This is a genomic window from Kitasatospora sp. NPDC043949, from assembly GCF_056435365.1.
The window spans coordinates 35,130-88,464 of the sequence record NZ_JBWKEQ010000015.1 but is presented as its reverse complement, the minus strand read 5'-3'; the positions used below and the strand labels follow the sequence as shown (position 1 = coordinate 88,464).

The 53,335-nt window shown below is 73.8% G+C and carries 45 protein-coding genes and 2 pseudogenes; 20 read left to right on the top strand and 27 right to left on the bottom strand.

The genetic code is table 11. The annotated features are described in order from the left end of the window. Positions 1 to 205 precede the first annotated feature (205 nt). Positions 206 to 1,099, bottom strand: a complete 894-nt coding sequence (locus AC07AL_RS15080; protein WP_079136066.1) for an IclR family transcriptional regulator — start codon at positions 1,097 to 1,099, stop codon at positions 206 to 208. A 426-nt stretch (positions 1,100 to 1,525) separates the two neighbouring features. Here AC07AL_RS15080 and AC07AL_RS15075 point away from each other — a divergent pair, with 426 nt between their 5' ends. The 5 genes from AC07AL_RS15075 to AC07AL_RS15055 all read left to right on the top strand — a co-directional run bounded on the left by AC07AL_RS15075 (position 1,526) and on the right by AC07AL_RS15055 (position 8,220). Further along, the gene (locus AC07AL_RS15075; RefSeq protein WP_363585231.1) at positions 1,526 to 2,836 is read left to right on the top strand and encodes an extracellular solute-binding protein; all 1,311 of its coding nucleotides are present in this window, start codon (positions 1,526 to 1,528) and stop codon (positions 2,834 to 2,836) included. A gap of 125 nt (positions 2,837 to 2,961) precedes the next feature. Next, complete coding sequence (locus tag AC07AL_RS15070) at positions 2,962 to 3,942, top strand: carbohydrate ABC transporter permease (protein WP_063350256.1); 981 nt, start codon at positions 2,962 to 2,964, stop codon at positions 3,940 to 3,942. Next, positions 3,939 to 4,853 carry a carbohydrate ABC transporter permease gene (locus tag AC07AL_RS15065; RefSeq protein WP_478317616.1) on the top strand — a complete coding sequence of 305 codons (915 nt, stop codon included), beginning with the start codon at positions 3,939 to 3,941 and terminating at the stop codon, positions 4,851 to 4,853. The genes AC07AL_RS15070 and AC07AL_RS15065 overlap by 4 nt, the downstream gene beginning before the upstream one ends. Before the next feature lie 288 nt (positions 4,854 to 5,141). Continuing rightward, positions 5,142 to 7,535 carry an excinuclease ABC subunit UvrA gene (locus tag AC07AL_RS15060; RefSeq protein WP_363620916.1) on the top strand — a complete coding sequence of 798 codons (2,394 nt, stop codon included), beginning with the start codon at positions 5,142 to 5,144 and terminating at the stop codon, positions 7,533 to 7,535. Between the two features lie 97 nt (positions 7,536 to 7,632). Further along, a complete protein-coding gene (locus tag AC07AL_RS15055) occupies positions 7,633 to 8,220 on the top strand; it encodes a hypothetical protein (protein WP_363585229.1) in 588 nt (195 codons plus the stop codon). Here AC07AL_RS15055 and AC07AL_RS15050 read toward each other — a convergent pair. From AC07AL_RS15050 to AC07AL_RS14990, 13 genes and pseudogenes are all read right to left on the bottom strand, one after another. Then, a complete protein-coding gene (locus AC07AL_RS15050; RefSeq protein WP_363585227.1) occupies positions 8,217 to 9,842 on the bottom strand; it encodes an amidohydrolase in 1,626 nt (541 codons plus the stop codon). The genes AC07AL_RS15055 and AC07AL_RS15050 overlap by 4 nt on opposite strands. After that, positions 9,839 to 10,693 carry a PaaX family transcriptional regulator gene (locus AC07AL_RS15045; RefSeq protein WP_363585225.1) on the bottom strand — a complete coding sequence of 285 codons (855 nt, stop codon included), beginning with the start codon at positions 10,691 to 10,693 and terminating at the stop codon, positions 9,839 to 9,841. Before AC07AL_RS15045 ends, AC07AL_RS15050 begins: the two co-directional genes overlap by 4 nt. A 53-nt stretch (positions 10,694 to 10,746) precedes the next feature. Further along, the gene (locus AC07AL_RS15040; RefSeq protein WP_363585223.1) at positions 10,747 to 11,505 is read right to left on the bottom strand and encodes a maleate cis-trans isomerase family protein; all 759 of its coding nucleotides are present in this window, start codon (positions 11,503 to 11,505) and stop codon (positions 10,747 to 10,749) included. Between the two features lie 48 nt (positions 11,506 to 11,553). Continuing rightward, positions 11,554 to 12,456 carry a fumarylacetoacetate hydrolase family protein gene (locus tag AC07AL_RS15035; protein ID WP_363585221.1) on the bottom strand — a complete coding sequence of 301 codons (903 nt, stop codon included), beginning with the start codon at positions 12,454 to 12,456 and terminating at the stop codon, positions 11,554 to 11,556. Positions 12,457 to 12,508: 52 nt separating this feature from the next. After that, positions 12,509 to 13,672: a cupin domain-containing protein gene (locus tag AC07AL_RS15030; RefSeq protein ID WP_478317615.1), complete on the bottom strand. Its 1,164-nt coding sequence runs from the start codon at positions 13,670 to 13,672 to the stop codon at positions 12,509 to 12,511. Next, on the bottom strand, positions 13,669 to 14,640 hold the full coding sequence (locus AC07AL_RS15025) for a carbon-nitrogen hydrolase family protein (protein ID WP_363585217.1): 972 nt from the start codon (positions 14,638 to 14,640) through the stop codon (positions 13,669 to 13,671). Before AC07AL_RS15025 ends, AC07AL_RS15030 begins: the two co-directional genes overlap by 4 nt. A gap of 17 nt (positions 14,641 to 14,657) precedes the next feature. Further along, entirely contained in the window at positions 14,658 to 17,051 is a 2,394-nt protein-coding gene (locus AC07AL_RS15020; RefSeq protein WP_478317614.1) for an oxidoreductase, read from the bottom strand. Beyond that, positions 17,048 to 17,371: pseudogene (locus tag AC07AL_RS15015) on the bottom strand (acyl-CoA thioesterase); the annotation flags it as partial. The gene AC07AL_RS15020 and the pseudogene AC07AL_RS15015, both read right to left, overlap by 4 nt. A gap of 78 nt (positions 17,372 to 17,449) precedes the next feature. Further along, positions 17,450 to 19,075, bottom strand: a pseudogene (locus AC07AL_RS15010) (AMP-binding protein); the annotation flags it as partial. A 209-nt stretch (positions 19,076 to 19,284) separates the two neighbouring features. Beyond that, positions 19,285 to 20,274 (bottom strand): hypothetical protein, encoded by a 990-nt coding sequence (locus AC07AL_RS15005; RefSeq protein WP_400985875.1) that lies wholly within the window; start codon positions 20,272 to 20,274, stop codon positions 19,285 to 19,287. A 301-nt stretch (positions 20,275 to 20,575) separates the two neighbouring features. Continuing rightward, positions 20,576 to 21,589 (bottom strand): alcohol dehydrogenase AdhP, encoded by a 1,014-nt coding sequence (gene adhP, locus AC07AL_RS15000; protein WP_363629495.1) that lies wholly within the window; start codon positions 21,587 to 21,589, stop codon positions 20,576 to 20,578. 109 nt (positions 21,590 to 21,698) lie between these two features. Then, positions 21,699 to 22,202: a GNAT family N-acetyltransferase gene (locus AC07AL_RS14995; protein WP_363629493.1), complete on the bottom strand. Its 504-nt coding sequence runs from the start codon at positions 22,200 to 22,202 to the stop codon at positions 21,699 to 21,701. After that, positions 22,199 to 23,524, bottom strand: coding sequence for a DUF6271 family protein (locus tag AC07AL_RS14990; RefSeq protein WP_363585209.1), 1,326 nt, complete (start codon positions 23,522 to 23,524; stop codon positions 22,199 to 22,201). Before AC07AL_RS14990 ends, AC07AL_RS14995 begins: the two co-directional genes overlap by 4 nt. A gap of 374 nt (positions 23,525 to 23,898) precedes the next feature. Between AC07AL_RS14990 and AC07AL_RS14985 the strand changes: the two genes are divergently transcribed. Beyond that, entirely contained in the window at positions 23,899 to 25,089 is a 1,191-nt protein-coding gene (locus tag AC07AL_RS14985; protein ID WP_363585207.1) for a peptidoglycan-binding protein, read from the top strand. Between the two features lie 89 nt (positions 25,090 to 25,178). Then, positions 25,179 to 26,168 (top strand): MsnO8 family LLM class oxidoreductase, encoded by a 990-nt coding sequence (locus AC07AL_RS14980; protein WP_363585205.1) that lies wholly within the window; start codon positions 25,179 to 25,181, stop codon positions 26,166 to 26,168. Between the two features lie 73 nt (positions 26,169 to 26,241). Here AC07AL_RS14980 and AC07AL_RS14975 read toward each other — a convergent pair whose 3' ends face one another. Both AC07AL_RS14975 and AC07AL_RS14970 read right to left on the bottom strand, forming a co-directional pair. Continuing rightward, the gene (locus AC07AL_RS14975) at positions 26,242 to 27,831 is read right to left on the bottom strand and encodes an APC family permease (RefSeq protein ID WP_478317613.1); all 1,590 of its coding nucleotides are present in this window, start codon (positions 27,829 to 27,831) and stop codon (positions 26,242 to 26,244) included. A 147-nt stretch (positions 27,832 to 27,978) separates the two neighbouring features. After that, positions 27,979 to 29,589, bottom strand: a complete 1,611-nt coding sequence (locus AC07AL_RS14970) for an amidohydrolase (RefSeq protein ID WP_363585201.1) — start codon at positions 29,587 to 29,589, stop codon at positions 27,979 to 27,981. 272 nt (positions 29,590 to 29,861) lie between these two features. Here AC07AL_RS14970 and AC07AL_RS14965 point away from each other — a divergent pair, with 272 nt between their 5' ends. From AC07AL_RS14965 to AC07AL_RS14945, 5 genes are all read left to right on the top strand, one after another. Further along, on the top strand, positions 29,862 to 30,470 hold the full coding sequence (locus tag AC07AL_RS14965; RefSeq protein ID WP_363585199.1) for a TetR/AcrR family transcriptional regulator C-terminal domain-containing protein: 609 nt from the start codon (positions 29,862 to 29,864) through the stop codon (positions 30,468 to 30,470). A 667-nt stretch (positions 30,471 to 31,137) separates the two neighbouring features. Continuing rightward, positions 31,138 to 31,521: a hypothetical protein gene (locus AC07AL_RS14960; protein ID WP_063350270.1), complete on the top strand. Its 384-nt coding sequence runs from the start codon at positions 31,138 to 31,140 to the stop codon at positions 31,519 to 31,521. An 88-nt stretch (positions 31,522 to 31,609) separates the two neighbouring features. Next, entirely contained in the window at positions 31,610 to 32,650 is a 1,041-nt protein-coding gene (locus AC07AL_RS14955) for a hypothetical protein (RefSeq protein ID WP_478317612.1), read from the top strand. An 82-nt stretch (positions 32,651 to 32,732) separates the two neighbouring features. After that, positions 32,733 to 33,128: a roadblock/LC7 domain-containing protein gene (locus AC07AL_RS14950; RefSeq protein ID WP_350879110.1), complete on the top strand. Its 396-nt coding sequence runs from the start codon at positions 32,733 to 32,735 to the stop codon at positions 33,126 to 33,128. A gap of 93 nt (positions 33,129 to 33,221) precedes the next feature. After that, positions 33,222 to 33,596 (top strand): hypothetical protein, encoded by a 375-nt coding sequence (locus tag AC07AL_RS14945; RefSeq protein WP_063350272.1) that lies wholly within the window; start codon positions 33,222 to 33,224, stop codon positions 33,594 to 33,596. Positions 33,597 to 33,684: 88 nt separating this feature from the next. Here AC07AL_RS14945 and AC07AL_RS14940 read toward each other — a convergent pair whose 3' ends face one another. The 7 genes from AC07AL_RS14940 to AC07AL_RS14910 all read right to left on the bottom strand — a co-directional run bounded on the left by AC07AL_RS14940 (position 33,685) and on the right by AC07AL_RS14910 (position 40,307). Further along, complete coding sequence (locus AC07AL_RS14940; RefSeq protein WP_363620949.1) at positions 33,685 to 34,101, bottom strand: DUF6188 family protein; 417 nt, start codon at positions 34,099 to 34,101, stop codon at positions 33,685 to 33,687. Positions 34,102 to 34,262: 161 nt separating this feature from the next. Further along, positions 34,263 to 35,390: an NUDIX hydrolase gene (locus AC07AL_RS14935; RefSeq protein ID WP_363585192.1), complete on the bottom strand. Its 1,128-nt coding sequence runs from the start codon at positions 35,388 to 35,390 to the stop codon at positions 34,263 to 34,265. Positions 35,391 to 35,498: 108 nt separating this feature from the next. Beyond that, complete coding sequence (locus AC07AL_RS14930; protein ID WP_363585966.1) at positions 35,499 to 36,380, bottom strand: SGNH/GDSL hydrolase family protein; 882 nt, start codon at positions 36,378 to 36,380, stop codon at positions 35,499 to 35,501. After that, on the bottom strand, positions 36,355 to 37,551 hold the full coding sequence (locus AC07AL_RS14925; RefSeq protein ID WP_363585967.1) for a glycosyltransferase: 1,197 nt from the start codon (positions 37,549 to 37,551) through the stop codon (positions 36,355 to 36,357). Before AC07AL_RS14925 ends, AC07AL_RS14930 begins: the two co-directional genes overlap by 26 nt. After that, positions 37,548 to 38,765 carry a glycosyltransferase family 4 protein gene (locus AC07AL_RS14920; RefSeq protein ID WP_363585968.1) on the bottom strand — a complete coding sequence of 406 codons (1,218 nt, stop codon included), beginning with the start codon at positions 38,763 to 38,765 and terminating at the stop codon, positions 37,548 to 37,550. Before AC07AL_RS14920 ends, AC07AL_RS14925 begins: the two co-directional genes overlap by 4 nt. A 193-nt stretch (positions 38,766 to 38,958) precedes the next feature. Beyond that, positions 38,959 to 39,147 (bottom strand): YegP family protein, encoded by a 189-nt coding sequence (locus AC07AL_RS14915; protein WP_063350276.1) that lies wholly within the window; start codon positions 39,145 to 39,147, stop codon positions 38,959 to 38,961. Between the two features lie 326 nt (positions 39,148 to 39,473). After that, positions 39,474 to 40,307, bottom strand: coding sequence for a helix-turn-helix transcriptional regulator (locus AC07AL_RS14910; protein ID WP_478317611.1), 834 nt, complete (start codon positions 40,305 to 40,307; stop codon positions 39,474 to 39,476). 142 nt (positions 40,308 to 40,449) lie between these two features. Between AC07AL_RS14910 and AC07AL_RS14905 the strand changes: the two genes are divergently transcribed. Beyond that, on the top strand, positions 40,450 to 40,716 hold the full coding sequence (locus AC07AL_RS14905) for an Atu4866 domain-containing protein (RefSeq protein WP_478317610.1): 267 nt from the start codon (positions 40,450 to 40,452) through the stop codon (positions 40,714 to 40,716). After that, entirely contained in the window at positions 40,713 to 41,447 is a 735-nt protein-coding gene (locus AC07AL_RS14900) for an SDR family oxidoreductase (protein ID WP_363585971.1), read from the top strand. The genes AC07AL_RS14905 and AC07AL_RS14900 overlap by 4 nt, the downstream gene beginning before the upstream one ends. A gap of 448 nt (positions 41,448 to 41,895) precedes the next feature. Here the strand turns inward: AC07AL_RS14900 and AC07AL_RS14895 are convergent, their stop codons facing one another. Continuing rightward, complete coding sequence (locus AC07AL_RS14895) at positions 41,896 to 43,608, bottom strand: serine/threonine-protein kinase (protein ID WP_478317609.1); 1,713 nt, start codon at positions 43,606 to 43,608, stop codon at positions 41,896 to 41,898. A 141-nt stretch (positions 43,609 to 43,749) separates the two neighbouring features. Here AC07AL_RS14895 and AC07AL_RS14890 point away from each other — a divergent pair, with 141 nt between their 5' ends. Further along, positions 43,750 to 44,544, top strand: a complete 795-nt coding sequence (locus AC07AL_RS14890; protein ID WP_363585973.1) for an FHA domain-containing protein — start codon at positions 43,750 to 43,752, stop codon at positions 44,542 to 44,544. Here AC07AL_RS14890 and AC07AL_RS14885 read toward each other — a convergent pair. From AC07AL_RS14885 to AC07AL_RS14875, 3 genes are all read right to left on the bottom strand, one after another. Continuing rightward, entirely contained in the window at positions 44,535 to 44,786 is a 252-nt protein-coding gene (locus tag AC07AL_RS14885) for a hypothetical protein (RefSeq protein ID WP_478317608.1), read from the bottom strand. The genes AC07AL_RS14890 and AC07AL_RS14885 overlap by 10 nt on opposite strands. A 32-nt stretch (positions 44,787 to 44,818) precedes the next feature. Continuing rightward, on the bottom strand, positions 44,819 to 47,410 hold the full coding sequence (locus AC07AL_RS14880; RefSeq protein WP_478317607.1) for an ATP-binding protein: 2,592 nt from the start codon (positions 47,408 to 47,410) through the stop codon (positions 44,819 to 44,821). 81 nt (positions 47,411 to 47,491) lie between these two features. Beyond that, positions 47,492 to 48,226 (bottom strand): Crp/Fnr family transcriptional regulator, encoded by a 735-nt coding sequence (locus AC07AL_RS14875; protein WP_400807683.1) that lies wholly within the window; start codon positions 48,224 to 48,226, stop codon positions 47,492 to 47,494. A 173-nt stretch (positions 48,227 to 48,399) separates the two neighbouring features. Between AC07AL_RS14875 and AC07AL_RS14870 the strand changes: the two genes are divergently transcribed. Genes AC07AL_RS14870 through AC07AL_RS14850 form a run of 5 tightly spaced genes read left to right on the top strand, consistent with a single transcriptional unit; the run spans position 48,400 to position 52,575 of the window. Further along, positions 48,400 to 49,143 (top strand): hypothetical protein, encoded by a 744-nt coding sequence (locus AC07AL_RS14870; RefSeq protein WP_400807685.1) that lies wholly within the window; start codon positions 48,400 to 48,402, stop codon positions 49,141 to 49,143. A gap of 7 nt (positions 49,144 to 49,150) precedes the next feature. Next, positions 49,151 to 49,567: a hypothetical protein gene (locus AC07AL_RS14865; RefSeq protein ID WP_478317606.1), complete on the top strand. Its 417-nt coding sequence runs from the start codon at positions 49,151 to 49,153 to the stop codon at positions 49,565 to 49,567. Continuing rightward, a complete protein-coding gene (locus AC07AL_RS14860) occupies positions 49,564 to 50,766 on the top strand; it encodes a protein phosphatase 2C domain-containing protein (protein WP_478317605.1) in 1,203 nt (400 codons plus the stop codon). The genes AC07AL_RS14865 and AC07AL_RS14860 overlap by 4 nt, the downstream gene beginning before the upstream one ends. Next, a complete protein-coding gene (locus AC07AL_RS14855) occupies positions 50,763 to 51,908 on the top strand; it encodes a hypothetical protein (protein ID WP_478317604.1) in 1,146 nt (381 codons plus the stop codon). The genes AC07AL_RS14860 and AC07AL_RS14855 overlap by 4 nt, the downstream gene beginning before the upstream one ends. 16 nt (positions 51,909 to 51,924) lie before the next feature. Continuing rightward, entirely contained in the window at positions 51,925 to 52,575 is a 651-nt protein-coding gene (locus tag AC07AL_RS14850) for a vWA domain-containing protein (protein WP_478317603.1), read from the top strand. The last annotated feature ends 760 nt before the right edge of the window (positions 52,576 to 53,335 follow it).

The window sequence follows — 53,335 nt, the reverse complement described above, 5'->3', positions numbered from 1 at the left end:
GCGCTCCAATTGTCGGATGAGGTCCGGTGCCTTTCTAAAGGTGCCGGGCCTTGTTTGCTTTTGGGGAGGCGATCTCCGTGCTCGGTCGGACGGCGACGTCGGTGATCCTGTCCTCCCCGGTGGAGCAGCGGGTCCTGCTGCCCTCGGAATAGCCCCGGCCGGAAGCCCGGAAGCCCGGAAGCCCCGGCCTGGGCCGGGCCGGGGCTCAGGACGGCTGGCGGTCGGAACCGAGTTCGCGGGAGATCCGCAGCCCGGCCTGGGCGACGACGGGGCCGAGGGCGCGGACGCGGGCGGCGGTCATGCGGGAGGTCAGGCCGGAGACCGACAGGGCGGCGGTGACCTCGCCGGCGTGGTCGAAGATCGGTGCGGCGACGCAGCGGACCTCGGGTTCGTTCTCGCGGTCGTCGATGGAGTAGCCGCGGGCGCGGATCCGGGCGAGGTCGGCGCGCAGCCGGGTCTCGTCGGAGATGGTCCAGGCGGTGACCGGGCGCAGGCCTGCGGCGACGACCTCGGTGACGGCCTCGTCGGGCAGCCAGGCGAGGATGGCCTTTCCGGTGGCGGTGCAGTAGGCGGGGGCGCGGCTGCCGACGCGGGAGGCCATGCGGACGTTGGTCTCGTCCTCGACCTTGTCCAGGTAGACGATTCCGGGGGCCTGCCAGACGGTCAGGTGGACGGTCTCGCCGGCCTCGCGCTGGAGTCGGCGCAGGTGTTCGGCGGCGACGCTGCGCAGGTCGAGGGTGGAGAGGTAGGCCTGGCCGAGGCGCAGTGAGCCGTGGCCGAGCCGGAACCAGCCGGTCTCGCGGTCGCGGTCGAGGAGGTGCTCGTCGAGCAGCGGGCCCGCGAGCCGCAGCACGGTGCTCTTGTTGAGGCCGAGCGCTTCGGCGAGTTGGGCGAGCGGGACGCCGCGCCCGTCGCTGTGGTCGCGGACGTGGCCGAGGACGGCGAGCGCGCGGCGCAGCGAGGACGACTGGTTGCGTTCGGTCGCGGGTTTGCGCCCGGCGGCTGCGCCCGAGGGTCGTTCGGCCGCAGCGCCGGTGGGTCTGTCGGCCGCCGTGCCCGCGGGCCGCTCGGTCTCCGCGTCGGGCCCCGTCTCCGTCATGGGTGGTCCGTCCCTGTCTCGTTCCGCTGTCGAGTGCCACTGCCGTGTACTGCAGCCGTGTGCTGCTGCCGCGTGCTGCCGGTGTTCCCCCCGCTCGACGGCGGCGGTTGTCAGAAGGTACCCGTTCGCGTCCGCAACGCCGCTTCTTCGACACAACGTTGTGCAGTGCAAAACTTCCCGAACCCCCTCTTGTTGGCGCCGATCGCCCGCGCTTAACGTCCCTGCCATCGAGCAGGCGACGCCGCCCCACCCGAACGGTCCGCCCTGCCGTACCCCCGTACCGGCCTGCCCGGGACGCCCCCCAACGCGTCCGGGCCGTCCTCCACCCACACCCACCATCGGCCCCGGTCAGGGCCTGCTTCGACGTACCCGTCCCCAGCGGCGCACGTCTCGGCGGCAACTGTCGGGAGGGGAGGTTCTCCACCCATGCGACTCATCAGACGGACTGCCGCGGCCGCCGTGCTCGCCGCCAGCTGCCTCGCCGCGACCGCCTGCGCGCCGGGCACCGCCGCGCCGGCCGGCGACAAGGCCGCCGACGACCGGACCGGCACCCTCCAGGTCTGGCTGTACAACGAGGCGGGCAACGCGGCCAAGGAGGCCGTGGTCGGCAAGGCGGTGAGCGAGTTCCAGGCCTCCCACCAGGGCGTCACCGTCAAGGTCAGCTACATCGACACCGACGCCTCCGCCCGCGCGGCCAAGATGAAGGGCGCCTTCAACGACCCGGGCAGCGCCCCGGACCTGGTCGAGTTCGGCAACACCGACCTCCCCGGCTACGTCGCGGCCGGTGGCCTCGCCGAGATCGGCGCCGACCTCGACAAGTGGCAGGACAAGGGCGACCTCGACCCGGCGATCGTCAAGACCGCCGTGGTGGACGGCAAGACGTACGGCCTGCCCTGGTGGGTCGCCGTGCGCGCGCTCTACTACCGCAGCGACCTGTTCACCGAGGCCGGGCTGACCCCGCCGACCTCGTACGCCGAACTTGTCACCGCCACCCAGAAGATCCACGCCGCGAACCCCGACACCTTCGGCATCGCCGTCGGCGGCAAGTACACCTTCGGGGCGCTGCCGTTCGTCTGGGACGCGGGCGGCGACATCGCCGCCAAGGACGGTTCCGCGTACAAGGCGGCCATCAACTCGCCCGCCTCGCAGGCCGGGATCAAGCGCTACACCGATCTCTTCGGCGCCGACGGCTGCCCCGCCCAGCAGTGCGCCGACCTCACCGGCGGCAAGACCGTCGACCTGTTCGCGGCCGGCAAGTCGGCGATGGCGATCCTGCCCAACTCCAGCCGCAGCAAGGTCGACGGGGGCCCGGTGAAGGGCAAGTACGGCGTGGTGCCGCTGCCCGGGGAGAAGGCCGGCTCGATCGCCCCGGCGTTCGCGGGCGGCAACAACCTCGGCGTGATGAAGGCGGCCAAGCACCGCACGCTCGCCCTTGAATTCGCCGAACTGCTGGCGGGCCCGGCGTACCAGGAGCAGATGTACGACGCGATGGGCAACCTGCCGACGCTCAAGTCCGTCAGCGGCAAGGTCGCCGCCAAGGATGCCTTCCTGAAGCCGTTCACCGACACCATCGCGGCCGGCACCAGGTTCGTCCCGCTCGACCAGGCGTGGGCGCAGATCGACGCCCAGGCGGTGATCCCGACCATGCTGCAGCAGGTGGTCACCGGCAAGGCGGACGTGGCGAAGGCCTCGGGCGACGCCGCGAACCAGATCACCTCGGCCTTCGCCGCGCACTGACGGCGGCCGCGCACCCGCCTCCGACCCCCGGCCCCGCCTCCAACCCCCGTACCAACCCCTGGTTCCGTACCACCTCCTGGTCCCGCACCGACCTCCTGGTCCGCGGAAGAGAGCAGGTCCCGCACGTGTCCGCATCCACCACGACCGCCCCGACGGCGCCGCCTTCCCCGCGCGGGCGCCGTGGGGGCACGGCGCCGGCCGCACCCTCGGGCGGCCGGCGCCGCCGGCCCCCGCTGCTGCTGCTCCTGCCGGCCGCGGTCATCCTGATCCCGCTGGTCGCCTACCCGATCTACCAGCTGGGCCTGCTGTCCGTGCTGGACTTCGGGCAGGCCCAGGCCTCCGGGGGCGCCCCGACCTCCTTCGTCGGCTTCGGCAACTATTCGAAGATCCTGAGCGACGGCCAGTTCTGGTCGGTGCTGCTGCAGACGGTCGGCTTCGCCGCGTTCTGCGTGGTCGCCACCCTGGCCGTCGGCGCGACCCTCGCCGTCCTGCTGACCAAGGTCGGGCGGTGGCCCCGGCTGGTGCTGACCACCGCCGCGATGGCGGCCTGGGCGGCTCCGGCGATGACCGGTTCGACGGTGTGGAGCTTCCTGTTCGACACCAACCTCGGCCTGGTCAACCACACGCTGGTGAAGCTCGGGCTCACCGGCTTCCACGAGTTCAACTGGTTCTACGACAAGTGGACGGCGTTCCTGATCGTCGGCGCCGTCGTGGTGTGGCACTCCTTCCCCTTCGTGATGGTCACCCTCTACGCGGGGATCCGGGCGATCCCGGAGGAGATCATGGAGGCCGCCGCCCTGGACGGCGCCAACACCTGGACGACCTTCCGCCGGATCACCGCGCCGATGCTGCGGCCGATCCTGACCATCGTGGTGATCCAGTCGGTGATCTGGGACTTCAAGGTCTTCACCCAGATCTACGTGATGACCGAGGGCGGCGGCATCGCCGGCCAGAACCTGGTGCTCAACGTGTACGCGTACCAGAAGGCGTTCGCCTCCTCGCAGTACGGGCTCGGCGCGGCGATCGGCGTGATCATGCTGCTGATCCTGGTGATCCCGACGGTCCTCTACATCCGCACCCTGCGACGGACGGGGAACGAACTGTGAGCACTCTGAACCCCGTTCGGGACACCCGAACCGGCAACACCCGGCCCGGTAGCACCCGAGCCCGCAACACCCGCGGCCGTTGGCGGCTCGCCGCCAACACCGGCGCGATCGTGCTGGCCGTGGTCACCGCCTTCCCGATCTTCTGGATGGTGCTGTCCGCGTTCAAGCCCAAGGGCGAGGTGCGGTCGCTGGATCCGAAGCCGTGGACGGCCCACCCCACGCTGGAGAGCTTCCGCCAGGTGCTCAGCGTGGACGGCTTCGGCCGGTACTTCGTGAACAGTCTGGTCATCGCGCTGTCGGTGGTGGTGCTCTCGGCCGTCGTGGTGTTCCTGGCGGCGGTGGCCGTGACCAGGTTCCGGTTCAGGTTCCGCACCACCATCATGGTGATGTTCCTGATCGCCCAGATGATCCCGGTCGAGGCGCTCACCATCCCGCTGTTCTTCATGTTCCGTGACGCCGGCCGGTTCGCGCCGGGCATCGGGCTGAACACCCTCGCCTCGCTGATCCTGGTGCAGTTGGCCTTCTCGCTGCCGTTCGGCATCTGGATGATGCGCGGCTTCGTCGCGGCCGTGCCGGTGTCGATCGAGGAGGCCGCGCAGATCGACGGCGCCAGCCGCACCCGCATCCTGTGGCGGATCCTGCTGCCGCTGGTGGCCCCGGGCCTCGCCGCGACCAGCGTGTTCTCCTTCATCGCCGCGTGGAACGACTTCGTCTTCGCGAAGACCTTCATCATCAGCGCCACCCAGAACCAGACCCTGCCGTCCGCGCTGCTGGTCTTCTTCAAGCCGGACGAGAACGACTGGGGCGGCATCATGGCGGCGTCGACGCTGATGACGGTGCCGGTGCTGATCTTCTTCATCGCGGTCCAGCGCAAGCTGGTGTCCGGGCTGGCGGGCGCGGTGAAGGACTGACGCCCGCCGGCGCGGTGAAGGACTGACGCCGGCCGGCGTGGTGAAGGACTGAGGCCGACCGGGGCGGTCGGGCGGGCTTCCCCCGTCCGGCCGCCCCTGCGATCGTGCCACGCCGTGCGGCCGGTACCGGACGCCGATCCGCGGGCCCACCGGCCGGGCCGTCCTCGGGACGGCGGTTAGGCTTCCGCCATGCCTGGCCGGCACCGGTGGACGGGGCTCCCCTCCCCGGTGCGGCGGCCGGTGATCAGCCACCGCGACGGCGGCTCCGCCGCACAGATGGGGAAGACGATGAGCAAGCCCACGAGGACGGCCGCGCAGCCGCCGGCGGCACCCGGTGCCGACAGTCACGACCTGATCCGCGTGCACGGCGCGCGCGAGAACAACCTCAAGGACGTCAGCGTCGAGCTCCCGAAGCGGCGGCTGACGGTGTTCACCGGCGTCTCCGGCTCCGGCAAGAGCTCCCTGGTGTTCGACACGATCGCCGCCGAGTCGCAGCGGCTGATCAACGAGACCTACAGCGCCTTCGTCCAGGGCTTCATGCCGACCCAGGCGCGGCCCGAGGTCGACGTGCTGGAGGGGCTGACCACCGCGATCATCGTCGACCAGCAGCGGATGGGCGCGGACCCCCGCTCCACGGTCGGCACCGCCACCGACGCCAACGCGATGCTGCGGATCCTCTTCAGCCGGCTCGGGCAGCCGCACATCGGCTCGCCCAAGGCGTTCTCCTTCAACGTCCCCTCGATCAGCGGGGCGGGCGCCGTCACCGTCGAACGCGGCGGGAAGACCGTCAAGGAGCGGCGCAGCTTCAGCATCACCGGCGGCATGTGTCCGCGCTGCGAGGGCCGCGGCAGCGTCTCCGACATCGACCTCACCCAGCTCTTCGACGACACCAAGTCGATCTCCGAGGGCGCGATCACCATCCCCGGCTGGAAGACCGACAGCTGGTGGACGGTGGGGATCTACGCGAACTCGGGCTTCCTCGACCCGGACAAGCCGATCCGCAAGTACACCAAGAAGGAGATGCAGGACTTCCTCCACCGCGAGCCGACCAAGGTCAAGGTCAACGGGGTCAACCTCACCTACGAGGGGCTGATCCCGAAGATCCAGAAGTCGATGCTCACCAAGGACCGGGACGCGCTGCAGCCGCACATCCGGGCGTTCGTCGACCGGGCGGTCACCTTCACCGCCTGCCCCGACTGCGGTGGCACCCGGCTCAGCGAGGCGGCCCGGTCGTCGCTGATCGGCGGGACCAGCATCGCCGACGCCTGCGCGATGCAGATCAGCGACCTGGCCGCCTGGGTCCGCGACCTCGACGAGCCGGCCGTGGCGCCGCTGCTCGGGACCCTGCGGCACACCCTCGACTCGTTCGTGGAGATCGGGCTGGGCTACCTCTCGCTCGACCGGCCCTCCGGCACGCTGTCCGGCGGCGAGGCGCAGCGGGTCAAGATGATCCGGCACCTCGGCTCGGCGCTCACCGACGTCACGTACGTCTTCGACGAGCCCACCACCGGCCTGCACCCGCACGACATCCAGCGGATGAACGAACTCCTGCTGCGGCTGCGGGACAAGGGCAACACGGTGCTGGTCGTGGAGCACAAGCCGGAGACCATCGCGATCGCCGACCACGTCGTCGACCTCGGACCCGGCGCCGGGACGGCGGGTGGCTCGGTCTGCTTCGAGGGCACCGTCGAGGGGCTGCGGTCCAGCGGCACCGTCACCGGCCGCCACTTCGACGACCGGGCCGCGGTCCGCAAGGCGGTGCGCGAGCCGAACGGCACCCTGGAGATCCGCGGCGCGACGGCGAACAACCTGCGCGACGTCGACGTCGACATCCCGCTCGGGGTGCTGACCGTGATCACCGGCGTCGCCGGCTCCGGGAAGAGCTCGCTGGTGCACGGCTCGATCCCCACGGGCGCGGGCGTGGTGTCCGTCGACCAGGGCGCCATCCGCGGCTCCCGGCGCAGCAACCCGGCGACGTACACCGGGCTGCTGGAGCCGATCCGCAAGGCCTTCGCGAAGGCCAACGGCGTCAAGCCGGCCCTGTTCAGCGCCAACTCCGAGGGCGCCTGCCCCAACTGCAACGGCGCCGGGGTGGTCTTCACCGACCTGGCGATGATGGCCGGCGTGGCCAGCACCTGCGAGGAGTGCGAGGGCAAGCGCTACCAGGCCTCGGTGCTGGAGTACCACCTCGGCGGCCGCGACATCAGCGAGGTGCTCGCGATGCCGGTGACCGAGGCCGAGGAGTTCTTCGGCACCGGCGAGGCCCGCATCCCGGCCGCGCACCGCATCCTCGCCAACCTCGCCGACGTCGGGCTCGGCTACCTCAGCCTCGGCCAGCCGCTCACCACGCTGTCCGGCGGCGAGCGGCAGCGGCTCAAGCTGGCCACCCACATGGCCGAGAAGGGCGGCGTCTACGTCCTCGACGAGCCGACCACCGGCCTGCACCTCGCCGACGTCGAGCAGTTGCTCGGGCTGCTCGACCGGCTGGTGGACTCCGGCAAGTCGGTCATCGTCATCGAGCACCACCAGGCGGTGATGGCGCACGCCGACTGGATCATCGACCTCGGCCCGGGCGCCGGCCACGACGGCGGCCGGATCGTCTTCGAGGGCACGCCCGCCGACCTGATCGCCGCCCGCTCCACCCTCACCGGCGAGCACCTCGCGGCCTACGTCGGGGGCTGACGGCCCCGACGTTCGACCCCTTCGGCGTTCGACCCCTTCGACGGTCGAACGCTTCGGCGGCAGGGCGGTGCCACGCCCCGGGCACTACCCTGCTGCCATGGCGATCCACGGCTTCGGGGCCACCGAGTTCCAGCTCGTGCTGCTGCGCCGGATGGCCGACTTCAACCCGGAACCGGTCGAGCAGGCCGTGCGGCGGCTCGGCGCGACCCGGGCCGCCATGCGGGAGGCGAACAAGCGCTGGCAGGCGATGGTCCGCTCGCCCCGGTTCCCACGCGGCGCCGACCGCTGCGCCGCCGTCCTCGGCCCGCCGCAGGCGGTGGTGCCGCGCCGGATCGGGGACCTCGCCTGCACCGCGCGGCAGTGGGCGCTGCCGCTCTGGCCCGAGCTGCGCTTCGAGAGCCTGCTCGGTCCGGCGCAGGCCGGTCGGCCGCTGCTGAACGAGTGGCTGGTGCGCGGACCGGACGCCCCGGCGCCCGGGCTGCGCACCCTCGCCGACCTCGCGCCGTGGAGCTGCGTGGTCGCCGACCTGGGCGCCGCGTTTCCGCCCGCCCGGCCGCGCGAGGGCAGCGCGCCGACCCGCTTCCAGCTCGACTTCACCGCCCCGGACGCCGACGGGCGGGCGCGCCCGTGCACCGCCGACTTCACCTGGGGGCTGCTCCAGGAGGTCCGGCCGGACGGTCCTTAGGCCTGGGCCGGGTGGACGGTCCGCCCGCCGACGACCGTGCGCTCGGGCCGCAGCTCGCGCAGCACGTCCACCGGGCAGCTCAGCGGATCGACCGGCCACACCGTCAGATCGGCCAGCGCCCCCGGCCGCAGGCTGCCGCGTTCGGCGCTCTCGCCCATCAGCCGGGCCGCGTGGACGGTGTGCAGCGCGACCGCCTCGGCCCGGTCGACGGCGTGCTCGGGCCCCACCACCCCGGCGGTGGTCCGGCGGGTCGTCATGCCCCACACCGACACCATCGCGCCGTACGGGCCGACCGGGAAGTCCGAGCCGGCGGCCAGCAGCGCGCCCTCGTCGAGCCATTCGCGCAGCGGGAAGATCCCGGCGGTCCGCTCCTCGCCCCAGGCCCGCTGCTGGGCGAGCGCGCCGTCGTGCAGCAGCGGGTGCTGCACGGTGACGGGTACGCCGAGCGCGATCGCCCGGGCCCGCTGGTCGGCCCGGGCCAGTCCGCCGTGCTCGACCACCAGCGTGCCGGGCGGCAGGCCGGGGCGCTGGTCGAGCACCTCCTCGAAGACGTCCAGCAGGGTGCGCAGGCCGCGGTCGCCCCAGGCGTGCACGCCGACCCGCCAGCCGCGCCCGACCACCCGGTCGACGGCCGCGACCAGCTCCTTCGGCTCCCAGAGCAGCCGGCCGTGGTAGCAGGGCCGGTCCTGGTACGGCTCCTCCAGCGCGCCGGCCTCGAAGCCGCCGTCGATGCCGAACTTCACCCCCCACAGCCGCAGCAGGTCGTCGTCCTCGCCGGCGGCGCGCCAGGCGTCCATCCGGTCCAGCAGCTCGTCGACCTGCTCGGGGGTGCGGGCGGCGAAGCCGGAGACCAGCGCCCGGACCCGGACGGCGAGCGCGCCGGCGGCCCGGGCCGCGAGCAGCACGTCGAGGTCCTCGACCGGGACGAGGCAGTCGCGGACGGTGCCGATGCCGGTGGCGGCATAGCCGGCGGAGGCGGCGCGCAGGCCGGCCACCCGTTCGGCGAGCGCGGGGCGCGGCAGCATCCGCTCGACCAGTTCGACCGCCTTGTTGACCAGCCGCCCGGTGAGTCGCCCCCGGTCGTCGCGTTCGAGCAGGCCGCCGGGCGGGTCGGGGGTGTCGGCGGTGATGCCGGCGAGGCGCAGCGCGGCCGAGTTGAGCACCATGTTGTAGGCGCCGCGGCGGACCAGGACGGGGTGGTCGGCGGTGGCCTCGTCCAGTTCCGCGGTGGTGGGCAGCCGCTGCTCGGCGAGCAGCACCTCCTGCCAGTTGACGGTGGTGTGGATCCACTGGCCGGGCGGGGTCTGGGCGGCGCGTTCGCGGATCAGGCCGAGGAACGCGGCGAGGTCGCGCGCCCGGTGGACGGGGACGCCGTGGACGCTGTGGCCGGCCAGGATCAGGTGGGTGTGGGTGTCGTCGAAGGCGGGCAGCACCGTCGCGGCGGGGGCGTCCAGGACCTCGGTGGCCGGTCCGACCAGGTCGTCCAGGCCGTGCGGGTCGGGGGACAGGGCGGTGATCCGTGCCCCGGTAACGGCGATCGCCCGCTGCGGCGGCCGGCCGGGGACGAGGGTGTGGACGGCGGCGGCGCGGACGAGGAGGTCGGCGGGGGCGGGGTCGGTCATCGCGGCTCCTGGTGGGGTGGGGCGCCGGCCGACAGGCCGGTGACCTTCTCGACGTGCCGCAGGCTGGGCTCGGCGAGCAGCGCGTGCAGCTCGGTGAAGACGGCCCGCGCGGCGACGGCGTTCCAGTCGGCGGGCAGCAGCGGTTCGGGCAGGCCCGGGTCCAGGTAGGGCAGCCGGCGCCACTGGGTGAGCATCGGGACGTAGTCGCGGAACGCCTCGACCGGGTCGACCCGCGGCCGGCCGCGCAGTTCGGCGGCGACCGGGCGCCAGGCGTCGTCGAAGGCCGCGTACTGCGCCTCGATCGCCGGGAAGTCCCACCAGCCGGCCACCGCGGTGCGCAGTTCGGCGAAGCCCGCGTACTCGGCGGACAGGAACAGGTGCACGTAGGCGCTCAGCCCGAGGCGCTCCAGCAGCCGCCGGGCGTCCGGCAGCAGCCGGGCGGGCGCCAGCCAGACGCCGGGGGCGGCGTTGCCGAAGCCGAGCCAGCTCAGCCGGGAGCGCAGCTGGTGGCGGTGGGCGCGCTCGGACTCGGGCACCGAGAAGACCGCGACCACCCAGCCGTCGGCGAGTTCGGCGGGCTCCAGGCTGTGGAAGATCCGGCGGTCGCCCTCCTCGAAGACCGGGTCCATCGCCGGGGCGAGCCGGTAGCCGGTGCCGTCGCGGCGCTCCTGGAACAGGGTGCCGGCCTTCTTCAGCCGGGAGATGGCCGAGCGCACCGCCGGGCCGTCGACGTCGAGTTCGGCCATCAGCGCGATCAGGTCGGCGATCGAGATCCAGCCGCCGAGGCGGCGCACGAACTCGCCGTACACGGTGTGGATGAGCGAGCTGGGCCGGGTCGTGCTCTCCGACATGGTGCGCCTCCTCCCCGGCAGCTCGTGGTGATCATAGCGGTGGGAGCCCGGCGTCAGGCCTGGGCGTAGGCGCCGGAGAGCAGGTGCCCGGCGCCGGGGGCGACGGCCGGCAGGCCGAGGGCGCGCAGCAGTTGGTGGGCGGTGCAGATCGCCGCCGAGACGACCGGCTTGCCGAGCTGCTGTTCGGCTTCCTCGACGGCGGACAGCGAGGGCAGCTGCACGCAGGCCGAGAGCACCACCGCGTCGGCCTCGGCGTGGGCGAGACGCCGGGCGATGGCGGGGAGCCGCGCCGGGTCGTGGGCGGCCACGTCGAGGTTGTCGGGGATCTCCAGGGCCGCGTAGTCGAGCACTTCGATGCCCTCGTGGGCCAGGTAGTCGACCACGGTCCGGGCCAGCGGCCGCAGGTACGGGGTGACGAGGGCGACCTTCTTGGCGCCGAGCGTGTGCAGGCCGGTCACCAGGGCGCCCGCGCTGGTGACCACGGGGGCGGGGGCGCCGTTCTCGGCGGTGCGCCGGTGCAGGCGCTGTTCGGCCTCGCGGTGGTAGCCGGGGCCGGTGGCCATCACGGCGACCAGGCAGGCGTAGCCGAGCACGTCGACCCGGGCGTCGGAGAGTTCGGCCGCGCAGCGGTCGGACTCGGCGTCCATGGCGCGCAGTTGCTCGGGGGTGACCCTGGTCATCCGCATCCGGCTGGAGTGGAAGGTGAACCGCTCGGGCGCGACCGCCTCGCGGGCCCGCAGCAGGGCGGGGACCTCGGTCTCCATGGTGACGTTGGAGCTGGGGACGATCTGGCCGATCCGGTAGGTGGTCATGGGGTGCTGGGGCTCCTCTCGGGAGCTGGCCGGGGTGGGGTGCTCCGCTCAGCGGGCGTCGACCACCGGGTTGGCGAGGGTGCCGATCCGCTCGATGGTGGCCTCGACCAGGTCGCCGGGCTGGAGGAACTGCGGCGGCACCAGGCCGGCGCCGACGCCGGACGGGGAGCCGGTGGCGATCACGTCGCCCGGTTCGAGGGTGACGCCGGAGGAGATGTCGGCGATCAGGCGGGCGATGCCGAACAGCATGTGGCGGGTGTTGGAGTCCTGTCGCAGCTCGCCGTTGACCCTGAGTGAAAGGTCGAGGTCCTGCGGGTCGGGGATCTCGTCGGCCGTGACCACGACCGGGCCGAACGGCGCGTAGCTGTCCTGTCCTTTGGAGAAGAACCACTGCCCGGAACGGCGCTGGTCGCGGGCGCTGACGTCGTTGACGATGCTGTAGCCGAAGACGTGCCGCCAGGCGTCCCGCTCGGCCACCCGGAAGGCCGGCTCGCCGATCACCACGGCGAGTTCGCACTCCCAGTCGAGCTGCTTGGTCAGGTCGGCGTTGTGCCGGATGGGCTGGCCCGGGCCGGTGACGGCGGTCGCGGGCTTGCTGAACAGCACCGGCCGGTCGGGCAGTTCGCGCTCGGTGTCCAGGGTGCGGTGCGATTCGGCGACGTGCTCCACGTAGTTGAGGCCGACACCGACGATCTTGCCGGGCCGCAGGGGCGCGCGCAGCGAGACCTCGGCGAGCGGGCGGACGGCGGGGTGGCCGGGCCCGGCGTGGGACAGCAGCGTGCGGGCGGTGGCCAGCGCGGCCTCGCCGGCCCGGACCAGGTCGAGCAGGCCGTCGGGCAGCCGGGCGCCGGCGGCGGTGGCGAGGGCGGTCAGGTCGGCGACCTGGTCGCCGAGCCGGGCGCCGAGGCGCGGGGTCTCGTCGCCGTCCGCGCAGTAGGTCAACAGGTGCATGGTCGGGGCTCCTCGGGGTTGCCGGGCGGTGGTGGGGCGCGTGTCCGGTGGGTCAGGCCGGGCCCTGGTGCCCGTCGTGCGCCGGGTGGGCCTCCTCGCGGTAGAGGCCGAGCGAGTGCATCACCGGGAAGTCGTTGAAGGAGAACAGGCAGGCGTCCTCGCCGGGGTCGAGGTTCGCGTGCTCGTGCCAGGCCCAGGACGGGACGACGAAGACGTCGCCCTGCTGCCACTCGAAGCGCCGCCCGGCGATCACCGAGACGCCGCGCCCCTTGGCCGCCGTGTAGACCACCGAGCCGGTGTGGCGGTGGGCGCGGGTGGCCTGGCCGGGGCGCAGCAGTTGCAGGTGGGCGGCCATGGTCGGCATCACCGGGCCGCCGGTGACCGGGTTGGTGTACTCCATGATGACGCCGTCGTACGGCGATCCCCCGGTGGCGCGGGCGAGTCGGCACAGCGCGTGGTAGCTCGGCTCCCAGGGCCAGCCGAGCAGGGGGGAGTAGGGCCTGCTCCAGGTCTCGACGCCGTACGGGAGCAGGTTGCCGCCGTAGCTCAGCAGCGAGGAGTTCACCACCGGGCCGGGCCGCTGGTACAGCTCCGGGTGGACCTCGTAGAAGTTCGCGTCGAGCATGTTGACCAGCGGGATGTCCAGGCCGTCCTGCCAGATCACCGGGGCGTCGTCGGACTCGTTTCCGTGCTCGTGCCAGGAGTTGTTGGGCGTGATGGCGAAGTCGCGCGGGCCGACCCTGAGCTTCTGGCCGTCCACGACCGTCCAGGCGCCGGTGCCCTCGTGGACGAAGCGCAGGGCGGCGGCCTGGTGGCGGTGCGCGGTCATCGCCTCGCCGGGGCCCATGATCTGGAGGCCGGTGTACAGCAGGCCGACGGCGGCGCTCAGTTCGCGGCGCCCGGGGTTGACCAGCATCACCACCCGGCGGCCGGCGTCGTCGGCCTTGACCAGCGGCAGCGCCTTGCGGACCAGCGGGCGCAGGTCGGCGTAGCGCCAGAGCACCGGCACCGACTTGGGCTGCGGGTACCAGGGCTCGATCTCGTTCGCCACCGTCCACAGGGCGCCGGCCTCGTGCTCGGCCAGTTCCTCGTAGTAGGCGGTGAGTTCGGGGCTGTCGGTGACCCTGGCTCGGCCGAGCTGGTCGTCGTCGTGGTCGGCCGTGCGGCCCTGGTCGGCGGTGCCGTGGCGGTCGGTCGTGCCGTCGTGGCTGGTCATGCCTGCTCCTCCGGGAACACCAGTGGCCGCAGTGGGCGGTTGTCCACGTGCAGCCGGAAGACGTCGAAGCGGTTGTAGTGGCCGACGATGTCGTGCATCTGCTTGGGTTGGATGCACCGGCCGAGGTCGATCTCGGCGTAGACGATGCCCTCCTCGTCCACCAGCGGCTCGCCCACCGGGCGTCCGTCGGGGCCGAAGATGCCGGACAACGCGCTGCGCGGGCGGGCGAGTTGCTTGCGCACCTGGTGGTCGTCGCCGGCGATCAGGTCCACCATCTCGGGCGAGATGGTGGAGCAGGAGACCACGGTGAACAGCTTGCCCTCGAAGCAGTGCGCGGCGGCGCGCAGCGCGATCGCCTCCGCCATGTCGTAGTCCTCGGGGGCCACCGGCAGGGCGATGTAGCTGGCGGCGTGGACGAGTTCGCCCTGGGCCAGCAGGGTGAAGCGGGCCAGGGTGTTGGTGTTCTCGCCGCAGGCGAGCGCGCCGAGCGGGCCGACGGCCGTGCGGTGCACCCGCAGGGAGCTGCCGTCGCCGGGCGTCCAGGTCAGCTTCTCGGCCCAGGTCGGCACCAACTTGCGGTGCACGGCGAGGAGTTCTCCGTCCGCGCCGATGATCAGCAAGGTGTTGTGGAGCACCCCGAGGCTGTGTTGGCCGCGTTCGTTGACGCCGATCACCAGCACCACGCCGGCCTGCCGGGCGGCGGCGCGCAGCGTGTCGACGTACGGGCCGGGGACGTCGACGGCGGCGCGGTAGAGGCGCTCGTACCAGGGCGAGCCCTGCACCGGGTTCATCGTCCAGTTCCAGTACGGGTAGCCGGGGACGAAGACCTCGGGGAAGACCACCAGGGCGGCGCCGTGGCCGGCCGCCTCGTGGATCAGGGCGACGGCCTTGTCGACGGTGGCGGCCGGGTCCAGGTAGACGGGGGCGGCCTGGACGGCCGCGGCGGTGAAGCGGGGCAGGTCGGGCATGGTTCCTCCTCGGCTGCTCAGCGCGGTTCGGGGGTGGGCGGCGGCCAGCGGCGGTGCACCGGCGCGGCGGGCTCGGCGAGCAGGTGCAGGCGCGGTGCGACCCGGTCGGCGTTCGGGCCCGGTGGTCTGCGGCTGCCCGCCGACCAGGGGCCGGGCCAGTGCGCGCCCGGCCCGGTGTAGCCCTGCTCGGCGGCGGCGTGCAGCGTCCAGAGCGGGTCGTACAGCTGGGCCCGCCCGATCGCGACCAGGTCGGCCCGCCCGGCCAGGAGCACGGAGTTGGCGTCGTCGTGCCCGGAGATCGCGCCGACCGCGATGGTCGGCAGGCCGGTGGCGGCGCGGATCAGCTCGGCGAACGGGGTCTGGTACCCGCGTCCGTACGGCGGCCGCTGGTGGGCGACCACCTCGCCGGTGGACACGTCCACCGCGTCCGCCCCGCCGTCGGCCAGCGCGCGGCCGATCGTGACGGCCTCCGGTCCGGTGGTGCCGCCGGGCGCCCAGTCGCAGGCCGAGATCCGCACCAGTAGCGGCCGCCCGGCAGGCCAGACCGCGCGGACGGCCGCCAGCACCTCCAGCGGCAGCCGCAGCCGGTGCGCGAGCCGGCCGCCGTAGCGGTCGGTGCGGTGGTTGGTCAGCGGTGAGAGGAAGCCGGAGAGCAGGTGGCCGTGGCCGAACTGCAGCTCCAGCGCGTCGAAGCCGGCCCGTGCCGCGCGTTCCGCCGCCTCGGCGAAGTCCGCGACCACGGTGGCCAGTTGGGCGGCGGTGGCCGGGTGCGGGGGAGGGCTGTCCGGGCCCCAGGGGAGCGGGGAGGCGGCGAGCAGCGGCCAGCCGTCGGCGAGTGGGCGCCCGATCCCGTCCGGGCCGGGTGCGGCGGTGGCGCCCCGGCGGCCGGCGTGGGTCAGCTGGAGGCCGACCGGGGTGTCGCTCACCGCGCGGACGGCGTCGACGAGTTCGCGCCAGGCCGTCTCCTGGCGGTCGTTCCACAGCCCCGGGCAGCGGTCGGTGGCCCGGCCCCCGGGGCTGACGGCGGCCATCCCGGCGAGGACCAGCCCGGCGCCGCCGAGCGCGTGCGCGGTCAGCTGGGCCCGGTCGAAGCCGCTGGGCAGGGTGTCGGTGGAGGTGAAGGTGGCGAGCGGGGGCACCACGACGCGGTTGCGCAGCTCCAGGGCGCCGAGCTTCAGCGGCCGGAACATCGGCGGCACGCCGGGCGGGCCGCCGGCGGCGGCGTCCACCGCGTCGACGAAGTCGGGGTCGCGGGCCCGCAGGTTGCCGTAGGTGACCCGGCGGCTGCGGGTGAGCAGGTTGAACGCGAACCGGTCGGCGCCCTGCCCGGTGCGCCGCTCCACCGTCTCGAACCACTCCAGGCTCGCCTGCGCGGCCCGCTGGGTGGACTCCACCACCGGGCGCCGCTCCGCCTCGTATGCGACCAACGCCTGCTCCAGCGCCGGCTGTTCGTGCAGGCTCGCGGCGAGCGCGAGGGCGTCCTCCAGGGCGAGCTTGGTGCCCGAGCCGATCGAGAAGTGCGCGGAGTGCGCCGCGTCGCCGAGCAGCACCACGTTGCGGTGGCGCCAGCGGGCGTTGCGCACGGTGGTGAAGCGGATCCAGCGGGAGGCGTTCGGGATCAGCCGGTGGCCGTCCAGGTGCCCGGCGAGCAGGTCCGCGCAGCGCCGCACGCTCGCCTCGTCGCTCTCGCCGCGGGCCGGCTCCCGGGCGGCGAGGGCGGTGAACCCGGCGCGGCGCCAGGCGTCTTCGGAGAGCTCCACGATGAAGGTGGAACGGGTCGCGCTGTACGGGTAGGCGTGCACCTGGAGGGTGCCGAAGTCGAACCGCTCGACGATGAAGGTGAAGGCCTCGAAGACCTTGTCGGTGGCGAGCCAGATGTAGCGGCAGTGCCGCTCGTCCAGGTCGGGCCGGAAGGTGTCGGCGTAGGCCGCGCGGGTGCCCGAGTGGATGCCGTCGGCGGCGACCACCAGGTCGTACTCGGCGGCGAGCCGGTCGACCGGAGGGGCGGGGGTGCGGTAGCGCACGTCCACCGCGAGCTGCTCGCAGCGCTGTTGCAGGATCGCGCGCAGCCGGTTGCGGTCGAGTGCCGCGAAGCCGTGCCCGCCGCAGGTGCGGACCTCGCCCGCGTAGTGCATGTCGATGTCGCTCCAGCGGGCGAACTCGGCGCCGATGGCGGCGAAGACCTCCGGGTCGGCCTGGGCGATGCCGTCCAGCGTCTCGTCGGAGAACACCACGCCGAAGCCGAACTCGTCCTCCCGGCCGTCGCGTTCGAAGACGGTGATCTCCCGGTGCGGTGCCAGCCGTTTGGCGAGCGCGGCGAAGTAGAGCCCGCCCGGACCGGCGCCGATCACCGCGATGCGGCGGGCCGCGGTGGTACGGGCGGTGGTGGTGGTGCGGGCCGCGGTGGTCACCGCACCACCTCCGGCTGTTGCGGTCCGGCCTCGGCCAGCGCGCGGCGCACCGGCGCGGGCCAGGGTTCGGCGCCCTTGGCGTTCGGCGCGGCGTGCACCACCGACATCCGCCCGGACGCGGCCAGGCCCTGCGGGCCGTACACCTCGAAGGCGTAGTGCAGCGAGGAGCCGCCGACCCGGACCACCCGCAGCTCGGTGCGGACCAGGTCGCCGAACCAGAGCCGCTCGCGGTAGTCGGCCTCGAAGTGCACCCGCGGGATCCGCCCGAACAGCTCGGCCAGGCCCAGCCGGCGCAGCAGCGCCGCCTCCGCGGCCTCGGCCCAGCGCTGGACGGCCGAGAAGTGGTAGTGCCCGGCCGCGTCGGTGTCGGACCACTCGACCCGCCGTTCGATCGCCACGCTGGCCGGGGCGGTCGCGGCCCGCCGGCGCAGCTCGGCGCGGTGCAGCTTGCCGGTGGCGGTGCGCGGCAGCCGGGTGACGAACTCGACCGCGCGCGGGTACTTGTACGGGGCGATGGTCCGTTTGACGTGCTCCTGGAGGCTCCGCACCTGCTCCGGCCCGGCGGGCGCGCCCTCGTGCAGCACCACGTAGGCCTTCACCACGGTGCCGCGCCGTTCGTCCGGCGCCCCGACCACCGCGCAGTCGGCGACGTCGGGGTGGGCGGCGAGGGCCTGCTCGACCTCGGGGCCGGCGATGTTGTAGCCGGCCGAGACGATCATGTCGTCGTTGCGCGCCTGGTACCAGAAGTAGCCGTCCCGGTCGCGGACGTAGGTGTCGCCGGTGAGGTTCCAGCCGTTGCGGACGTAGTCGCGCTGGCGCTCGTCGTCCAGGTAGCGGCAGCCGGTCGGGCCCTTGACGGCGAGCAGACCGGGCACGCCGTCCGGCACCGGCCGGCCCTGCTCGTCCAGGACGGCGGCCCGGTAGCCGGGGACGGGGCGGCCGGTCGCGCCGGGGCGGATGTCGCCGTCGGCGGCGGAGATGAACACGTGCAGCAGCTCGGTGGCGCCGATGCCGTCGATCAGCCGCTGCCCGGTGGCCGCGTGGAAGGCCTCCCAGAGGGCGGCGGGCAGGTGCTCGCCGGCCGAGACGCAGCGCCGTACGCCGGACAGGCGGTCGGCGAGCCCGGCGGCCAGGATCGCCCGGTAGGCGGTCGGCGCGGTGAACAGCACGCCGACCCGGTGCCGGTGGACCTGCTCGGCGAGTTGCTCGGGGGTGGCCTGCTCCAGCAGGAGGCTGGCGGCGCCGGCGCGCAGCGGGAAGACCACCAGGCCGCCGAGTCCGAAGGTGAAGGCGAGCGGCGGGGTGCCGGCGAACAGGTCGTCGGGGGTGGGGCGCAGGAGGTGGCGGGAGAAGGTGTCGGCGTTGGCGAGCACGTCGCGGTGGAAGTGCAGGGTGGCCTTGGGCCGTCCGGTGGTTCCGGAGGTGAAGGCGATCAGCGCGACGTCGTCGGCGGCGGTGGGCACGGCGGTGAAGCCGCCGCTCTTGGCGGCGCAGCGGGCGGTCAGGTCCTGGGGGCCGGGCCCGCCGAAGGCGAGCACCCGCAGGCCGGGTGTCTCGGCCCGGGCGAGGTCGTCCAGGTAGCGGTGGTCGCACAGGGCGATGGTGGGCCGGGCGATCCGGTGCAGTCCGGTCAGTTCGGCGGCCCGCAGCAGCGGCATGGTGCTGACGGCGACGCCGCCGGCCTTCAGGACGCCGAGCCAGCAGGCCACCAGCCAGGGGGTGTTGGGGCCGCGGAGCAGCACCCGGTTGCCGGTGGCCAGGCCGAGGTCCTCGGTCAGCAGCCGGGCCACCCGGTCGGCGTGGTCGCGCAGTTCGCCGTAGGTCCACTGGCCGGTCGGGGTGAGCAGGCAGCGGCGGTCGGGGCCGTACCGGGCGATCGTTCCGTCGAGCAGCGCCTGGGCGCAGTTCAGCCGGTCCGGATAGAACAACTCCGGTATGTCGAAGCGGAGTTCTGGCCACTGGTCGAAGGGTGGGAGATGGTCGCGGCAGAACGTGTCCACGTGCGCGGAGGGGGATAGCTCCATGGGCGGGCACCTCATCGTGCGAGCGGGGAGTGAGGCCAGTATGGCGTGTTGGTGACGTCAGTCAAGAGAGCGATACACGCATTCGGGGGAGCGGGCCCCTCGCGGCCTCACCGGTGGCCCCACCCTTGTCCCGGCGCAACGGCAGCCGCACCCGGCGACCGGCTCGGTCGGGGTGCGGCGCGTTCAAGCAGGGGCTGCGGGCGGCCGGGTCAGGCGGTGGCCCCCTGGGCGGCGGCGTCGGGCTCGCGGCCGTCCTCGGCCTGCTGGGCGCGCTCGGCCAGCAGGCGGGCGAACAGGACCAGCACCGGAGTGGCGGCGTCGGAGCCCGGGCCCGAATCGCGGACGTACAGCAGCGTGGTGCCGACCCGCACCAGGGCCTCCGCCCCTTCCGCACCGTGCGTCCGGGCGGCGCGCTGGTCGCCGATCGAGGGGAGGGGGACGGCGGCGGCCGCGTCGGCGCCGCCGACGTGGGCGAGCATCGCGTCGAAGGCCCGGCCGGCGGCGTCGGCGGAGGCGAAGGTGACCACGGTGAACTGTGCGCTGTGCGTGGTCACGGCGCGGAACGTCACGGTGGCGTAGGCGAGTTGCTGGTCACAGGTGTCCGGGAGCAGGCAGGGCGCGTCCTCGCCCGGGCCCGCTCCCGACTGTGGGCCGCTCTCCACCTGCCAGCCGCCCGGCATGGCCCGCAGGTCGGGTAGCACACCCTGAACCTGGGCCGGGTCGCGCAGCGTCCGCCCGGCGTGGGCCAGGTCGGGCCCGCCCGGCCGCAGCAGCGGGCGCGAGCCCAGGTTGATCCCGACGGCGACCAGGGCGGCGACCACGATCAGCGCCAGCGTGACGAGGACGGGGGCGGCGCCGATCCGGGCGGCCCGGGCCTGGGCCCCGGCGACGGCCGGATCGACCCGGAGGTGGACGGTCGGCGGGTCGGCGGGCCGGCCGAGCTCGGTGGTGGCCAGGTACCGCGCGAACGCCGGGTCCGCGGTGAGCAGTTCGCCGACGGCGGCGGTCAGCCCGGCCCGCGCCCGGGCGTCCCCCGGGTTCGCCTCGACCGCGTCCACGGCCCGGGCGCCCTCCGGCGTCGCCCGCAGCCGCACCCGCACCAGATCCGCGACCGCCCGCCCCGGGCCGGCCGCCACCCCCTCAGCCGCCCGCACCAGCACGCCCACCACCACGGGCACCAACTCCTGGCCGTCCCCCACGGCAACTCCCCCCGCCCAACGAGTCGTTGCCCCCACGATCCCGGACCGGGCGGCGCCGCGCCCCCCACCGGACGGAACGGAGACGGAACTGCAACCGGGCCCGGACGGGGGTGGGGCGGGCGTGACCCGCGGGGCCTCTGGTGCCCGAACGGGCCGGTCAAGGGGGCGGATCGGCCGCGAGCCGCGTCCCGACGGGGGACGGACGGATGCCGGGCGCGGCGAACCGGCGGGCGAGGCTGACCGGTGGGCGCACCCGTTCGGCCGGGGCCGGGCTCAGCGCAGGTTGCTCGACGCAGGTCGCTCAGCGCAGGTCGAAGACCAGCCGGGCGGAGACCTTGCCGCCCAGCACCTCGTCGAAGCAGGCGTTCACCTCCTCCAGGCGGCGGGGCTCAAGGATGACGCGGGTGCGGCCGAGGGCGTGCAGCCGGAAGACCTCGGCGAGGTCCTGGCGAGTGCCGACGATCGAGCCGATCACCCTGGTGCCGTTCAACACGGTCTCGAACACCGGCAGTTCGAGCTTCCCGCCGGCCGGGAGTGCCACCAGCACGAGCGTGCCGCCGCGCCGCAGCGCACCGTAAGCGGCCTGGAAAGAGGCGTTGCTGACGGCGAGGGCGATGGCCGCGTGGGCGCCGCCGAGCCGCTGGACCTCCGCCGCGACGTCCTGGGTGCGGGCGTCGAGGACGTGGTCGGCGCCGAGTTCGCGGGCCAGGGCGAGCTTGTCGTCGGTGACGTCGACCGCGATGGTCTCGGCGCCGAAGATCCGCGCGTACTGGAGCGCGAGGTGGCCGAGCCCGCCGATGCCGGAGACCAGGACCCGGGTGCCCGGGCGGGCGCCGGAGACCTTGAGCGCCTTGTAGGTGGTGACGCCCGCGCAGGACAGCGGCGCGGCGTCGAGCGGGTCGAGGCCGTCGGGGACGGGCACCACGTAGTCGCCGTGCGCCAGCGCGTACTCGGCGTAGGCGCCGTCCACCGAGTAGCCGCTGTTGTGCTGCTGGAGGCAGAGCGTCTCCCAGCCGGAGACGCACTGGTCGCAGCGCCCGCAGGCGTCGGCCAGCCAGGGGATGGCGACCCGTTCGCCGACCCGTACGTCGCGCACCTCCCCGCCGGCCGCCTCGACGATCCCCACGCCCTCGTGGCCGGGCACGAACGGCGGGCTCGGCTTGACCGGCCAGTCGCCGTGGGCGGCGTGGATGTCGGTGTGGCAGAGGCCGGACGCCTCGATCCTGACCCGGACCTGGTGCGGCGCGGGCTCGGGGACGGGGCGGTCCTCGATGACCAGCGGCGCGGTGAAGTCGTGGACGACGGCGGCCTTCATGCGCTCTCCCTCGGTCGGTGGTGATGCTGCTGGCGGCTGGGCGCAGCCGTCAGCAGCATCACTCGACGGGGTGAGTGCCGCAGCCCGGACTACTCCGGACGAGTGAAGGTCAGCCGGCTGCCACCGGCATCGACATGTAGACGGCGCGCTTGCCGTAGCAGGACGGCACCGTCACCTCGCGGTGGGCGCGGTAGCCGAGCAGCCGCAGCAGGATGTCGGTGCCGCGGACCGCGACCATGGAGATCCGCTCGAAGCCCTGCTCGGACGCCTGCTCCCGGAAGTGCCGGATGAACCCCAGTGCGACGTCCCGGCCGCGCAGGTCCTCGGCGATCACCAGGTCGTGCACGTGCAGGTTGTCCGACGCGAACACCGCCTCCTCCGGCCGGTCGAGGTCCGGGCAGCGCAGCGGTGGGTACGGCAGGCTCAGCAGGTAGCCGCGGACGGTGCCGTCCTGCTCCAGCACGAAGCAGGTCCGCGGCGAGGCGAGGGCGCGGGACTGCAGCGCCTCCCGGCCCTCCGACAGTCCGTCGGCCGCGTAGGCGTCGTGCTCCAGGGCGACCACGGCATCCCAGTCGCCCTCGGCCAGGAGCCGGATCCGGAGGTCCTCGCTCACCCGGCCGCAACCTCCGAGGCGGTGCCGAGCCCCTCCGCGCGGGAGGCGGCCACCAGCGACGCCCACGCTCCCATCAGCACCGCCCAGCGCTCGGCGTCCTCCTGCGCCTCGTCCAGGAGCTGCTGGCGCTGCTCGGCCACCGCGTCCGCGAGCTCGGCGTACTTGCCGCCAAGCTTGCGGTAGGAGCGGTCCAGGACGTCCAGGCAGTACTCGTTCCCGGCCCGGTCCCAGTCGACGCTGCCCCGCACCAGGTCGAGGATCGGCTCGACCTTCAGCCCGTGCCGCTCGTCCAGCAGCCCGCGGCCGAGGTCGATCATCCCGCCGTAGACCGGGTACAGGTACAGCATCGACAGCAGGAACTTGACGAACCGCATCTGGTAGGAGATGAAGCCGGCGCCGATGCGGCGTTCGGGCGTGTAGTAGTTGACGATGTGGCGGTTGTGGACGACGCCGGGCAGCCGGGAGTGGACCATGGCGTGCAGCAGGGCGTAGTCGCTGCCGATGGTCTTGACCGAGGGCAGCAGCGGCAGCACCTCGTAGGCCCGGTGGTCCAGCGCGATGTTGCACATGTAGACGTCCCAGATGTCGGGCACGCCGAGGACGGATTCGTCGGTGGTGAACGGCTCGGAGCCGGCGCCCTTGAACGAGACGTCCACCATCGCGTCCCGGTCCTCCTCCGGCCACACCGGCGGGGTCCACAGGCGCACCACGTCGCGGTAGATGTCCGGGTCCAACTCGTGGATCTCGCTGATGTCCACGTTGAGTTCGCCGATGAAGGAGCCGCTGACCAGCATCACCGGCTTGTCCGCGTCGGCCGGGTCGAGCTCGGAGCGGGTCACACCGGCCGCCGCCTCGCCGGCCGGTCGGCCGATCGAGAGCAGCTCGTGGTGGATCGGGAAGATCTTCCGACCGTCGACGACCTGGAAGTCGGCGTCGTCGTTGCGCAGGTGCGCCGAGGTGCAGCCCAGGGCGGCCGCGCCCAGGAAGAGCCGGTTGACGCAGGAGCCGTACGCGACGGCCGGCGGGAGCATCATGTCGAGCAGCAGTTCCGGGTCGGCGGCGCCGGAGCGCTCGGCCACCCGGCGCAGGAACTCCCGCTGCTGCGCGTTGCCGAGGTGGTGGACGACCACGCCGGGGGTGGGCTCCAGGGCGGCCACGGCGCCCGCGTTCTCCGCGAACTGGGCGGCGTCGGTGGTGTCGAGGATGAGGAGGTGCACCTCGACGTCGAAGTTCGCGACGGCGTAGGCCGCCTCCTCGGCGAGTTCCACGATGGTGTCGGGGCAGGATCGCATGGTGGGCAGGGCGAGGCAGACTCGTTGCATAACGGTGGAATCTCCGTCGGTTCGTCAGAATCGTGGCGGTGATGACGGTATGAGTGCTTTTCGCGCACCACCGTGGACTAGACCAGTTCCGAAGTCAACGATTGACAGAGCGGCTGCGGCGGGGTGGAATGCGCCCCCGCCCGACGGCTTTCCGGAGGCTCTCGGGCTTCCTTCCGGGCAGGGTGGAGCACGGGTCCGGCGGCACGCGGCGCGGGCCTCCGGGTCCGTACGCGAGGACGAATTCCCGTCACAGATCCGAACGGGCGCGCGAGCGCGGGTGGTTCATTGCCGTGCATTGCGCCGTTGGGGTCAATCCGGAGGGCGAACCTGCCGATACCCGCAACGACGTCCGTTCGCCGCCTGGAGGAGACCGCATGTCCGACCTGTGGCTGCCCGGTGCCGAGATCCACGACCTCGGCGACCACGCGCCGACCGACCAGCAGTACCCCCCGAGAGCCATCGCCCACATCACCTGGGACCGCAACGCGACCGCCGCCGCGCCGCAGGACTGGTGCACCTACGAGGACCTGGTGAACTACTTCACCGGCAGCGGCGCCGGCGACGCGCCGCACCTGGTCTGGGACCCGTTCAGCGGCCGGATCGCCCAGCTGTTCCCGGCCGACTCCCGCTCGAAGAGCCTGCTCAGCCCGACGACGAGCCCGACCCGCACCAACCGGGCCGGGCGCGTGGTGATCCAGATCGAGGCGGTGTTCTTCCCCTACTGCACCTACCAGGGCACCGTGTACCCGCGGCTGGTCGACACCCCGTGCGCGGGCTGGGACCGGATCCACGCCTGGATCGCCTCCTGGGGCGTGCCCGACGTGTGGCCGATGGGCCGGCCGGTCGACTTCACCAGCGACCGCGACGAGCAGGTGTGGGAGGCCAGCGGCGGCTGGTACGCGCACGCCCACGTCCCGTTCAACGACCACACCGACCCCGGCTCCTGGCCCGACTTCACGGCCGGCCCCGGCACCCCGATCCCCTCGCCCTCGCAGCACCCCCCGGCGGACCCGACCCCGGCCCGGTACCAGACCACCATCAACGGCCTCCCGTACGGCTACGGCGCCCAGGGCTACCAGGTCACCGTGGTCGGCCGGGGGCTCGTCGCCCAGGGCTTCGGCGCTCACTACCGCTCCGGCCCCGGGCCGAACTGGAGCGACGCGGACACCGAGAACTACGCGGACTACCAGCGGAGTCTGGGCTACTCCGGCCAGGCGGCGGACGGCGTGCCGGGGGAGAGCTCGCTGCGGCGGCTGCTCGGCTACCTGCCCGGTCCCCGGACGGTGTCGCTCGCGCACGTCGTGGCGGCGGCCCGGACCGACCCCGGCGCCGAACAGGGGCACCGGACGTACGGCGCCGAGGTGGCGATCGTCGAGCAGGCCCTGGCGGACGAGGGGCTGCTCGAACAGCGCTGGGTGGACGGCTCGTTCGGCAGCCTGACGGTCACCGCCTACGCCGGGTGGCAGCGCCGGTGCGGGTACGCCGACGCCGCCGCGGACGGGATCCCGGGGCAGGACTCGCTGCACCGGCTGGGCGCGGCGCAGGGCTTCGCCGTCACGGACTGACCGGGGCCCGTCCGTACCGGGGCATGGCGGAGGGGGGAATGCCCGGCTCGGCGGCGGGCGTTGTCCACCGCGTGACCAGCGCTGCGCCCATGACCAGGCTCTCCGTCCTCGACCGCTCCCGGACCAGACGGGGCGAGGAGCCGGCGCAGGCGTTGCGGGACACGGTGGCCTTCGCCCGCGAGGCCGAGCGGCTCGGGTACCACCGCTTCTGGGTCTCCGAGCACCACGGCGTGCCCGGGGTGGCGGGATCGGCGCCGACGGTGCTCGCCGCGGCGGTGGCGGCGGCCACCACCCGGATCCGGGTCGGCACGGGCGGGGTGATGCTGCCCAACCACCAGCCCATGGTGGTGGCCGAGCAGTTCGGGGTGCTCGCCTCGCTCTTCCCCGGCCGGATCGACATGGGGCTCGGCCGCTCGGTCGGGTTCACCGACGGGGTGCGGCGGGCGCTGGGCCGGGAGAAGGACTCCGCGGACGACTTCGGCGCCCAGCTGGCCGAACTGCTCGGCTACTTCGACGGCTCGCAGCAGGCCCACCCCGGCGTCCACGCCCGCCCGGCCGAGGGCCTGCGGGTGCCGGCCTTCGTCCTGGCCACCGGTGCGGGCGCCGACCTGGCGGCCGACGCCGGGCTGCCGCTGGTCATCGCCGCCGTCCGGGGAGAGGAACGGATGCTCGCGGCGATCGACCGCTACCGCAGCCGGTTCCGCCCCTCGGCGCAGGCCGCCGAGCCGTACGTGGTGGTCTCGGGCACGGTCGCGGTCGCCGGGAGCGCCGACCGGGCGCGGGAACTGCTCGTTCCGGAGGCGTGGTCCGGCGCGTACTCCCGCACCCACGGCGAGTTCCCGCCGCTGGCGCCCGCCACCGAGATCCTGGCCCTGCCGATGAGCCCGCGCGAGCAGGCCGCCTACGAGCAGTCGCTGAAGGGCCACATCGCGGACACCCCGGAGCGGGCCGTCGCCGAACTCGCCGCCCTGGTGGCGCGCAGCGGCGCGGACGAGTTCCTGGTCACCACCAGCACCTACGACCGCGCCGCCCTCCTCGACTCCTACCGGCTGCTCGCCGAGGCGGTCGGCCAGGCCTGAGGCCGCCGGCCGGGGCCGAGGTGGGTGGGCCAGCCCTGCGGCGCCGCCTTGCTCGGCCCGTCGACCTCCGAGCTCAGCCCGCGTCGACCTCCGACATCCCGAGCCGGGCGTACACCTCGGGCCGCCGCGCCCGCAGCCGCAGCGCGATGGCGACGCCCGTCAGGAACACCACCGGCACGATCGCCACCAGCGGCCAGTTGACCTCCGGTCCGGCATTGGTGAACAGGTCCAGCCGCCACACCACCAGCGCCGTCGCCCCGCACAGCAGCACGGTGGCGGCGACCGGCGCCACGACCGTCCGGAACGCCCCGGCGCTCGCGGCCGCCTCGCGATTGCGACGGAAGAAGGCGTACACGGACAGCCCGGCGAGCGCCTGCAACACCAGGATGCCGACCACGCCGGGGGAGTTCACCCAGAGGAAGAACTGGTTGTACGGGTCGGCCCCGATCAGCGCCGCCACCACGACGGCCACCGCCGCCAGCACCGACTGCGCGATGCAGCCGATCCACGGGGAGCCATGGCGCGGGTGGACCCGGCCGAGCGCGGCCGGGGCGGCCTGCTCGGTGGCGAGGGCGTAGCCGTAGCGGGTGATGGTGTTGTGGAAGGCGAGCAGCGCGGCGAGCAGGCTGGTCACGATCAGCACCCGCTGGAGGTCGGTGGCCCAGGCGCCGACGTAGTCGGTCATCGCGGTGAAGAACATCCCGGCCGGGTCGGCGGTGGCGGTCGCGACGGCCTCGGTGGCGCCGAAAGCCTGCACGATCATCCAGGTGATGAAGGTGTAGAAGAGGCCGAGGAAGGCGATCGCCGCGTAGGTGGCGCGCGGCACCGTCCGCCGTGGTTCGCGGGCCTCCTCGCGGTAGATGGCGGTGGCCTCGAAGCCGATGAACGCGGCGAAGGAGAGCCCGAGCACCCCGCCCATGCCCCCGGAGAACACGTTGTGCGGGGCGAACGAGGACAGGTCGAGCCCGTGCGCGCCGCCGCGCACCAGCACCGCCACGGCGAGCACGAGCAGGATGCCGGTCTCGGCGATCAGCAGCGCGCCGAGCACCTTGGCGCCGAGGTCTATCGAGCGGTAGCCGAGGAGCCAGACCGCCGCGACGCCGAGCAGCGCCCAGACCGGCCAGGGCAGGTCCAGGCCGAGCAGGTCGGCGGCGGTGGTGTGGGCGAAGAAGCCGAAGGCGCCGTACATGCCGATCTGGATGGCGTTGTACGAGAGCACCGCGAGCAGCGCGGCGCCGAGCCCGGCGGGGCGGCCGAGGCCGCGGGTGACGTAGGCGTAGAACGCGCCGGCGTTGCGGATGTGCGCGGTCATGGTGGTGAAGCCGACCGCGAAGAGGGCCAGGATGACGCCGGTGGCCAGGTAGGCGACGGGCGTGCCGATGCCGCCGAAGGCGATCGCGAACGGTGCCACGCCGGCCATCACGGTCAGCGGTGCGGCGGCGGCCACGACGAAGAAGACGATGTCGCCGGTGCCGAGCACGCCGCCTTCCAGGCGGGCGGGGCCGGTGGAGCCGGCGGTTGCGGTGCCGGGCCCGGTGCTGTCGGGCCCGGTGTCGGGCCCGGTGCTGTCGGGCCCGGTGTCGGGCCCGGCGCGGCCGGTGCCGGGGCCGGTGCGGGGGGAGCCGGGTGCGGTCGGGGAGGCCGCGTCGGAGGGCAGGGTCATGGGGGAGCTCTCCTGGGGTCGTACGGACGAGGGTAGAGCGGTCGGCCGCCGATCGGGTGCGGGCGGTCGACGGGGACCGGACGCCGTGGGGGGCGTTCCGGCGGACGGGTACGGGGGGCCCGCCCTGGGTCAGTGCGTGCGTCGGCTTCAGTGGGTGCGTCGGCCGCCGAGCCAGGTCCCGGCCACCGGGACGGCGGCCAGCTCGTCGGCCGGCACCGCGTAGGGGTCGGCCGCCAGGTGCACCAGGTCGGCCCGCATCCCGGGCCGCAGCACGCCCCACTCCGCCTCCTCGAAGGCCTGGTGCGCGACACCCGCCGAGTACGCGGCGAGGGCCTCGGTGAGGCCGATCCGCTCCTCGGGCAGCCAGCCGCCGGCCGGCAGGCCGTCCGGGGTCTGCCGGGTGACGGCGGTGGCGAGACCGGCCAGCGGCTCGTACCGGGTGACCGGCCAGTCGCTGCCGAAGGAGACCCGGGCGCCACCGCGCAGCAGCGCGGCGATCTGGTACTGCCGGGCGCCGCGCTCGGGGCCGAGCCGGGGGAGGGTGAGTTCGGTCATCAGCGGGTCGGTCTGGGCCCACAGCGGTTCGAAGTTGGCGATCACGCCGAGTTCGGCGAAGCGGGGCAGGTCGGCCGGGTCGACCAGCTGGACGTGGGCGATCACCGGGCGGCGGGCGCGCAGGCCGTTGCGGCGGGTGGCGGCCTCGACGGCGTCCAGGGCGATCCGGACGCCGTGGTCGCCGATGGCGTGGATGTGCGGCTGGAAGCCGAGCGCGTCGACGGCGGTGACGGCGTCGGCCAGTTCGGCGCCGGTCCAGTTGGCGACGCCGTGGGAGTGCGGGCAGTCGCTGTAGGGCGCCAGCAGGGCGGCCGTCCCGGACTCGACGACGCCGTCGGCGAAGAACTTGACCGCCCGGGCGGTGAGCCGGCCGCGCCCGCCGGCCTCGACCCGCTCCCGGTCGGCGGCCAGGGCGGGGAGCCGTGCGCGCCAGCCGTCCGGTTCGAGCAGCAGGGCGAGCCCGGCCCGGACGGGCAGATCGTGCTCGGCGACGGCGGCGAGCCAGGTGTCGACCTGCGCGGGCTCGATCCAGGCGTCCTGGAGCCAGGTGAGCCCGGCGGCGGCGAGTGCGGCGGTGGTCTCGCGCAGGGCGGCGACCTGTTCGGCGAGCGGGGGCGGCGGGACGAGCGCGAGGACGGGGTTGAGGGCGCCGAACTCGCGCAGGGTGCCGAGCGGGGAGCCGTCCGGGCGGCGGACGATCTCGCCGCCCACGGGGTCGGGCGTGTCCGGCCCGTACCCGGCGCGGCGCAGCGCCTCGCTGTTGGCCCAGCCGGTGTGGTGGTCCATGGTGCGTAGCAGGACGGGCCGGTCGGGGACGGCGGCGTCGAGCAGCCGGGCGTCGAACAGGCCGCCCTCGGCGAGCCACGGATTGACGGCGTCCCCGGTGATCCACTCGGCCTCGGGGTGCCGGGCGGCCCAGGTGCGGACGGCCTCGACGACCTCCTCCAGGCTGGTGCAGTCGCGCACCGGCACGCCGCGCAGCCCGATGGCGCCGAGCAGCGGGTGGAGGTGGCCGTCGCCGAAGGAGGGCAGCAGGGCGCCGCCGGCCAGGTCGACGGTCTCGGTGCGGTCGTCGCGCAGGGCGAGCGCCGGGTCGCCGAGGGCGGTGATCCGTCCGGCGGTGACGGCGAGGGCGTGGGTGGCGGGGTGGGCGGGGTCTCCGGTGTGGATCCGGCCGCCGGTGAAGATCGTGTCGGCACGCATGGGGGAGCGTCCTCTCCGGGTCGCGGCAGGTGACGAGGACGACCTGCCTAAACCGAATGGGGTTCGGTTACCGTAGGCGCGGCACCGGCGGGTGCGGAAGAGTTTTATTGAAAGCCATTCAGTAACGCTTGGGTAACGATGATCTTGAGGGTTCTCCGGAGGGCTCTCCGGCCCCTCGCCCTCCCGAAGATCCTCCGGAAGGCTTCCTGAAGGACTCCCCGAGGGCCCCCGAAGGACTCCCCGAAGGACTCCCCGAAAGACGAGGAACCGGCATGGCCAGGCCGCGCACACCCCTGCTGGACCGGCAGCGCATCGTCGACACCGCGCTGCGGCTGGTCGACGAGGCGGGCGACCTCACCATCCCCGGCCTCGCCGGCGCCCTCAAGGTCAGCCCCTCCGCGCTCTACCACCACGTCGCCGGCCGGGCCGAGATCGTCGCCCTGATGCGCGCCGAACTCGTCCGCACCATCGGCGAGCAGTCGATGTGGGACCAGCCCTGGGACGCGGCGCTGCGCACCTGGGCGCACGCCTACCGGGACGCCTTCGCCGAACACCCCGGCATCGTGCGCCTGCTCGCCACCGCCCCGCTCGCCGAACCGTTCATGCACGCGCTGTACGAGCGCGCCGTCGCCACCCTGGAGGGCGCGGGCTTCGCCGCACGGGATGTGATGGGCGTGATCACCGCCCTGGAGAGCTTCATCCTCGGCTCCGCCCTCGACCTGGTCGCCCCGGACGTCATGGTCGACGCCGTCGACCGTGACGCCACCCCGCGCCTGGCCGACGCCCTCGATGCCGTCCCCGCCGGCCGCGAACGCGCCGACCGGGCCTTCGAGCTGGGCCTCACCGCCCTGATCGCGGGTTACCGGGCGCTGCTGCCCTGACCGCCCTCCGTGCCGGGGCTGTCGGGGTCGCCGCGCCGGGGTTGGGTCGCCGCCGTTCCGCCGGGTCCGGTCCCGTTCCTCCCTCCGGTTTCTGAGCAGGCGTGATGACCTGCTAATGTTCTTCTCGTCGGGAGGGAAACAACCTCCCGAACAGGCGTCAGCGGTGCTACCAGAGCACGTCCTACTTTCAGTAGGAAGAGTCCGTGCGACCCGGGCCTGGCGCTCCACCCGAAGGGGCTCGTTCCGTCCAGCGGAACGGGCCCCTTCGTCATGCCCGGGGCTCCTTCGTCATGCCCGAGGGCCCCGGCGGCAGTCGGGCGGCGACCCGGTGGTGTAGACCTGCTCGCCCGGTCCTTCTACCGCATGACGGCGGTCGAAACCCTGCCGTGCGGCCGGTTCTCGGCCAAGCTCCCCTGCCAGGTGGTCGGCGGGTGGCGGTGGACTGCGGGCCGCGACCGTCCCCGGGCCAGCGGGTTCGCCCGGCGGCGATGGCTGACGCCTCGTCATACCTTGGCCGGAAGTGGATGCTACTGATGTGAATATGCCATTGGAATGTTCGTCATATGGAATCCGGCAGTAGCCTTCCGTGTCGAGCCCGCCACTGCTGGTGGCGGCCCGGCCGTGCCGTGCTGCGCCCGGCTGCCCAGACCCCCTCGAAGGAGCCGGTGTGCCGGGTATCGACGAATGCCTCGCCGGAGCGATGTCGATCTCCGGGGCACGCTCCGCGAGCCTGGTCGACTGGAGCAGCGGACTCGCGCTCGGCAGCCTCGGCGAGTGCCCGACCGGCGACCACGAGACCGCGGCCGCCGAGACAACCGACTTGGTACGGGCGGCCGTTGAGAGCCAGACCTTCACCGGGGCGGAGGACCGGCGGTCGCCGTTACAGGACGTCATCGTCACCGCCGGCCGCAGCTACCACCTCATCTGCTTCATCGACACCGTCTTCGACAGCCGCCTCGTCCTCCACCTCTGGCTCGACCGCGCCCAGGGCAACCTCGCCGCCGCCCGCTACCGCCTCCAGGCACTCGCCGAGGAACTGGTGCTGGGGTGAGCGGGACGCCCACCGCGGCCATCGGGTTTCGGCCAGCACGCCGGACGGGTCGCCCCCGCCGCCCGCGCTCCACCGGCCGGTGGCCCCGATGACCGCCGCGCCCGCCGCCGTCCGCCCGCCCGCACCGCCGCAGACCCCCGGCGAGGCCCTCGGCCTGCTCGCCGCCCGCCGCGCCACCGGCGCCCTGTGCGGCCCGCTCGGCAGCCTGCACCTCGTCGACGGCCAGGTGGCCCACGCCGACTCCCCGCGCGCGCCCGGCCTGGCCGAACTGCTCACCGGCTGCGGCCGGATCACCCCCGGGCAGTGGACGGAGCTGCTCCGGCTCCACGGCCCGCGCGCCCGGGTCGGTGAGGCCCTGGTCGAACGGCGGCTGCTCACCCGGGGCGAGCTCGAACTCGGCCACCTGGGCACGCTCTTCGACGCCGCGTTCTTCGTCCTCGCCGACCGGACCGGCGGCGTCTGGCGGTTCGAGCCCGACGCCCGGCACTGGCTGGGCCCGGTGGCCACGGTCGACCCCGGCCGGCTGCGCCGCGAGGTCGAGCGCCGGGGCCGGCTGCTGGAACGGATCTGGCCCTGGCCGCAGCTCGACACCGCGCCGGTCCGCCCGGTGGTGCCGGTCCCACGGCCGTCGAACCGCCCGCCCGGCCGCCGCCGGCGCGAACTGCTGGACCACGCCGACGGCCGAAGAACCCCGGCGGACCTCGCGCGCCTGCTCGGCCGGTCCGGCTTCGGCGTCACGGCGGACGTCCGCCGCCTGGCCGCCGCCGGGCTGCTCGCCGCCCCGCGGCACGCCGCACCGGCGGTGGCACCGAGCGCTGCGACATCAGTGGCACCCGCGACATCCGTGGCACCCGCGACGCCCGTGGCACCTGGGGCACCGAGGCCCGCGACGCCCGTCGCGGAAGCCGAGGCGCCGGCCCCCGAGGCGTCGGCCCCCGCCCGCCCGCCGGGAGGCCTGCACCGCCGGGTCCCCGGCGCCACCCTCACCGGCGCCACGCCGTCCGGTCCCGTGGCCCCCACCCACTCCGATCACCCGCCCACCACGGCCACGGCCCACCCGCTGGCCGTCCCCGACCCGGACATCGCGCTGCTGACCCGGGTCCGAACCCTTCTGGAGGCCCGACTTTGAACCACTCTCCACCCGCGACCCCGCCGTCCCGGCCATGAGGCGGGCGCTCAAGCAGCGTGTCGGAAGGAGACAACTGATCGCCTTGGAGACCGAACTGCTCGCCGAGCTCCGCGCCGTCAAGCAGCGCGTCCCGCACCTCGCGGGTGGCCTGGTGGCCAGCGTGGACGGCCTGTTGGTCGCGCACGACACCCACGGGGCGGAACCCTCCGGCCTGGCCGCGATGACGGCGGCCTCGCTGTCGCTGGCCCAGCGGCTCGCCGACACCACCGGCCAGGGCGAGTTCCGCGAGTCGCTGGTGCGCGGCGAGCACGGCTACGTCGCCACCTACGCGGCCGGGGGCAGTTGCGTGCTGGCCCTGCTGGCGCACCCGGACGTCAATGTCGGCCGGCTGCACCTGGAGGCCCGCCGCTCGGCCCAGCGGATCGCCGGGCTGCTCAGCGACAGCCTCCTGCCCAAGGACCCCCGCGACCCGGCCTGACCGGCCTGACCGGTCAGGCCCCCGGCCCGACCGCACCTACCACCCCAGCACACCAGCACACCACCACACCACCACCGAAAGGGAGTTACCCAGATGACCGACGCAGCCGGCGCGCTCAAGCAGGCCATGACCAGCATCGAGGGCGCCATCGGCGCGGCACTCGTGGACTACAACAGCGGCATGGCGCTCGCCACCCTCGACGGCCCCGGCGGGCTGGACCTCAACGTGGCCGCGGCGGGGAACACGGACGTGGTTCGCGCCAAGATGCGCACCATGGACATGCTCGGCCTACAGGACGGGATCGAGGACATCCTGATCACCCTCAGCAGCCAGTACCACCTGATCCGGCCGCTCGCCGGCCGCACCGGCAAGGGCCTCTTCCTCTACCTGGCGCTGGACAAGGCGCGGGCCAACCTGGCGATGGCCCGCCACCAGCTCACCAGGATCGAGGCCGACCTGGAGGTCTGACAGGCCGGACAGCTCGGACAGCTCGGACAGGCGGACAGGCGGACAGGCCGGAGAGTCCGACCGGACGACGCGTCGGCCCGGCGTCGGCTCAGGCCGCGCCGGGCGCCGTCCACCGGACCTCGCCGCCCGGCAGCCCCGCGCACATCGCCCCCTCCGCGGTCTCCACGCTCCACGGCGCGAGCTGCGCGTGCGGCGGGACGGACAGCGCGCCGCCCTCCGCGAAGGCCAGCTCCAGGCCGCCGGCGAGGGTGATCTCGGCGGTGTCGACGGTCCGGCCGACGAGCGCGAGCAGGGTGCCGGTCGGGCGGATGGTCAGCGCCGGAAAGTAGTGCTCGACCTCCGCCGGGGCGGTGAAGGAGGGCGCGGCGAGGCGGAACTCGTGCGCCACCCGGACGGTCACCGGCCCGTCGAGGGTGAGGTCCAGCCGGTCGCCGCCGCTGACCGACGCCACTCGCCGGCCGGCCAGCGCCTCCGTGATCCCGTGCTGCGTGATCCCGTTCTGCATGGCCCCAGTGTGACCCACCCGACCCGGCCCTGTCCGCCCTGCCCGGCAGCCCCGTCCGACCAGCCGGTTCGACCAGCCCACCCGGCCGGTCCCCCCGACTCGTCCTCCTGAACCCTCCTGAACCCTCCTGAGCTCGCCCGGCCCGCCCGGCCCGCCCGCCGCTACCCGGCGGTGCGTCCGCGCACCAGCTCGGCCGGCCCGCCCGCCCGCTCCCGCGCGGCCAGCGCGGCGGCCGTCCGGGCCCAGGACGGGCCGGTCAGCAGCGCCCGTGCCTCGGCGGGGCCGCAGAGCCGCCACTCCACCAGCTCCTCCTCCGGCAGCGCGATCGAACCGAGCATCCGCTCCGTCACCGTGCCCCCGTCGAACACGGACACCAGCACGGCGGTGTCCCGCCCGGTCGCCGGGTCGGCCTCCGGGTCGGCGGCCGATCCGGGCTGCCAGTCCAGCGCCAGCAGCCGCCCCGGTTCGACCTCCCAGCCGAGTTCCTCGCGGATCTCGCGCCGGACGGCCGCCCGGGGCAGTTCCCGGTCCGCCTCGATCCCGCCGCCCGGCAGCGTCCAGTACGGCACCCGGCCGCGCGGCCCGTCCCACGGCCGCAGCCGGACCAGCAGGACCCGCCCGGCGTCGTCGGTGAACAGGGCCCGGGCTTTGGCCCGGATCCGCGGGCGGGTGGCGATGTAGGTGGCCCGGTCCATCGGCGGCTCGTACCCGGGCCCCGCCGCCGGCCCGCCGGGGGCGGGGCCCAGGGCGGTGACCCCGGCCAGCCCGGTGTACGCGGGCGGCGGTTCGTCCGCCGGCAGGTGGTCGAGGGTGTGCCCCACGGGCCTGCTGTCCTCCAGCTCCAGCGGACCGGCCGACCGCGGCGCCCGCAGGCAGGCCGTGACCCGGCGGGACAGCAGGGGCGGCAGCGCGTGGCCCGCCTGGTCCGGGGTCAGCCAGGCCCAGCCGCCGACCTCCGCCGCGTCCGGCCGGATCGCCGCGGCCTGTTCGGCGGTGAGTGGCTGCGCCCAGTACAGGTACGCGGCGATCGGCGGCCGGAAGTGGTCGAGCGTCCAGTCGACGCAGGCCAGCGGCCCCAGCCGGGGCGTGAACCCGAGTTCCTCCACCACCTCGCGCAGCGCGGTCTCCCGTGGGGACCGGTCCTGCGGCTCCCACCCGCCGCCCGGGATCGCCACCGGATGCTTCCGGTCGTACGGCAACCGCACCACCAGCACCCGCCCCCGCCCGTCCGGGAACAGCACCCCCGCCGCCGCCAGCAACTCCCGCCCGCTCCCGGATGACGCGTCCACCGCTGCTCCCTCCGTCAGGCCCGGTTCGAAGGCCGTGTCCCCCCGACGACTCGGCGGACCCCTTTCATGGTTCCCCCCACGAGCCGTCCTAGCCGAGCCCTCGCCGCCTCACCCCAGTGACGCGAGGGCCTGCGCCGCCGCGCGGGCCATCTGCTCGTCGTGCCGCCCGTTGGACCCGCGCAGCCGGGCGATGCCTTCGGCCGCCGCCAGGGCGAGCAGTCCGGGCAGCAGGTCGGTGCTGCGGGCGGCCACCCAGCGGGTGCCCTGGGTGGCCATCCACCACAGGTCGGCGGCCCGGCCGGGTGGGGCCTCGGCGGGGGTGTCGACGGGCGGCGGGCCGAGGGGGTGGCCGGCGGCGGCGAGCAGCTCGTGGAACCCGCGGGCGATCAGGTGGTGGCCCTCGGCGCTGGGGTGCAGCCGGTCGACACTGAGCAGCCGACGCTGCGCGCACCAGGGCAGCTCGGCGATGTGCAGGTGCACCGCCCGGTGCCGGGCGGCGAGGGCGTGCACGACGGTGTTGACGGCCTGCATCCGCCGCGCCAGCGGTCGGGCCAGCGGCGCGGGCAGGCGGAGCAGGGTGCCCGGATCGGGCAGGCAGGCGGTCAGCAGGACGGCGCCGTGGCTGGAGAGTTCGCCCAGGGTGGCGTCCAGATCCAGGGTGGTGCGCCGGATGTCGAAGCCCGCCCGCAGGGTGTCGTTGCCGCCGACCACCACGGCCGCGAACCGCGGCCGTAGCGCCAACGCGGAAGGGAGTTGACGATTCGTCAGGTCGGTGGTCAGGGCGCCACTGCACGCCAGGTTGGTGAACTCGACGCCGCCCTCGGGTGCCAGCGACCGGGCCAGGACGGCGGCCCAGCCGCGCCATCCCTCACCGACCGGGTCCCCGACCCCTTCGGTCAGCGAGTCCCCGAGCGCGACGAACCGCACCGGCCCGCCGGTGACCGGCCGGCCGTCCGCGGACCGGTCACGCCCGGTGCCGAGCACGCTCATCCCAACCCTCCTCCACCGCGCCGGGGTTCCGCACGCCGTGGGCCGCGAGGAACGCGGCCACCGCGGCCGGCCAGCCGTACCGCTCGGCCCGGGCCCGGGCGCCGGCCCGCCGCGCCTGCTCCGGGCGCGCCAGCAACTCCCGTACCGCCGCGGCGAATCCGGCGCCGGTGTCGGCGGCGGCCACCCCGGCCAGGCCGATCAGCCCGGGCAGCGCGGAGGAGCGGCTGACCGCCACCGGTGTCCCGCAGGCCAGCGCCTCCAGCGCGGCGAGCCCGAAGGTCTCCACCGGCCCGGGCGCGAGCACCACGTCCGCGCAGCCCAGCAGCCGGGCCAGTTCCTCCCGCCGGCCCAGGTGCCCGAGGAGGCGCACCGGCAGCCGCAGCCGCTCCGCCCGGGCCGCCAGCCGGTCCCGCAGCGGTCCGGTCCCGGCCACCACCAGGACGGCCGGCAGCCCCCGGGCCCGCAGTGCGGCCAGCGCCTCGACCGCCCGCTCGGGCCGCTTCTCGGCCGAGAGCCGGGAGCAGAGCACCAGCAGCACGTCGTCCGGCCCGCAGTACCGCGCCCGCTCCCGGGCCCGCGCGGCCGGCGGCAGCGGGCGCATCGCGTCCAGGTCCACGCCGAGCGGGGCCCGGGCCAGGTTGGGCGCGCCGATCCGCCGGAACTCCGCCGCCGCCCAGTCGGTGGTGCAGAGCACCGCGTCGTACGTACGGGCCGTCGCCGCGTTGAGCCGGTCGGCGGCCGCGTCGGCGAGCGGGCGGGGCAGCCCCCAGGTGCGCAGCACCCCGACGGCGCTCTCGTGCGACACCATCACCGAGCGGACGCCGTGCCGCCGGGCCCAACTGCCGGTCCAGCGCAGCGTGGTGCGGTCGGACACCTCCAGCCGGTCGGGTTTCAGCCGGGTCAGTTCGGCGGCCACCGCCCGCCGGTCGGTGAGCACCCGGTAGCCGCCGCTGGCCGGCAGCACCGGCCCGGGCAGGGTGACCACCAGGCCCTGCTCGCCCTCCTCCTCGCTGCGCCGCTCCCCGGGCACGATCAGCACCGGCCGGTGCCCGGCGGCCAGATAGCCGGCACCGAGGTGGCGCAGCGCGGTGCGCAGGCCCCCGGAGACCGGGGTGACGAAGTTCGCGAGCCGCACGATGGTCAGCGGTTCGCGGTCGGCGGTGTCCGTCATGCCGGCAGCTCCTCCACGACGGCGACCGGCTCGACGACCGCCGGGGGAGCGGAAGGGGGAGCCACCGGTGTGCCGCGGTGCTCGGCGAGGACCTCCGAGTAGTGCCGCAGCAGCAGGTCGCCGACCGCCTCCCAGGTCCGCGCGGTCACCTCGGCCCGTCCGGCGCGCCCGTACGCGGCCCGCCGCCCGGGGTCGGCGGCCAGTTCCGCCACCGCCCGGGCCACCGCGGCGCCGTCCCGGGGCGGCACCAGCAGGCCCGTCCGGTGGTGCGCGACCAGGTCCAGCGGGCCGCCGGCGGCCGGGCCGATCACCGGCACGCCGCTCGCCATCGCCTCCTGGATGGTCTGGCAGAAGGTCTCCAGCGGGCCGGTGTGCACGAACACGTCCAGGGTCGCGAAACAGCGGGCCAGTTCCTCGCCGGTCCGGCGGCCGAGGAACACCGCGCCGGGCATCGAGGCCCGCAGCCCGGGCCCGGACGGCCCGTCCCCGATCACCACCACCCGCACCCCGGGCAGGGCCGACGCGGCGGCCAGCAGGTCGACCCGCTTCTCGGGCGCCAGCCGCCCGACGTACCCGACCAGCACCTCCCCGCCCGGGGCGAGCGCCCGGTGCAGCGCCTCGTCCCGGTGCCGGGGGTGGAACCGCGCCGAGTCCACCCCGCGCGGCCACAGCTGCACCCTGGGTACTCCGTGCGCGGTGAGGTCCTGGGCGGCGGGGGTGGACGGCGCCAGCGTCCGGGCCGCGGCCCGGTGCACGGCCCGGATCCGCCGCCAGGCGGCCGCCTCCCCGAGGCCCCGCCCGGCCCGGTAGGCGTGCGCGTACCCGGCGAGGTCGGTCTGGTAGACGGCCACGGCGGGGACGCCGAGGCGGGCCGCGACCTGCACCCCGCGCGCGCCGAGCACGAACGGGCTGGCCAGGTGCACGATGTCCGGCCGGTGCCCGGCGACGGCGGCCGCCAGCTGCCGGCTCGGCAGCGCGATCCGCACCTGCGGGTACCCGGGCAGCGGCACCGACGGAATGCGCACCACCGGCAGCTCCACCGCTTCGGAGCCGCCGAAGGTGTGCGGCGGGCACGCGGCGCCCCGCGCGGGTGCGGGGGTGACGACGAGTGGCTGGTGGCCCCGGCGGACCAGATGCTCGGCCGTCCGCAGCACGCTGTGGGCGACTCCGTTGACCTCGGGCGGAAAGGATTCGGTGACGATGACGACGCGCATGTCGGTGTTCTGTCCGCGCCCGGCGTGCACCCGGCCAAAGGGATCTGTCGTAGAAGCGAACGCGGGGGGGGGGGGTGTGTCGCCGCCCCCCCCCCCCCCCCCCCCCCCCCCCCTCCCCCCCCCCACCCCCCTCCCCCCCCCCCCCCCCCCCCCCCCCCCCCCCCCCCCCCCCCCGCTCCCGCACCGCGCCGCCTCAGTGCGACCCGGCAGCCTCCTTGAGCTCCGCGTACGGCGCGAGCTTGCGGAGCGACTCGATGCTCCTGAGGCACTCGTCCTTGCTCTCGTGCGGGTCCCCGGTGACGATGACCGTCCCGTTGCTCGCCTTGAGCCGGAAGCGGTGCATCCCGCTCTCGTCCTTGTACAGCTCGAATTTCCCGGCCATGCCAGTGACAGCCTTTCGCTCGATGGCCCCCTGGCACCGCACCGTAGGGCCAAATCCTCTGTGATGCTCGCTAGTTGACCCAGTCTGGTGGCGACCATTCGAGTTACGGAGTCGTGTGCTGCTTGGCCGCGGTGAGAGAAGCCGGTGCACACGGCGAGTTTTCTGTGGGAGTGGGCTTCGGGACTGACGGCGGCTGGTGGTTTCCTTTTGGGCGGGTGTCCGGTCCCGTACAGCCAGTCGCGGAGTCACGGAGAGTGAAGTGTGGCGCCGTGGACATCAGGCGAGTTGATCACTGCGCGCTCAACGCAGCTGACCGTCCTCACCGTTTACCCGGCGCCCCGGTTCAAGGTGGCGCGCAGGGACCCAAGCAGGCTGAGGGCCTGCGCGCTGGAACTGCCGGGCTCCGCCTGGTAGACGCTCAGCTGCTGGCCGGGAGCATCGCGCACGTCGAAGGCCTGGTAGGTGAGGATCAGTGGGCCGACGTCCGGGTGGAGGAGGTGCTTGGCCTCCTGGGTCTTGCCGCGCACCGCGTGGGCGTTCCACAGACGGGTGAAGTCCGTGCTGTGACCGGTGAGGGTGCGGACGAGGTCCCGCAGCCGGGGGCTGTCCGGGTCGAGCCCGGCCGCCTGCCGCAGGTGGCCCACGACGGCCTGGGCCGTGTGGCCCCACCGTTCGTGGAACTGCCGGCCCGCCGGGTCGAGGAAGGCCATCCGGGCGAGGTTGTCCATCCGCTCGAAGGGTGAGTGCAGGGCCTCGGCCAGGGCATTGGCCGCCAGGACGTCCAAAGTCCGGTTGATGACGAACGCCGGGGCGGCCGGGTAGCCGTCCAGCAACTGGCGCAGGGCGGGGCCGACCCGGTCCGTGGTGTGGGCGAACCGGCTGCTCGGCACCGTCCCCGCCAGCTGGTGCAGGTGCGCGTGCCCATCCGAGTCAAGCCGCAGGGCGCGGCCGAGCGCGTCGAGGACCTGGGCCGATGGGTGGCGTTCTCGCCCCTGTTCCAGGCGGGTGTAGTAATCCGCGTTCACCCCGGCCAGGACGGCGACCTCCTCCCGGCGCAGTCCGGCGACCCTGCGTACCCCGTGGCTCGCCACGCCGGCGTCCTGCGGCAGCAGGGCCGCACGGCGTGCGCGCAGGAACTCTCCCAGGTGGTTGTCGGTCACGCCCTCACCCTAGGCCGCGCCGGCGGTGCCTTGCCTGGGTGCACCGCGCCCAGGCAAGGCACGTCCTGGCCGGTCACCCGCGCCCCGCCCAGACTCGGTCGGGCGGAACGGATCCGCATCCATCGACGAAGGGAGTCCGTCCTTGACGGGCAGCACCGAGGAGGGCCGAGCCGACGTGGTCGGCTTGTGGGTGACGGCGGACGGTCACATCCGTCAGGAACTACGGGCGGACGGCCGATACGACGAGGCCCGCGGCCACCGCCGCAGCGCCTACACGGGCCGCTACACGGTCACCGGCCATCACATCGACTACGTCGACAACACCGGGTTCACCGCCACGGGTGACATCCGTGACGGAGTCCTCCACCACGAACACCTCGTGCTCCACCGGGAGGAGAAGCAGGCATGACGCAGACACCCAAGGTCGTACTGGTCACCGGAGCAAGCAGCGGGATCGGCGAGGCCACCGCGCGCAGCCTCGCCGCCGACGGCCACCGCCTGTTCCTCGGCGCACGGCGCACCGACCGCCTCGACGCGCTCACCGCGGAGCTCACCGCCGCAGGCGGCACCGCGGCGTTCCGGCGTCTCGACGTCACGGACGCCGCCGACGTCCAGGCCTTCGTGTCCGCCGCCCGTGAGCGCTACGGCCGGGTCGACGTCCTGGTCAACAACGCCGGAGTCATGCCGCTCTCGCCCCTGGAGGCCCTGAGAACGGACGAGTGGGACCGCATGATCGACGTGAACCTGCGGGGAGTCCTGCACGGCATCGCCGCCGCACTGCCCGTGATGCGGGCCCAGGGCGGCGGGCACTTCGTGAACATCGCGTCCGTCGGCGCGTACGAGGTCTCTCCCACCGCCGCCGTCTACTGCGCCACCAAGTTCGCCGTCCGCGCGATCTCCGAAGGGCTGCGCCAGGAGTCCACCGGAGACATCCGGGTCACCCTCGTCTCTCCAGGCGTGACCGAGTCCGAACTCGCCGAAGGCATCTCCGACCCCACCGCCAGGGAGGCCATGAGGGCGTACCGCGCAGTGGCACTGCCCGCCTCCGCCGTCGCGGAGGCCATCGCCTACGCCGTGTCCCAGTCCCGGCAGGTCGACGTCAACGAGCTCGTCGTCCGCCCCGCGGCGAGCGCCCAGTGACCGCCCACGGCTTCCCGTCGGTCGCGGTGCCGCGCTCGCCCCCTGATCAGGTGGCCGCCCCCGCCCGGCCGGTGACCGCCGACGCCACCGGTCTCCAGGCGAGCCGGCAGGTCGCTGGACCACGAGGCTCAGGTCGGCCGACGGGGACGATACGACCGACGATGATCTGCTGACGGCCCTGCACGGGTGGTGGCCTCTACAGCTGGAGTTCCGACCGTCCGGTGAAGCCTCTTCGGACAGTGGGATCACCGTTGGTGCGTCGTTCGGCCGTATGCCGGTCGTCGGGGTGACCCCGACGGCATCTGCGGATGCCGGCGAGAACTTACGAAGCAGATGTCGGCGGTTCGAAAGCGTCCGCGCCCACCCCGTGAACAGCTGAAACGCGTACTGCGGCCCAGGTCAGGAGCATGATCCCGCCCCGGGCCGCAGTCGTTCCGGCAGCCTCGTTTCACCGGCGGACCGGGGTGGTGCCGTTCATGCCGAAGCGAGCGGAGCACTGCTCGCCGGACCGGTTGTTCGCGTTCCAGACGCAGATCCACATCGTGTAGCCGATGTCTGGGACGAAGCTCGTCTTCGCGGCGCCCCAGGAGGCGCGGAAGGTGTACGTGATGCCGTCGCTGCGGGCGAGCTCGGCGACGCAGGTTTGGTTCAGGGAGGTGTTGAGCACGCCCGCGAGCGAGCCGGAGCCGTTGTCGTCCAGCCAGGCGGAACAGGCGGCGTCGGGGCCGAACCAACTGGTGTCCGCCTCGGAGCCCTTGACCTGTGCCGGGTCGTCGCTGCCGTTGATGCCGCTGATCGATGACGAGGTGGGGCTGGGGGCAGCCGCTGAGGGTGCGGCGGGGGCCGTGCTCGGTGGGGTGGCCGTGCCAGGTGGGGTGGTCGGGGGCTGGGTAGCGGGTTTGGCGGTGGCGAAGGTCGAGGGCCGCAGGCTCGGGGAGGGTGTCCGCGTGGTGCCGGCCGGGGCGGTTGAAGGCGGGGGAGAGGGTTCGGCGGTGGCGGTGGCGGAGATCGAGGTGCTCGGGCTCGCGGAGGGCCCGGGCGTCGCCCCGGCCAAGGGCTCGACGGCGACCGGCACGCCGCTGGACTCCTGCGCGTTGTGGTGCTGCGGGGAGGTGGACGGGCTGAGGGCGAACACCGCGACCGCGCCGAGGGCGGTCGCCGCGGCGATCGGCAACAGGAACAGGTGCTTGCGCGGGCGGTGAGGTGATGCCAGGGGTGCGGGCCCGACGTCAGGCTTCGGGTCCGTGCTCGTATCCGGTGGCGGGACGGTCTCCAGCTTGCCGACCGGCGTTTCGGCGAAGGCACGTCGAGCGTCGATGCGTGACATGACCTCGGGCGGCCAGGACGGGGGAGGGGCGAGCCGGTGCGTGCGCGTCGCCAGGACGATCTCGTCGGCGGTGGGGCGTGCTCCGGGGTCGGTGGCGAGACAGGGCCCGAGGAGGGCGGCGAGGTCGGCGTCCACGGCGCGCAGCGGCTCCACGTCGCAGGCGGCGCCGGGTGTGCGACCCGAGGCGGCGTAGAGCAGGAGCGCCGCGAGCGAGTAGACGTCCGCGGGCGCTGCCACGTCCTCGTCCCCGGCCTGCTGCTCCGGTGCCGAGAAGCCCTGTGTTCCGTAGCTGCCACCGATCCCGGTGAGCCTCGCCTGGTCCGCGGCGCGCGCGATGCCGAAGTCGATCAGCTTCACGCCGTCGCGTACCAGCATGACGTTGGCGGGCTTGATGTCGCGGTGCGCGATCTCGGACGCGTGTACGGCCCGCAGTTGAGCGGCTGTCTCGGCCAGCAGCAGCCACAGCGCCTCGGCGGGCAGCGGGCCGTGCAGCCGGACCGCCTCGTCCACCGTGAGCCCGGGGACGTACTCGGTGGCGAACCACGGGCGTTCCGGAGTGGCGTCGCTCGCCAGCACCCGCGGTCCGACTCCGAGCGGCACACGGTAGAGGATGCCGACCTCTCGGTCGAAGCGCTCGCTGGGGACCAGCCGCGGCCGGACGAGCTTGACAGCGGCGTAGCCCCTGTCCGAGACCCCGAGGTAGACCTCGCCCATGCCGCCGGTGCCGAGCAGGCCGATGATGCTGAAACGGCCGATCTCCTGCGGATCGCCCGGACCGAGTGGTTCGGCGACCATGCCGTCGATCGCGGCAGCTCGCCGGCTGATCTCGCTCACGGCGGGCAGGCTATCGAGCAAGTCCACTCCGGACAAGCGGAGTTGGTGGTTCCGCAGGCTCGACACGCCGCGTGCCCGCAGGAGGACTGGTCCTCTCGGTGCGCTCATACACTGGCGCGAGCCGAAGCGGAGGTATGTGAGATGGCGTACGAAAACTTCCCACCTCAGATGCTGCCGCCGGGCAGTCCTTCCGGCAGGGTGCCCTCGGCGCCACCGGGGACGATCTTCGTGCTCGGCCCGGAGGGCGGGTACGCCGTGCCGTCGCGCCGGTACACCCTGCTGTTCGGGCGCGACCGCGAGGACGTGCACGTACCGGTCGGTGTCGACGACCCGACCGTCAGCCGTCGGCACGGCGTCTTCACCTGCGCCGGCACCGATGGCGACTGGTGGCTGGTCAACACCGGCAGTCTGCCGATCGAATTGCCCGACGGCGTGCTGATGCTCACCAGCCACAAGCGGATCATCGGGCCCGGGTACACCCCGCTGGTGATCAACTCGTCCAAGCGGCGGTCCCACCTGGTGGAGGTCCGCGTCGTGGACGGGGATGACCTGCACCCCCGTTCCACGAGCGGCGCCGATACCGCGGCCCCCGAGACGGTCTACCTGCTCTCCCTACAGGAGCGGCTGGTGCTCACCGCGCTCGCCCGGCGCTACCTGGAGGGCCAGGACGCCTTCCCGCTCCCGTCGGCCTGGGAGGAGACCGCCCGGCTGGTCAACGCCTCGCCCCACGCGACCAAGTCCTGGACCCACAAGTCGGTCGCCAACACGGTCGAGGACGTGCGCGAACGGCTGCGCCGGCGGGGCGTGCGCGGACTGACGCGCGACGAGGTCGGCGAGCCGGTCGGCTCGACGCTCAGCGTCAACCTGATCAGGGAACTGCTGAAGACGGCGACGCTGAACGCCCAGGACCTGGAGCTGCTGGCCGATCAGGGCTGACGCGTTTCTCGGGCCTCCGTCTCGGGCGCGGCTTCGGCGTTGTGGTTGTAGGTGACGTGCATGGTGCCGTGTTCCACGGCGAAGACGGCTGACTGGTCCTCGGCCGAGTTCTGCTGGCGCGGTTGGGGCTGCGGCTGCTCGGGGTGATGCTTCGTGTTCGTCACGTGGTTGTTGTCGCCCACGATGAAGGTGCCGGAGACGTCTCCGGCGTGGATGGTGCCGGGGGTGGATTCCGCAGGCATGGTCGGCCTTTCCTGGTCGGTCTTGTGGCGGATTACCAGGCGATACAGTGGATCGCCAGACTCTGCCAGGCCGAGTTGTATGCCGAAGCCTGGCTGGCCGTGTTGTAGCCGGTGGTGAGATCGTTCCGAGCTGCGCGGAACTGGTTCTCCTCCTGCTGGCTAGCGGTCAGAAGGCCCTTGAGGTCGGATACCACGGATCCGTCCCGCGCTTGCGATAGGGCTCCCCGCAACGTGGACTCGCTGGCGCGCAGGTCTTTGAGGATGATGTCGATACGGGATTTCACCGTGCTGTCGTCGGGAACGGTGGAGGTCCGTCGAGAGTTGTACGCGGCTACGGCGTTGTTGTACGAGTCGAAGGCGCTGTGAACGGCGGTCAGGTCGGCGTTGTGCTGCCGGGTCTCTTTTCCCAATTCCGGTACCACCGTTGCGCACACGGGATCGACGGGGTCCGGCGTGACGTCGGGGGCAGGGACCGGCGGCTTGGGGGTGTAGACCTTCGGAGACGGGGCCGGCGGGGCGGGAGTGTAGACCGGCGGGGCGGGGGTGTAGACCCTCGGAGGCGGGGCCGGCGAGTAGGTGGGCTGGGCCGGCTTAGCCAGGTTCGACTGGTTCTGGGTGTAGACCATGGCGCCCACGCCGAGTACGGCTGCGGCACCGACCACGCAGGCGACGGCGAGGGCTGCTCCGCCCTTGGCGGCCGCTGCGCCGGCGGTGGTGACCGCGTGGCCCGTGCTGGACGTGGTGGTGGCGCTCGCGGCGTGCGTCGGCTGGGCGGCGGAGTGGTGCGCTCCCGAGAGGTCGATTCGCTGCGGCGCCGCCTGCGAGGGGGAGTGTGCGCCGGCCACATGGCCCCCGGCCGGGGGCTGCGGAGCGGAGTGGGACAGGTCGATCACCTGCGGTGTACCCGGCGGGTGCACGGGCGCCGGAGCGCCGGAGGCGGGGAGGGGGTGGGTGACGGTCGGTGGCTGGACGACCGGGTGGGTGACGGTCGGTGGTTGGACGACCGGGTGGGTGACGGTCGGTGGTTGGACGACCGGGTGGGTGACGGTCGGTGGTTGGACGACCGGGTGGGTGACCGTCGGCGGGCTGACCGCCGGGTGCGTGATCAGCGGGGACTGGCCGACGGCGTGTGCCGTGGTGGCCGGATCGATCGGCGGTACGGCGGTGATCGCCGTCGTGGCGGCCTGGTGGGCCACCGAGTGCGCTTGCAGGGCGGCGAGTTCCTGCCAGAGCACCCCCGCCTCCAGCACCAGGGCCGTCGTCAGTGCCGCCCGGCCGATCGCCTTGCGGCGGGTGCGCGCCTCCCCCAGGAAGAACTCCTCGCCCGCGCGGTCTCCCGCGCTCTTCGCGGCGGCCCAGCCGGCTCCGAGGAGGCTGCCCCACGCGTCGAACTGCCGGGAGAGCGCCAGTTTCGGCGAGGCGGCACGGGCCAACTCCACGCCGAGCTGCGCCTGTCCGCTCCTTTCCGCTCCCAGCACCGCGACGTCCAGGGCCTGGAAGTGGGCCGCGACCTCGTCCGGGGTGGTCTCCCGCGACTCGACCCACGTGGTGAGCGCCCGGCAGAGCGGCGCGGCGGGGAACTGCGTCATCCGGCTCTTGAGCACGCACTCGGCGACGTCCGGCGGACACCCGTAGCCGGTTTCCGAGGCGACCAGCAGGCCGTGCCGCACCAGTTCGCCGGCGAGCGCGTCGCTGTCCGTCCGACCGAGCAGGGCGTCGAGCTGCCGGGCGGCCAACTCGGCGCCCGACAGCGAGCCGAGCAGGTACAGCAGGTCGCGCTCCTCCGGCCGGAGCCTGTTGAGCAGCGCGGGAAGGAGCGCGGGGAGGTCGGCGATGCCCGGCAGGCCCTTGCCGGTCGCGGCCGACAGGGCGATGCGCCGCAGGCGGAGCGGATTGCCGTGCAGGGCGTCGCACAGCGCCGTCACGGTCCGCGCTTCGTCCGGCCGCAGCGCGCGGGCCAGGACCGTCTGCACCAGGACCACCCCTGCCGGGGCCGTCAGTCCGTCGAGTCGGATCGGGTGGACGCCGGTGACCGACGACCGGCGCTGCGAGGTGAAGACGAACGTGGAGTGCTCGGCCAGGTCGAAGAGCCGGTGCAGGTCCTTCTCGTCGAGCCCCGCGTCGTCCAGGTAGATCCGCAGCCGCAGGGTCTTCAGGTGCTCCTTCAGCACCTCCAGTGACGGCTTGTAGTTCGGCGCGTCGAAGCTGATGTCGAAGATCGCCTGCGCGAGGTCGTCGGCCGTCCGTCCGCCGGCTTCGATGTAGGCCGCGCCTTCGGGCCCGCGCGGCAAGGTGCGGGCGAGGTGGCGTAGCAGGGCACTCTTGCCGACCCCGGAGGCGCCCCAGATCTGCACCAACTGGCGTGCTCCGATGGCCTGTTGCAGTGCCTGGAGCTCCCGTTCCCGGCCGATCAGCGGATCGGCGGCGGAACGCGGCAGGTGGGAGATCGGCTGACGCTTGACCGGGTTCGGCGGAGGCCCCGCGTTCACGGTGATGGCCGAACCGTGTCCGGTTGTGATGTTCAGGTTGGTCACGGTGTTCCGGTTGCCGACGATCATCGTTCCGGACACGTCGCCCGCCCGGATGCGCGCGGAGCCGTCCGGAGCACCGTTGTTCTCTGGCATCTGTTTCTCCGGTCCTCTCCAACGCTCGGGTCCCGGCACTCGGTCATGCTGGCGCCGACCCGTCGTCGGAACCCGGCGCTTTTACCTGTTTGGTGAGATCGCCCGCGAACCGGCCGCTTCGGTCGCGGCGGCGATCCGGGCGAGGTGATCCAGGTCGAGGATCGTGATCCTGCGGTAGCCCGTGACGACCGCGCCCGACTCCCGCAGGGCCCGCAGGGCCTTGTGGATCGACGACTCCGCGGCGCCGACCAGCGTGGCCATCTCCGGCTGCGACAGCGGGAGATGGGCTTCCTTGCGGCCGGGGCGCCCGTAGGTGACGGCGAGGTGGTGCAGGATCCTGGCCAGCCGCCCGAGCACGTCGCAACCGGTGAAGTCGACGATCCGGCTGGTCGCCGTGCGCAGCTTGGCGACCACGCTCGCGTTGAGTGCGAGCCCGATGGCGGGGTGCTGCTTCGTGCACGCCAGCAGTTCGGTGGGCAGGATGTAGCGGGCCAGCACCCGGCCGCAGGCGGTCACGGTGCCGATGCGCGGCTGGCCGTCGATCCCGGCGAACTCCCCGACGAGGTCCCCGGCCATCCGTACGGCCAGCAGCGCGTCCCGACCGTCCTGGGCGTGGGCGGTGACCTTCACCGTGCCGCCGATCAGGAGCAGCGAGAAGTCCGAGGTGTCGGCCTCGCGGATGGTGATCTGACCGGCCGGGTAGACCACGCCGTGGCCGAGCCCCAGCAGGACTCGGCGATCGGCCTCGCCGACCCGGCCGAGCAGCCCGGTCGTCGGCCAGTAGGCCCCGGCTCCGCGCATCCGTGTGTTGCTCATCGGTCACTCCTCCTCCTCGTCCGGCCGAAGCCGGACAAGCCGTATTAGTAGCCGGTTTACCCGAGGACCCCTCCTCTACGTTCTGGTTAACCATCGTGTCGGCACCGGGAATTCGGCGCCGACGGCAGATCGATCTTCGAACTGCCGGCCCTCGTCGTGATCGCGGAGGGAATGTGAATCCGAGGTACGAGTACCGAGCTCTGCTGGCGTGCGACATCGCGGGTTCCGCGGGCCGCGGTCAGCAGCGGCTGCAGGAGATCCGCGGCGTGCTGCGGTCCGCGCTGTTCGGCGCCCTCGGCGTCGCGGAGTTGGACCGGCGGGACTTCGCGTACGTGGACACCGGCGACGGCTGCCGGCTCGTCGCCCCGGCCGGGTTGCCCAAGGCCGGACTGCTGGTCCCGCTGCTGCCGGAGCTGGGCTCGCGGATCCGCGAGCACAACCGGCACACCGGTCCGGACGCCCGGCTGCGGGTACGGGCCGCCGCGCACGCGGGGGAGGTCCGGGTCGATCCGGACGGCACCGTCTCCGGCACCCCGTTCGAGGCGCTCGCCCGGCTGCTCGACTCGCCCCCGCTGCGGCATGCGGCCCTGGACGGTCCGGACGGCACCCCGGTGGCCGCGATGCTTTCGCAGCACTACTACGAGGAGACGGTCGGGCACGGCTACGAGGGGCTCGAAGCCGACGCCTTCACCGCGGCCGAGGTCCGGGTCAAGGAGTACGCCGCACGGGCCTGGCTCTGGTACCCGGGCAGCCCGATCGGGCCGCACGGCGGTCCCGGCCCGGAGTCCGGCTCCCGCGAGCGGCCTGCGGAAGCCGAGCCGCGGTCCGTGGAGCAACCCGTCCGAGCCACGGGGAACGGCACGGTCTTCGCCGTCGGCCAAGGTGGCCAGTACATCCACTACAACGAACGGGGCTGAAGCGCCGATGAACCAGGAACTCGCCGAGCTGGCCGCGAGCGGAGCCACCGCTCTGGTGTCCGCGATGGGCACCGATCTGTGGAACGAGGCGAGGCGACTGATGAGCGGCGTCATCGCCCGGGCTCACGGCAGCCGCCGCAGGGAACTGTCCGCCGCGCTGGAGCGGGGGTCGACCGCCACGAGGGGAGCGGTCGACGCCGTGGCCGTGGACTTCTGGACCGAGGCCCTGTTCCAGTTGCTGGACCGGAACCCGGCTCTGGCCCAGGACGTCATAGCTCTGGCGACGCTGCGGACCGAGCAACGGCCGGACGTCGTGGTCCAGGTCAACTCCGCCACCGGTTCCGGCGACGTGTTCGCGGTGCAGCACGGTGACCAGCACTTCGCCTCCGGGCCGAGGTCCCGCGATCGTGAGGAACGGCCGTGAGCGGGGGCGACGGCCGGCGGGACGGCCTGACGGACGGCTGGGTGCGGGCGGGGCTGCTCGCAGCCGTCGTCATCGGGGCCTGCGCCGAGGTCGGCACGCCGCACCGGCACTACGGCTGGCTGGTGGACGCGTTCGCCCTCGCGGCGGTGGGCGTCGTCGGCGCGGCGGCCGCACTGGGGTCCGAGGCCGCCGCGACGCCCGCCCGGCAGCGGGACCGGCCTGAACGGGGGCCCCGGCCCGACGCGACGGCGCCGGTCTGCCGCTTTGTCGCGGCACCGGCGGTGTCGACGGCCCAGCCCGGCAGGCCCCGGCCGTTCCTGCGCGAGAGGCCGACCGACCTGAGCGTGCCCCGCTTCGGCGAAGGCGCGCGGGCACAGGGCTATCCCTGGCTGCTGCCGGAGCGCACGGTGCAGAACGGCATCGCCGCCGACGAAGCCACGGTCGGTGCCCTCACCATCCGCGCCGCCTCCGTCGTCGGGCCCGGCCACCGCTGCGGCCGGCCCGCCGAGCCGCGACAGGACTCGTACCGGATCGGGCGGAGCCCGGACAGCCGGTACGCGATCGTGGCCGTGGCCGACGGCCTGTCCAGCGCGGCCTGGTCCGACGTCGGGGCCACGGCGGCCTCCAGCCAGGCCGTCACCCTGCTGCGCGAGCAGATCGAGGCGGTCGGCTTCGACCGGCTCGACGTCAAGGCGCTGTTCGGGCGGGTCGCGGAATCGATCGCCGCGCACGCGGCCGGACGCGGCGTCGGCACCTCGCACCTGGCGACCGTGCTGATCACCGCGGTGATCGCCGAGCCGGACGCGAACGGCGTGGCGCGGGCATGGGTCGGCTGGCTCGGTGACAGTTCGGCCTGGACACTCGACCCGCGCGTCCCGCTGTGGCGGTTCTCCGCCGGCGAAGCCAAGGACCGCGCGGCCGTGGTGGTCTCGAACGAGGTCGCCGGCCGACTGCCGGACACGCCGCACCTGGCCGTGGACGGTTACGTCACCCTGGCGTCCGGTGCCGCCCTCGCCCTGGTCACGGACGGGATCGGCGACGCGTGGGCGGACCGGGCGGGCAACGTCAACGAGTACTTCGCGAACGCCTGGCGCTCGCCGGTCCCGGCCACCCGGTTCACCGCCGACGTGGGCTTCGACGCACCGCAGTGCCTCGACGACCGCACCGCCGTCGTGGTGTGGAACGGCAGCGGGACATGACCGACTCCGATCCCGTCGCCGGCGACGGCGCCCCGGCGGTGGACCCGCGGGGCTGGGCGTTGCCGAGGACCGTGGGCCTCGGCGATCTCGGACCGCTCGCCGAGCCGATCTCCGAACACAACGGCCAGGCCGTCGCCGTACGGCCGCTGACGGGCCATCCGGGCTGGCTGGCCAAGCTCTACCGGCCCGGCCTCCACCAGGAGGACGGCCGCCGGATCGACCTGCTGATCTCGGCTCCGGACACGCTGCCGGAGGCGGAGCGGGCGACCCTGTACGCCGGGACGTGCTGGCCCGCGGCCCGGATCCGCGAGCCCGGCAACCCGGCCGTCGGGTGCGTGATCCCGATGGCGCCCGAGCAGTACCGTTCCGAGCTGCGGCGCGGCAAGTTCAGCGAGCGCCGGTTCCTGGAGATCGACTGGCTGGCGAAGTCCGACGAGTCGATCCGGGGCGTCGGCCTGCCCTGTCCCGGATTCGAGGGCCGACTGACTGCCTGCCGTCAACTGACGGCGCTCGCCGCGATCCTGGAGGGCCTGGGCCTGGTCTACTCGGACTGGTCGTTCTCCAACGCCTTCTGGAGCCCGGAGGGGCGTTCCGTCTACCTGATCGACGTCGACGGCTGCCAGCCGAAGAAGATGCCCGACATCCACCAGCCGAACTGGGCCGACCCGCTCACGCCGCCGGGCTCCGACGCGGACCAGTACACCGACCGCTACCGGCTCGCCCTGCTCGTCGCCAAGTGCCTGACCGGCCGGCGCGACGCGAGCACCTTCCACGGCGTCGCCGCGTCCCACTGGCTGAACCAGCCCGCCGTGTCCGAGGTCCTGCTGGACATGCTGCTCGCGACCGACCGGGAGCGACGGCCCGCAGCCGCCCAGTTGAACCAGGCGCTGAACAACGGGCCCTACCTCAGGGCCGTGCCGCGTCCGACACGTACGCCGCTGCCCCAACTTCCCCCGAAGCAGCCGACGGTGGTGCTTCCGCGGCCCGCGCCGCACGCGATCCCGGAGCCCCCCACCGTCACCGTCACCCGCATCAGCACGGTCGAGGAGAAGAAGAAGCCCGCGACCGGCCCGTCCGCCAAGTGGATCTGGGTGCTCGCCTTCGTCGTGATCCTGGTCATCATCATCGCCTCCAACCACTAGCTCAGAGGTGCACACAATGTCACTCTGCCTGCCCACCTACGTGGTGATCGACGCCTCCTCGTCGATGAAGCCGCACGAGGCGGTGCTCAACGCGACCCTCTCGCGTCTGCACTACAACCTGGCGACGAATCCGCGCGTCTCGGAGTTCGCCAGGGTCAGCGTGGTCGCCTTCTCCACCGACGTGCACGTGGTGATCCCGATGTCGGACATGGAGCAGGTCCCGAGCATGCCCGAAGTGATCTGCGGCGGGGGCACCGAGTACGGCAAGGCCTTCGACCAGTTGCGGCAGAGCATCGAACAGGACGTGAGCAGCCTGCGGGCGCAGCAGTACAGCGTGCTGCGGCCGGCGATCTTCTTCCTGACCGACGGCGCCCCGACCGACGCGAAGTGGCGGGACTCCTTCCGCACGCTGGTGGACCGGAACTGGCCGCGCCACCCGCACGTGATCGCCTACGGCTTCGGCGCCGCCAGGCGCGACGTGCTGAAGGAGGTGGCGACCAAGGCGCTGTTCATCGCCGACGGTTCGGACACCGAGTCGGCGCTGAGCGGGGCGATCACCGGCCTGCTCAACACCCTGATCGCCTCCTCGCAAACCGGTCAGATGCACATCGCCACCGACGTCAAGGGCTTCGAGTACGTGCAGGTCGCCCAGGAATACGTGGACTGAGCGTGGACACCGACCCGCGAACCACGGCGCCCCGGGCGCTGCGGGCCTCCGCCGGGCTGTCCGTGCTGGCCGCGGTGCTGCTCGCCTGCGGCGGCGTGGTCGAGGTGGCGGGCCATCTCGGCGGCCCCTCGACGAACGAGGGCGGAGGCGCCTCGTACCCGGCGACGTCGGTGCCGGTACAACCGGCCCCGACCCCTGAGGCCTCCTCGCCCGCCGCGGTGCCGTCGCCGAGTTGCCCGCTCTCGGCCTCACCCACCCAGCTGCCCGAGCCGACGACCACCCCCACCACACCGGCGTCTCCTTCGGAGCATCCTCCAGGGAATGAGGCATCCCGGACGAGGACTCCTGTGACGAGGACTCCTGCGAGGAGGAATGCCGCCCCGTAGCCGCGATACCGGCGGGGCCACCGAGGGGCCGAGCAGCACGGGCAGCACGGGCAGCCGGCGGGCGGGCCGGGGAGTGGGCCGGGGAGTGGGGCGAGGGTGCCGCTGATGGTGGCGCCGTCACCCGAACGCAGTCGCTTCGGGTTCTCGTGGGCCCCGGAGTCGCCCGGAAGGCGGCTGCGGGGCGCCTCCTCAGGGCGGGCGCAGGCGGTGCCGGGGCCGCGTTCCGGCGGTTCCCGCGGGGCTCGACGCGGGGTCTCGCCTCTCGCCGCGGGGGGGGGGGGGGGCCCTCCCCGCCGGCCGGCTGCGCCATCCGGGTAGGCGTTGGCGGGGGGGGTCGGTGGCTGGGGAGGGGGTGTTAGGGGGGGGGGCGCGAG

Excerpts from the sequence above, each read along its gene's own strand:
- AC07AL_RS15080 (WP_079136066.1), bottom strand. The coding sequence starts at position 1,099 with ATGACGGAGACGGGGCCCGACGCGGAGACCGAGCGGCCCGCGGGCACG.
- AC07AL_RS15075 (WP_363585231.1), top strand. The coding sequence starts at position 1,526 with ATGCGACTCATCAGACGGACTGCCGCGGCCGCCGTGCTCGCCGCCAGC.
- AC07AL_RS15060 (WP_363620916.1), top strand. The coding sequence starts at position 5,142 with ATGAGCAAGCCCACGAGGACGGCCGCGCAGCCGCCGGCGGCACCCGGT.
- AC07AL_RS15055 (WP_363585229.1), top strand. The coding sequence starts at position 7,633 with ATGGCGATCCACGGCTTCGGGGCCACCGAGTTCCAGCTCGTGCTGCTG.
- AC07AL_RS15050 (WP_363585227.1), bottom strand. The coding sequence starts at position 9,842 with ATGACCGACCCCGCCCCCGCCGACCTCCTCGTCCGCGCCGCCGCCGTC.
- AC07AL_RS15045 (WP_363585225.1), bottom strand. The coding sequence starts at position 10,693 with ATGTCGGAGAGCACGACCCGGCCCAGCTCGCTCATCCACACCGTGTAC.
- AC07AL_RS15040 (WP_363585223.1), bottom strand. The coding sequence starts at position 11,505 with ATGACCACCTACCGGATCGGCCAGATCGTCCCCAGCTCCAACGTCACC.
- AC07AL_RS15035 (WP_363585221.1), bottom strand. The coding sequence starts at position 12,456 with ATGCACCTGTTGACCTACTGCGCGGACGGCGACGAGACCCCGCGCCTC.
- AC07AL_RS15030 (WP_478317615.1), bottom strand. The coding sequence starts at position 13,672 with ATGACCAGCCACGACGGCACGACCGACCGCCACGGCACCGCCGACCAG.
- AC07AL_RS15025 (WP_363585217.1), bottom strand. The coding sequence starts at position 14,640 with ATGCCCGACCTGCCCCGCTTCACCGCCGCGGCCGTCCAGGCCGCCCCC.
- adhP (WP_363629495.1), bottom strand. The coding sequence starts at position 21,589 with ATGAAGGCCGCCGTCGTCCACGACTTCACCGCGCCGCTGGTCATCGAG.
- AC07AL_RS14990 (WP_363585209.1), bottom strand. The coding sequence starts at position 23,524 with ATGCAACGAGTCTGCCTCGCCCTGCCCACCATGCGATCCTGCCCCGAC.
- AC07AL_RS14985 (WP_363585207.1), top strand. The coding sequence starts at position 23,899 with ATGTCCGACCTGTGGCTGCCCGGTGCCGAGATCCACGACCTCGGCGAC.
- AC07AL_RS14980 (WP_363585205.1), top strand. The coding sequence starts at position 25,179 with ATGACCAGGCTCTCCGTCCTCGACCGCTCCCGGACCAGACGGGGCGAG.
- AC07AL_RS14975 (WP_478317613.1), bottom strand. The coding sequence starts at position 27,831 with ATGACCCTGCCCTCCGACGCGGCCTCCCCGACCGCACCCGGCTCCCCC.
- AC07AL_RS14970 (WP_363585201.1), bottom strand. The coding sequence starts at position 29,589 with ATGCGTGCCGACACGATCTTCACCGGCGGCCGGATCCACACCGGAGAC.
- AC07AL_RS14965 (WP_363585199.1), top strand. The coding sequence starts at position 29,862 with ATGGCCAGGCCGCGCACACCCCTGCTGGACCGGCAGCGCATCGTCGAC.
- AC07AL_RS14955 (WP_478317612.1), top strand. The coding sequence starts at position 31,610 with ATGACCGCCGCGCCCGCCGCCGTCCGCCCGCCCGCACCGCCGCAGACC.
- AC07AL_RS14945 (WP_063350272.1), top strand. The coding sequence starts at position 33,222 with ATGACCGACGCAGCCGGCGCGCTCAAGCAGGCCATGACCAGCATCGAG.
- AC07AL_RS14940 (WP_363620949.1), bottom strand. The coding sequence starts at position 34,101 with ATGCAGAACGGGATCACGCAGCACGGGATCACGGAGGCGCTGGCCGGC.
- AC07AL_RS14930 (WP_363585966.1), bottom strand. The coding sequence starts at position 36,380 with ATGAGCGTGCTCGGCACCGGGCGTGACCGGTCCGCGGACGGCCGGCCG.
- AC07AL_RS14925 (WP_363585967.1), bottom strand. The coding sequence starts at position 37,551 with ATGACGGACACCGCCGACCGCGAACCGCTGACCATCGTGCGGCTCGCG.
- AC07AL_RS14920 (WP_363585968.1), bottom strand. The coding sequence starts at position 38,765 with ATGCGCGTCGTCATCGTCACCGAATCCTTTCCGCCCGAGGTCAACGGA.
- AC07AL_RS14915 (WP_063350276.1), bottom strand. The coding sequence starts at position 39,147 with ATGGCCGGGAAATTCGAGCTGTACAAGGACGAGAGCGGGATGCACCGC.
- AC07AL_RS14900 (WP_363585971.1), top strand. The coding sequence starts at position 40,713 with ATGACGCAGACACCCAAGGTCGTACTGGTCACCGGAGCAAGCAGCGGG.
- AC07AL_RS14890 (WP_363585973.1), top strand. The coding sequence starts at position 43,750 with ATGGCGTACGAAAACTTCCCACCTCAGATGCTGCCGCCGGGCAGTCCT.
- AC07AL_RS14885 (WP_478317608.1), bottom strand. The coding sequence starts at position 44,786 with ATGCCTGCGGAATCCACCCCCGGCACCATCCACGCCGGAGACGTCTCC.
- AC07AL_RS14880 (WP_478317607.1), bottom strand. The coding sequence starts at position 47,410 with ATGCCAGAGAACAACGGTGCTCCGGACGGCTCCGCGCGCATCCGGGCG.
- AC07AL_RS14875 (WP_400807683.1), bottom strand. The coding sequence starts at position 48,226 with ATGAGCAACACACGGATGCGCGGAGCCGGGGCCTACTGGCCGACGACC.
- AC07AL_RS14865 (WP_478317606.1), top strand. The coding sequence starts at position 49,151 with ATGAACCAGGAACTCGCCGAGCTGGCCGCGAGCGGAGCCACCGCTCTG.
- AC07AL_RS14855 (WP_478317604.1), top strand. The coding sequence starts at position 50,763 with ATGACCGACTCCGATCCCGTCGCCGGCGACGGCGCCCCGGCGGTGGAC.
- AC07AL_RS14850 (WP_478317603.1), top strand. The coding sequence starts at position 51,925 with ATGTCACTCTGCCTGCCCACCTACGTGGTGATCGACGCCTCCTCGTCG.